Origin of the sequence: Sphingomonas pruni NBRC 15498 (genome assembly GCF_001598455.1) — a bacterium.
Lineage (GTDB): Bacteria > Pseudomonadota > Alphaproteobacteria > Sphingomonadales > Sphingomonadaceae > Sphingomonas > Sphingomonas pruni.
This window is the reverse complement of the sequence record NZ_BCYZ01000018.1, coordinates 1-56,465: the sequence shown is the minus strand read 5'-3', so window position 1 is coordinate 56,465 and position 56,465 is coordinate 1. Positions and strand designations below refer to the sequence as shown.

Annotated in this window: 54 protein-coding genes (1 of these 54 running past the window's edge); 26 read left to right on the top strand and 28 right to left on the bottom strand. The window is 65.3% G+C overall.

Features of this window, described 5'->3' with window-relative positions; genetic code table 11:
- The 5 genes from SPR01S_RS07635 to SPR01S_RS07615 all read left to right on the top strand — a co-directional run.
- Nucleotides 1–356 carry the final stretch of a TonB-dependent receptor domain-containing protein gene (locus SPR01S_RS07635; protein WP_066587434.1) on the top strand. 2,599 nt of this gene lie to the left of the window's left edge, so 356 of the gene's 2,955 nt are visible here — the last part of the coding sequence; its start codon lies off the left edge, out of view; the stop codon is at nt 354–356.
- A gap of 224 nt (nt 357–580) precedes the next feature.
- On the top strand, nt 581–1,261 hold the full coding sequence (locus SPR01S_RS07630; protein WP_169803395.1) for a hypothetical protein: 681 nt from the start codon (nt 581–583) through the stop codon (nt 1,259–1,261).
- Between the two features lie 76 nt (nt 1,262–1,337).
- On the top strand, nt 1,338–1,784 hold the full coding sequence (locus SPR01S_RS07625) for a TadE family protein (RefSeq protein ID WP_066587430.1): 447 nt from the start codon (nt 1,338–1,340) through the stop codon (nt 1,782–1,784).
- Nucleotides 1,785–1,794: 10 nt separating this feature from the next.
- On the top strand, nt 1,795–3,423 hold the full coding sequence (locus SPR01S_RS07620) for a TadG family pilus assembly protein (protein ID WP_066587429.1): 1,629 nt from the start codon (nt 1,795–1,797) through the stop codon (nt 3,421–3,423).
- Nucleotides 3,424–3,439: 16 nt separating this feature from the next.
- The gene (locus tag SPR01S_RS07615; protein ID WP_066587428.1) at nt 3,440–3,850 is read left to right on the top strand and encodes a hypothetical protein; all 411 of its coding nucleotides are present in this window, start codon (nt 3,440–3,442) and stop codon (nt 3,848–3,850) included.
- A 42-nt stretch (nt 3,851–3,892) separates the two neighbouring features.
- Here SPR01S_RS07615 and SPR01S_RS07610 read toward each other — a convergent pair whose 3' ends face one another.
- From SPR01S_RS07610 to SPR01S_RS07595, 4 genes are all read right to left on the bottom strand, one after another.
- The gene (locus SPR01S_RS07610; RefSeq protein ID WP_157082041.1) at nt 3,893–4,756 is read right to left on the bottom strand and encodes a PAS domain-containing protein; all 864 of its coding nucleotides are present in this window, start codon (nt 4,754–4,756) and stop codon (nt 3,893–3,895) included.
- A 213-nt stretch (nt 4,757–4,969) separates the two neighbouring features.
- Nucleotides 4,970–7,021, bottom strand: a complete 2,052-nt coding sequence (locus SPR01S_RS07605; protein WP_084251023.1) for a M13 family metallopeptidase — start codon at nt 7,019–7,021, stop codon at nt 4,970–4,972.
- Nucleotides 7,022–7,094: 73 nt separating this feature from the next.
- A complete protein-coding gene (locus SPR01S_RS07600; RefSeq protein WP_066587417.1) occupies nt 7,095–8,069 on the bottom strand; it encodes an FAD binding domain-containing protein in 975 nt (324 codons plus the stop codon).
- Nucleotides 8,066–8,581: a 2Fe-2S iron-sulfur cluster-binding protein gene (locus tag SPR01S_RS07595; RefSeq protein ID WP_084251022.1), complete on the bottom strand. Its 516-nt coding sequence runs from the start codon at nt 8,579–8,581 to the stop codon at nt 8,066–8,068. The genes SPR01S_RS07600 and SPR01S_RS07595 overlap by 4 nt, the downstream gene beginning before the upstream one ends.
- Nucleotides 8,582–8,692: 111 nt before the next feature.
- On the opposite strand from SPR01S_RS07595, the gene SPR01S_RS07590 reads away from it, so the two are divergent.
- Nucleotides 8,693–11,452 (top strand): TonB-dependent receptor, encoded by a 2,760-nt coding sequence (locus SPR01S_RS07590; RefSeq protein ID WP_066587416.1) that lies wholly within the window; start codon nt 8,693–8,695, stop codon nt 11,450–11,452.
- Between the two features lie 130 nt (nt 11,453–11,582).
- Here SPR01S_RS07590 and SPR01S_RS07585 read toward each other — a convergent pair whose 3' ends face one another.
- A complete protein-coding gene (locus SPR01S_RS07585) occupies nt 11,583–13,112 on the bottom strand; it encodes an ABC transporter permease/substrate-binding protein (RefSeq protein ID WP_066587414.1) in 1,530 nt (509 codons plus the stop codon).
- Between the two features lie 172 nt (nt 13,113–13,284).
- Nucleotides 13,285–14,064 (bottom strand): ATP-binding cassette domain-containing protein, encoded by a 780-nt coding sequence (locus SPR01S_RS07580; protein WP_066587411.1) that lies wholly within the window; start codon nt 14,062–14,064, stop codon nt 13,285–13,287.
- Between the two features lie 154 nt (nt 14,065–14,218).
- Between SPR01S_RS07580 and SPR01S_RS07575 the strand changes: the two genes are divergently transcribed.
- The 3 genes from SPR01S_RS07575 to SPR01S_RS07565 all read left to right on the top strand — a co-directional run bounded on the left by SPR01S_RS07575 (nt 14,219) and on the right by SPR01S_RS07565 (nt 16,888).
- Nucleotides 14,219–15,013, top strand: coding sequence for an SDR family oxidoreductase (locus SPR01S_RS07575; protein ID WP_066587408.1), 795 nt, complete (start codon nt 14,219–14,221; stop codon nt 15,011–15,013).
- Nucleotides 15,014–15,095: 82 nt separating this feature from the next.
- Nucleotides 15,096–16,019: a bifunctional helix-turn-helix transcriptional regulator/GNAT family N-acetyltransferase gene (locus tag SPR01S_RS07570; RefSeq protein WP_066587406.1), complete on the top strand. Its 924-nt coding sequence runs from the start codon at nt 15,096–15,098 to the stop codon at nt 16,017–16,019.
- Between the two features lie 140 nt (nt 16,020–16,159).
- A complete protein-coding gene (locus SPR01S_RS07565; protein ID WP_169803394.1) occupies nt 16,160–16,888 on the top strand; it encodes a glycosyltransferase family 2 protein in 729 nt (242 codons plus the stop codon).
- 17 nt (nt 16,889–16,905) lie between these two features.
- On the opposite strand, the gene SPR01S_RS07560 is transcribed toward SPR01S_RS07565, so the two are convergent.
- Nucleotides 16,906–17,250: a 4a-hydroxytetrahydrobiopterin dehydratase gene (locus tag SPR01S_RS07560; protein WP_084251021.1), complete on the bottom strand. Its 345-nt coding sequence runs from the start codon at nt 17,248–17,250 to the stop codon at nt 16,906–16,908.
- Here SPR01S_RS07560 and SPR01S_RS07555 point away from each other — a divergent pair.
- From SPR01S_RS07555 to SPR01S_RS07545, 3 genes are all read left to right on the top strand, one after another.
- Nucleotides 17,237–17,653 carry a metallopeptidase family protein gene (locus SPR01S_RS07555; protein ID WP_066587400.1) on the top strand — a complete coding sequence of 139 codons (417 nt, stop codon included), beginning with the start codon at nt 17,237–17,239 and terminating at the stop codon, nt 17,651–17,653. The genes SPR01S_RS07560 and SPR01S_RS07555 overlap by 14 nt on opposite strands.
- Nucleotides 17,654–17,777: 124 nt before the next feature.
- Complete coding sequence (ccmA, locus tag SPR01S_RS07550; protein ID WP_066587399.1) at nt 17,778–18,371, top strand: heme ABC exporter ATP-binding protein CcmA; 594 nt, start codon at nt 17,778–17,780, stop codon at nt 18,369–18,371.
- Entirely contained in the window at nt 18,368–19,015 is a 648-nt protein-coding gene (locus tag SPR01S_RS07545) for a heme exporter protein CcmB (RefSeq protein ID WP_066587471.1), read from the top strand. The genes ccmA and SPR01S_RS07545 overlap by 4 nt, the downstream gene beginning before the upstream one ends.
- A 15-nt stretch (nt 19,016–19,030) precedes the next feature.
- Here SPR01S_RS07545 and SPR01S_RS07540 read toward each other — a convergent pair whose 3' ends face one another.
- On the bottom strand, nt 19,031–20,170 hold the full coding sequence (locus SPR01S_RS07540) for an alpha/beta fold hydrolase (RefSeq protein WP_066587390.1): 1,140 nt from the start codon (nt 20,168–20,170) through the stop codon (nt 19,031–19,033).
- A gap of 167 nt (nt 20,171–20,337) precedes the next feature.
- Between SPR01S_RS07540 and SPR01S_RS07535 the strand changes: the two genes are divergently transcribed.
- Nucleotides 20,338–21,738 carry an amidase gene (locus tag SPR01S_RS07535; protein WP_066587387.1) on the top strand — a complete coding sequence of 467 codons (1,401 nt, stop codon included), beginning with the start codon at nt 20,338–20,340 and terminating at the stop codon, nt 21,736–21,738.
- Between the two features lie 10 nt (nt 21,739–21,748).
- Here the strand turns inward: SPR01S_RS07535 and SPR01S_RS07530 are convergent, their stop codons facing one another.
- From SPR01S_RS07530 to coxB, 11 genes are all read right to left on the bottom strand, one after another.
- Nucleotides 21,749–22,129: a hypothetical protein gene (locus SPR01S_RS07530; protein ID WP_066587383.1), complete on the bottom strand. Its 381-nt coding sequence runs from the start codon at nt 22,127–22,129 to the stop codon at nt 21,749–21,751.
- On the bottom strand, nt 22,126–22,995 hold the full coding sequence (locus SPR01S_RS07525; RefSeq protein ID WP_066587379.1) for a class I SAM-dependent methyltransferase: 870 nt from the start codon (nt 22,993–22,995) through the stop codon (nt 22,126–22,128). Before SPR01S_RS07525 ends, SPR01S_RS07530 begins: the two co-directional genes overlap by 4 nt.
- Before the next feature lie 115 nt (nt 22,996–23,110).
- Complete coding sequence (gene thrC, locus SPR01S_RS07520) at nt 23,111–24,511, bottom strand: threonine synthase (RefSeq protein WP_066587376.1); 1,401 nt, start codon at nt 24,509–24,511, stop codon at nt 23,111–23,113.
- Nucleotides 24,512–24,513: 2 nt separating this feature from the next.
- Nucleotides 24,514–25,122 carry an SURF1 family protein gene (locus SPR01S_RS07515; protein ID WP_066587373.1) on the bottom strand — a complete coding sequence of 203 codons (609 nt, stop codon included), beginning with the start codon at nt 25,120–25,122 and terminating at the stop codon, nt 24,514–24,516.
- On the bottom strand, nt 25,119–25,517 hold the full coding sequence (locus SPR01S_RS07510; RefSeq protein WP_066587366.1) for a DUF983 domain-containing protein: 399 nt from the start codon (nt 25,515–25,517) through the stop codon (nt 25,119–25,121). The genes SPR01S_RS07515 and SPR01S_RS07510 overlap by 4 nt, the downstream gene beginning before the upstream one ends.
- Nucleotides 25,517–26,431: a cytochrome c oxidase subunit 3 gene (locus tag SPR01S_RS07505; protein ID WP_066587360.1), complete on the bottom strand. Its 915-nt coding sequence runs from the start codon at nt 26,429–26,431 to the stop codon at nt 25,517–25,519. The genes SPR01S_RS07510 and SPR01S_RS07505 overlap by 1 nt, the downstream gene beginning before the upstream one ends.
- Before the next feature lie 33 nt (nt 26,432–26,464).
- Nucleotides 26,465–27,004 carry a cytochrome c oxidase assembly protein gene (locus SPR01S_RS07500; protein WP_066587358.1) on the bottom strand — a complete coding sequence of 180 codons (540 nt, stop codon included), beginning with the start codon at nt 27,002–27,004 and terminating at the stop codon, nt 26,465–26,467.
- The gene (locus tag SPR01S_RS22115) at nt 27,004–27,138 is read right to left on the bottom strand and encodes a cytochrome c oxidase system small membrane protein (protein WP_281178775.1); all 135 of its coding nucleotides are present in this window, start codon (nt 27,136–27,138) and stop codon (nt 27,004–27,006) included. Before SPR01S_RS22115 ends, SPR01S_RS07500 begins: the two co-directional genes overlap by 1 nt.
- Nucleotides 27,135–28,031, bottom strand: coding sequence for a heme o synthase (locus tag SPR01S_RS07495; protein ID WP_066587356.1), 897 nt, complete (start codon nt 28,029–28,031; stop codon nt 27,135–27,137). Before SPR01S_RS07495 ends, SPR01S_RS22115 begins: the two co-directional genes overlap by 4 nt.
- 106 nt (nt 28,032–28,137) lie before the next feature.
- Nucleotides 28,138–29,847, bottom strand: coding sequence for a cytochrome c oxidase subunit I (gene ctaD, locus SPR01S_RS07490; RefSeq protein ID WP_066587353.1), 1,710 nt, complete (start codon nt 29,845–29,847; stop codon nt 28,138–28,140).
- Nucleotides 29,848–29,850: 3 nt separating this feature from the next.
- Nucleotides 29,851–31,026: a cytochrome c oxidase subunit II gene (gene coxB, locus SPR01S_RS07485; protein WP_066587351.1), complete on the bottom strand. Its 1,176-nt coding sequence runs from the start codon at nt 31,024–31,026 to the stop codon at nt 29,851–29,853.
- Nucleotides 31,027–31,206: 180 nt separating this feature from the next.
- Here coxB and SPR01S_RS07480 point away from each other — a divergent pair, with 180 nt between their 5' ends.
- From SPR01S_RS07480 to maiA, 5 genes are all read left to right on the top strand, one after another.
- Complete coding sequence (locus tag SPR01S_RS07480) at nt 31,207–31,947, top strand: pyridoxine 5'-phosphate synthase (RefSeq protein WP_066587349.1); 741 nt, start codon at nt 31,207–31,209, stop codon at nt 31,945–31,947.
- A gap of 160 nt (nt 31,948–32,107) precedes the next feature.
- Nucleotides 32,108–32,554, top strand: a complete 447-nt coding sequence (gene acpS / locus SPR01S_RS07475) for a holo-ACP synthase (RefSeq protein WP_066587347.1) — start codon at nt 32,108–32,110, stop codon at nt 32,552–32,554.
- The gene (gene lepB / locus SPR01S_RS07470; RefSeq protein ID WP_066587345.1) at nt 32,551–33,555 is read left to right on the top strand and encodes a signal peptidase I; all 1,005 of its coding nucleotides are present in this window, start codon (nt 32,551–32,553) and stop codon (nt 33,553–33,555) included. Before acpS ends, lepB begins: the two co-directional genes overlap by 4 nt.
- The gene (locus SPR01S_RS07465) at nt 33,552–34,643 is read left to right on the top strand and encodes an AI-2E family transporter (protein ID WP_439646728.1); all 1,092 of its coding nucleotides are present in this window, start codon (nt 33,552–33,554) and stop codon (nt 34,641–34,643) included. The genes lepB and SPR01S_RS07465 overlap by 4 nt, the downstream gene beginning before the upstream one ends.
- On the top strand, nt 34,640–35,269 hold the full coding sequence (gene maiA / locus SPR01S_RS07460) for a maleylacetoacetate isomerase (protein ID WP_066587342.1): 630 nt from the start codon (nt 34,640–34,642) through the stop codon (nt 35,267–35,269). The genes SPR01S_RS07465 and maiA overlap by 4 nt, the downstream gene beginning before the upstream one ends.
- Before the next feature lie 22 nt (nt 35,270–35,291).
- On the opposite strand, the gene SPR01S_RS07455 is transcribed toward maiA, so the two are convergent.
- Both SPR01S_RS07455 and SPR01S_RS07450 read right to left on the bottom strand, forming a co-directional pair.
- Nucleotides 35,292–36,509: an alpha/beta hydrolase gene (locus tag SPR01S_RS07455; RefSeq protein ID WP_084251019.1), complete on the bottom strand. Its 1,218-nt coding sequence runs from the start codon at nt 36,507–36,509 to the stop codon at nt 35,292–35,294.
- A complete protein-coding gene (locus SPR01S_RS07450) occupies nt 36,506–37,534 on the bottom strand; it encodes an acyltransferase family protein (protein WP_066587339.1) in 1,029 nt (342 codons plus the stop codon). The genes SPR01S_RS07455 and SPR01S_RS07450 overlap by 4 nt, the downstream gene beginning before the upstream one ends.
- A 165-nt stretch (nt 37,535–37,699) precedes the next feature.
- Between SPR01S_RS07450 and SPR01S_RS07445 the strand changes: the two genes are divergently transcribed.
- The 4 genes from SPR01S_RS07445 to SPR01S_RS07430 are packed head-to-tail and all read left to right on the top strand — an operon-like array spanning nt 37,700 to nt 45,536.
- Complete coding sequence (locus tag SPR01S_RS07445; protein WP_066587337.1) at nt 37,700–39,565, top strand: non-ribosomal peptide synthetase; 1,866 nt, start codon at nt 37,700–37,702, stop codon at nt 39,563–39,565.
- Nucleotides 39,566–39,589: 24 nt separating this feature from the next.
- Nucleotides 39,590–40,852: a cytochrome P450 gene (locus tag SPR01S_RS07440; protein ID WP_066587334.1), complete on the top strand. Its 1,263-nt coding sequence runs from the start codon at nt 39,590–39,592 to the stop codon at nt 40,850–40,852.
- A 5-nt stretch (nt 40,853–40,857) separates the two neighbouring features.
- Nucleotides 40,858–44,853, top strand: coding sequence for a non-ribosomal peptide synthetase (locus SPR01S_RS07435; RefSeq protein ID WP_066587333.1), 3,996 nt, complete (start codon nt 40,858–40,860; stop codon nt 44,851–44,853).
- A gap of 2 nt (nt 44,854–44,855) precedes the next feature.
- Nucleotides 44,856–45,536 carry a 4'-phosphopantetheinyl transferase family protein gene (locus SPR01S_RS07430; protein WP_066587331.1) on the top strand — a complete coding sequence of 227 codons (681 nt, stop codon included), beginning with the start codon at nt 44,856–44,858 and terminating at the stop codon, nt 45,534–45,536.
- Here the strand turns inward: SPR01S_RS07430 and SPR01S_RS07425 are convergent.
- From SPR01S_RS07425 to SPR01S_RS07400, 6 genes are all read right to left on the bottom strand, one after another.
- Nucleotides 45,491–47,023, bottom strand: coding sequence for a lipopolysaccharide biosynthesis protein (locus tag SPR01S_RS07425; protein WP_066587329.1), 1,533 nt, complete (start codon nt 47,021–47,023; stop codon nt 45,491–45,493). The two genes, SPR01S_RS07430 and SPR01S_RS07425, sit on opposite strands and share 46 nt — an antisense overlap.
- Nucleotides 47,024–47,131: 108 nt before the next feature.
- Nucleotides 47,132–48,046: a hypothetical protein gene (locus SPR01S_RS07420; RefSeq protein ID WP_066587326.1), complete on the bottom strand. Its 915-nt coding sequence runs from the start codon at nt 48,044–48,046 to the stop codon at nt 47,132–47,134.
- An 8-nt stretch (nt 48,047–48,054) separates the two neighbouring features.
- On the bottom strand, nt 48,055–50,706 hold the full coding sequence (locus SPR01S_RS07415; protein WP_245661909.1) for a fimbria/pilus outer membrane usher protein: 2,652 nt from the start codon (nt 50,704–50,706) through the stop codon (nt 48,055–48,057).
- Nucleotides 50,703–51,440, bottom strand: a complete 738-nt coding sequence (locus SPR01S_RS07410) for a fimbria/pilus periplasmic chaperone (protein ID WP_169803393.1) — start codon at nt 51,438–51,440, stop codon at nt 50,703–50,705. Before SPR01S_RS07410 ends, SPR01S_RS07415 begins: the two co-directional genes overlap by 4 nt.
- Before the next feature lie 189 nt (nt 51,441–51,629).
- The gene (locus tag SPR01S_RS07405; protein ID WP_066587321.1) at nt 51,630–52,376 is read right to left on the bottom strand and encodes a hypothetical protein; all 747 of its coding nucleotides are present in this window, start codon (nt 52,374–52,376) and stop codon (nt 51,630–51,632) included.
- 222 nt (nt 52,377–52,598) lie between these two features.
- Nucleotides 52,599–53,240 (bottom strand): hypothetical protein, encoded by a 642-nt coding sequence (locus SPR01S_RS07400; RefSeq protein ID WP_066587319.1) that lies wholly within the window; start codon nt 53,238–53,240, stop codon nt 52,599–52,601.
- Between the two features lie 329 nt (nt 53,241–53,569).
- On the opposite strand from SPR01S_RS07400, the gene SPR01S_RS07395 reads away from it, so the two are divergent.
- From SPR01S_RS07395 to SPR01S_RS07380, 4 genes are all read left to right on the top strand, one after another.
- Nucleotides 53,570–53,971: a hypothetical protein gene (locus tag SPR01S_RS07395; RefSeq protein ID WP_157082037.1), complete on the top strand. Its 402-nt coding sequence runs from the start codon at nt 53,570–53,572 to the stop codon at nt 53,969–53,971.
- Between the two features lie 243 nt (nt 53,972–54,214).
- Nucleotides 54,215–54,655 (top strand): hypothetical protein, encoded by a 441-nt coding sequence (locus tag SPR01S_RS07390; protein ID WP_066587311.1) that lies wholly within the window; start codon nt 54,215–54,217, stop codon nt 54,653–54,655.
- A gap of 90 nt (nt 54,656–54,745) precedes the next feature.
- Nucleotides 54,746–55,057: a hypothetical protein gene (locus tag SPR01S_RS07385; RefSeq protein WP_066587308.1), complete on the top strand. Its 312-nt coding sequence runs from the start codon at nt 54,746–54,748 to the stop codon at nt 55,055–55,057.
- 100 nt (nt 55,058–55,157) lie between these two features.
- Entirely contained in the window at nt 55,158–55,574 is a 417-nt protein-coding gene (locus SPR01S_RS07380; RefSeq protein WP_084251017.1) for a glycine zipper 2TM domain-containing protein, read from the top strand.
- 157 nt (nt 55,575–55,731) lie between these two features.
- Here the strand turns inward: SPR01S_RS07380 and SPR01S_RS07375 are convergent, their stop codons facing one another.
- Nucleotides 55,732–56,334: a DUF4126 domain-containing protein gene (locus tag SPR01S_RS07375; RefSeq protein WP_066587305.1), complete on the bottom strand. Its 603-nt coding sequence runs from the start codon at nt 56,332–56,334 to the stop codon at nt 55,732–55,734.
- Nucleotides 56,335–56,465 lie beyond the last annotated feature (131 nt).

Sequence of the window (56,465 nt, the reverse complement as noted above, 5' to 3'; positions counted from 1 at the left end):
TCAAATGGAAGCAGAACACCTTCGTGTCTTATTCCAACAAGGACTGGAGCTTCACACTGACCCAAATTTACCGTTCAGGCTACAAGAACCAAGTATTGCCCGGCATTGCGAACGGTTCGTTCGATCCATGCTGCGATGTCTCTGACGTGAAAGCCTATTTCCTCTATAACGCGTCCGCTAGCTTCACCGCCGCCAAGGGGCTCAAACTGACCTTTGGCGTCAAGAATCTGTTCAACGCCAAGCCGCCCTTCGCGATCTCGTACGACACGAACAACGGCACTGGCAGCGATTGGGAACCCCGCGTCGCCGACCCTCGTGGCCGCTCGTTCAACATGCTTGCAGAGGTCAAGTTCTAGGGCAGTCGACCATAACGAAAACAAAGGGGGCGTCCGGTAACGGGCGCCCTTTTTTTGTCAGCCTTGCTCGCTGAATCCGCGCCGAAATCGTGACCTTCGCGACCCGACATATCCGATCCGAACGTAATAACTGCGCAAATTGCGGAATTTGCCCCCCAGCTCGCGTCAATGGTCGCGCAATGTGCGTGTGCGCAAACCCTTCGCCCATCAGCGAAAAGATTTGCATGCGACCCACGGCGACATTCTCCCCCGGCCCTTCCAGCCCCTGGCCAGCGCTCGCGCCGGTCGGGTTGTTCGTGATCGTGGCCGCCATACTGATCGTCGGGCGCACGCCGCCGTCAGCGATATGGCTGGCGCCGGTCTGCTTCGGCGCCTTCGCCTCGCTCATCCTGTTGTGGCGGTCCGGAGCGCCGGTATTCGTCCAATCGGGTCTCTCGATGTTCGTCATCGTCGAGCTCATGATCGTCGGTGTCCGCAGCGACGCGCTGGGGCTGCGCCAGGTCGAAAGCCAAGTGTCCACCGCAACCGAGTCTTCCGACGACGACGGTAATGCTCCGGGATCGGCGGCCACGGCCGCGCCGGCATCGCACGTCTCGATCGTGACGACATCCACCGACACCGCGCGCGAAGCCGACGAACTGTCGCGCAGGATCCAGCAGGATCTGCCCGAGCACCTGCGCGACAGCGAAATAACGGGCGAGTTGAAGGTCGATCGCCTCCGCTCGGATACCAGGCTGGGGCTGTCCTGGTCGATCGGGCCGGCGGGCAGCGCGACCTGGTGTGGATCGAGCAGCGTGTTCGCCGCCGACGCACGAGCCGGAGTCGCGCTGCTCGCCGCGGAAGTGGCAAGGCGCCTGTCTCCGCCGCCCGGCGCGCGCCCCGCATGCGGCAGCCGGCGCACGTAAATTTGCGCAGTTTGAGCAATCTTGTCGCGCCGGTGGCTAGCGATTTCGGCAATGCCCCTCGCCTAACCATGTCGTCATGACCAGCCGCCAGGCCTTCCTGTCTCGCCACCGAAGCGACCGTCGGCGCCTTCTTCGCGACGAACGCGGCGCGGCGCTGGTGGAAATGGCGATGGTCCTGCCAGTGCTGATGCTGCTGATCATGGGAATCATCGTCTACGGACAATGGCTGGCCTGTGCGAACGCCCTGCAGCAAAGCGCGAACGAAGGTGCACGCGCCAGCCTGTCGGGCCTGTCGCAGGAAGAGCGCGCGCTCACCGCGCGTCAGACCGTCGCGGACTCGCTGTCGCATTATGACAGTATCGACCAGCGCAAGGTGGCGATCGGTATCCAGGACGACGGCACCACGCTCAACGTCACGGTCAATTACGACATGTCGGATCAGTCGGTCATGAAGCTGCCCTTCGTGCCCATTCCCGACAAGGTTCTTTCGCGCAGCGCCGCCGTGCGGCTGGCCAGTTTTTAAAGGGAGCCGGATGCGCGCCAGACCTTCCCTGTTCGCCTCGACCAGCGGCAACGTCACGATCTTGTTCGGCGGTGGCCTGCTCGCGTTTCTGGGGGTCGCTTCGCTCGCCGTCGATGCGACCAATCTCTATTTGGCCAAGCGTCATGCCCAAGGGATAGCCGATGCGGCGGCACTGGCTGCGGCGGGCAATATCGACAATGCGAGCGGCGCCGCAGCCGCGGCGCGCAATGCCAATACGATGCCGGGACTGTCGATCATGAGCGTCGAGCCTGGCCAGTATGCCGATGATCCGACCATCGCGGCGAGCGCGCGCTTCGTCGCGGGCCCCGATGGCGCCAATGCCGCGCGCGTCCTCGTCCATGCCGATGTTCCGCTCTATTTCGCGCGGATTTTCGGCAAGCGGACGGCGCCGGTCGAGGCGCGCGGCACCGCCGCCCGGATCGATTTGGCTGCTTTCTCGATCGGCTCGCGGCTCGCCGGAGTCAGCGGCGGCTTGCCCAACGCCATGCTGTCGCAACTCGCCGGCACCGACCTGCAACTCAGCGCGATGGACTATCAGGCGCTCGCCGGCGCGCAACTCGACATCCTCAAATTCAGCGAGGCACTACGTTCGCAGCTCAACGTGCAGGCCGCGACTTTCGGCGAGTTGTTGAACATGCAAGCGACCTTGCCTCAGATTTCGCGTGCGATGGCCGCGTCCGTCACCGACGCCCAGGCGTCGTCGGTGCTGATCGCCGTGGCCAACCGGCTGCCGCAAAACTCGGTCAAATTGTCTTCGCTGATCGACCTTGGTCCGCTTGCGGAGAACACCCAATCCGACCCGTCGCGGCCGATTACGGTCGACGCCTACTCGTTGCTGCGCGGCACGCTCGAGCTTGGCGGACAGCACCAGATCGCGACCGATCTCGGCGCGACCATACCCGGGCTCACGTCGACCAAAGTGTGGATCGCGATCGGTGAGAGACCGGCAAATTCGCCCTGGCTCCGGGTCACCGCGGCGCACGATGTCGAAGTTCGTACCGCGCAGACGCGCATCTATCTCGACGCCCAGGTCGCACCACAGCTCGGCCTCGCCTCGCTTCGGGTCCCGATCTATGTCGAACTGGCTGCCGCAAGTGCGAAGCTTAAGGATGTATCCTGTGCCGGCGGGGCGAATAAGGCGACGGTCAAGCTGACCGTGACGCCTTCGCTGGGGGAAGCCGCGATCGCTGATGTCGATCCGGCCACGCTGGGGAATTTTCAGGCCGCGCCTACGCTCAATCGCGTGACGATGCTGCGCACACCGCTCGCCAGCGTGTCCGGCTTGGCCGACGTCAAGCTGGGCGGTGCCGATCCACAGGATGTGTTCTTTTCGGCGAGCGACATTGCCAATCACACGGTGAAGCAGGTCAGCACCAACGACTTGCTGCAAGGCGTCGCCTCCTCGCTGATTTCGCGGATTGACCTCAACGTCAACGTATTGGGGCTTGGGCTGAACGTGGGCACGCTGACGGCGTTGGTCGGCCAGGTGCTCAATCTGGCCGCCGCGCCGCTCGATGGCGTGCTTGGCCAGGTTACGTCGCTGCTGGGCGTTCACGTCGGACAAGCGGATGTGTGGGTGAATGGCGTGCGATGCGGCACGCCGGTGTTGGTCGGATAGCGACCGGGGCGGGGAAATGGGCAGATCGAATTTAGTATTCCGGCGCGACGATAGCTGGCAGCCGCTCGGCTATCGGCTCGAACTGCCGGCCGAAATCCGCGAATTCCGTTCGTGCCGCCTCGACATATTGCTGCTCGAAATGTCGATCGCGGGCTGCGGGTTATGGGCCGGATTCAAGATCCGGGTCGAGCGGCCGATTACCCTTTTCGTCGAGGGTTTCGCGCCGATCAAGGCGAGCACCGCCTGGAGCGACAGCGGCTTTGCCGAACTGATATTCGACCAGCATCTGCATCTCAGCGTCGTTCAGCACGTGGCCCGGGAGTCGGCGGCCTGCCACCGCCAGACCAAACCGTTCGGCATGCCGAGCGCCGCGCATGCCGAGTTCACGGCGCTGTCACAGGAATTGGGAAAACCGCTGCCGATTTGACGGGATTTGCCGGGCGTCGGTTGCGTGCCGCCCGCGCCGAAGCTATTTGCGCGTCACCACGATCACCGCGCCTTCGCTGCCATAGACGCCGCGCAGGTCCCTGATCGCCCCGTCCACTGGGACGGTGGCGCCGTCGTTGCGCAGGAACTCGGTCTCGAAGCGTTGCGTGCCGCCATGGCTCAGGACATCCTCGATCACTTCGCGCAGCATCACGCGCTGCCCGACCGGGACGAGGTCGATGACCGAGACGTTGGACAGCCGCTCACAGGGAAGCTGGAGCAGGTCGCTCATCGCGGCATCGACTTCTTCGATCCGTCCGCGCACATTGAACCAGATATAGCCGATCCCGCCATGCGCCAGGATCGCTTCGATCAGCGCCTTCTTCGTGTCGGCCAGCCGATAGGCTTTCACGTCGTCGGTAATGTCGCGCGCGAGCATCACGACGCCCTGGTGCGTGCGGAACGTCTCCATCCGATGCCAGGTGTCCGACCCGAACAGCCCCGGCAGTTCGAACGAACAAGGCTCCCCCGTGCGCTCGGTCCGATTGCAATAGCTCTCGAACATGGTTTCCCTGAGCGCCGGGAACACGTCGAACAAGCCGCGCCCAGGAAGCGCGCCTTCCGCCTTGCGCGCCATCGCATGCGCGGTGCGGTTGGCCATGATGATATTCCGCTCTTCATCGACAACGACGAGCAATAAGGGCAGCCAGTCGGCGAGCTCCTGGTTGGAAAAGAGCGAGTCGTGATCCTCGCTTTTCGCGCCAGCAAGAAATTCATTATAATTGGCGATGGGGAGCAAGGCGTGGGTTTCGCGCCCGTGATGCGTGACGAATACTGTCCTTCCAGCTTGGCTGAGATGGCCGAACTGCCGCGCAAACTCGGAAGCTCTGACGAAAATCCCCGACACTCCGCCTCCCGACCGCCTGGCCGATCCAATTTCAGCCACGACAAATTCAACGACCTACGCGTAAAACATAATCGTTCAATTATCATTACATTATCGATGAATGTGTCCGAAACGACTACGATCTATCGTTAGTTATAAATTCAGGCGATTATCATGTCGCTTACGTACAATTACAGCAACGCCGAGGAGCCGTATTTCGGCGGGCCTCAATCGTTACCAGATCGCCGCCCGCTCGCCCGGTGCCAGATATAAAGTGTCCCCCGCGCCGACCCCGAACGCGTGCACCCATGCTTCCATGTTGCGCGCGGTCCATACCCGCTGCGCGGCGGGCGCATGTGGGTTGGTCAGCAGCCGTCGCCTCAGATCGGCGTCGCGATACTTCAGCCGCCAGATTTGTGCCCAGCCGAGGAAGAAGCGCTGGTCACCGGTCAGGCCATCAATCACCGGCGCCTCTCGTCCGCCAAGCGAAGCGCGATAGGCATCATAGGCGATCGTCAGGCCGCCCAAGTCGGCGATGTTCTCGCCGAGCGTCAGCTTCCCGTTGACGTGCAAGCCGGGCAGGGGCTGATATTGGTCGAACTGCGCCGCCAGCACTGCGGTGCGTCCGGCGAAGGCCGCGCGATCGGCCGCCGACCACCAGGCGGCGAGCCTGCCTCGTTCGTCATATTTCGCTCCCTGGTCGTCGAACTGGTGCGTCATCTCGTGCGCGATCGACGCGCCAATACCGCCATAATTGACTGCCGGGTCGACCGCGGGGTCGAAGAATGGCGGCTGCAGGATCGCGGCGGGAAAAGTGATCGCGATCTTCGGGTAATTGGCGAAGGCGTCGACCGTCATCGGCGTCGCGCTCCATTCCCAGCGATAGACCGCACGCCCGATCTTGGCCGCTTCCCAATCGTGGCGAAAGATGGAGGCGCGCACCGCATTGCCGAATGCGTCGTCGGCGCGCATCGTCAGGCCGGCATAATCGTGCCAGCGGTCGGGATAGCCGATCTGGGCATGGAACGCCGCCAGCTTGCCGTGCGCACGCGCTTTGGTCTCGGGAGTCATCCAGTCGAGCGCGTCGATCCGGCGGCCGAACGCGGCGACCAGATTGCCGACCATCGTCTCGGCTGCGGCGCGCGTTGCCGGCGTGAAGTGGCGCGCGACGTAGATTTTGCTGACCTCGTCCGGCACCGCATTGAGCACGAAGGCAATCGCCCGCCGCCAGCGCGGCTCGGGCGTGTCGATGCCGTCGATCACATGGCCATAGAAGCCGAAATCGGCAGCACGCAGATCGGCCGGCAACACCTCGGCATAACGATGCATCGTGCGCACGATCAGCATGGCACGCAGCGTTGCGACCGGCGCGGCATCGACCAGCCGCAGCGTCCTGGCGACCGCGTCCGGCTGGCGCACGATGGCGCGCGTGGTGCGATAGCCCAGCGCCGGCAGCAAGGTCGCGACCCGATACGGTCCGCGTCCCGCGTCGAGCGACGGCACGGCAACGGGGTTATAGGTCCGAGCGGCGTCGCGGCTGTCGGCCGCCGACCATTGCGCTGCCGCGATCCTGGTCTCAAGACGAAGCACCGCGTCCGCTATCGCGTCGGGCGTCGCGACGCCGGCGATGCGAAGCGTGCGGGCCAGATACTCGCGATAGGCTATGCGGGCCTGTCGCATCGGACCGGTGTCGGAGACATAGTAGTCGCGATCGGGCATGCCGAGCTCGCCTTGCGACACGGTCAGCGCATAATGATCGGGGTCGCCGTCATCGGGTTCGACCGCAAACGCGATCGGCAGCGCGACGCCGCGTCGGCCGGCCCGCGCGGCGGCCGTCCAATAGTCGGCGGGTGTGCGGATCGCGCGCAATGTCGCCAGCCAGGCACTGGCGGGCGCCATGCCCAACCCGTCGACGCGACCCTGGTCCAGGAACGCGCGATAGGCCGTGCCGGCGCGGCTGGTGCGGTCGCAGGCCAGCTCCTCCAGAATGGCATGGACCTGCGTCCCGCTGAGGTCGTCGAGCTGACCGATCGTGCCGACGCTCGATCGGTCGGCCGGGATCGCGGTGCGACGCTCCCACGCGCCGTTGGCATAACGGAAGAAGTCGGTGCCCGGCGCGACGCTGCGATCCATGCCGCCCACGTCGAAACCCGATCGGGCTGTCGCGTTATCCGCCCCGCTTCGGGCGGGGATCGCGATCGTCCCGGTAATCGCCAGGAAAAGCGCGCCGGCGCGGGCAATCCCGTTCAGCCGCGTCGCCGCAGACCATTGATTTAACTGGCGCATTGCGGGCAACTCCTCGGCGCCCGCTTAGCAGCAGGCAGTTGGAGCGGGCTAGCCCGCAATCCGACGCGCGGAGCTACGCGGTAAGATCGCGCAGGGAGGCGATCAACGTGCGCCGCGCGAGCACGATCTTGAAGTCGTTATGGCCGTAGCCGCGCGCGTCCTTCAGCAGCGCGCCGGCAGCCGCCTCGAACGCATCGGTTCCCGCAGGCTGGCCGACCAGCGCCGCTTCGGCCTCGGCGCTGCGCCACGGCATCGGTGCGAGCCCGCCGAACGCCAGTCGCGCAGAGGTGATGACGCCATTCTCGACGGCGATCGCCGCCGCAACGGATACGAGCGCGAAGGCATAGGACGCGCGGTCGCGCACCTTGCGGTAGAGTTGCCGCCCCGGCGGCGGCGCGGGCAGCTCGATCGCGACAATCAGCTCGCCGGGCTTGAGGTTCGTCTCGATCTCGGGCGTGTCGCCGGGCAAGCGATAGAGATCGCCGAGCGCGATCCGCCGTTCTCCGCCCTCGGGAAGCGCCGTTACCACGATCGCGTCGAGCGCCCGTAAGGCCACCGCCATGTCCGACGGGTGGGTCGCGATGCACGATGCCGACGCGCCGAGCACCGCATGGATGCGGTTGAACCCACCGATCGCATCGCACCCGCTGCCGGGCTCGCGCTTGTTGCAGGCCGCCGCCGTCTCGTAGAAATAATAGCAGCGCGTCCGCTGCAGCAGATTGCCGCCGACCGAGGCCTTGTTACGCAATTGCGCCGACGCGCCCGCCAGCAACGCCCGGCTCAGCATCGGATAGTGCGTGCGGATCAGCGGATGCGCGGCGAGATCGCTGTTGGGCACCAACGCCCCGATGCGCACGCCGCCGCCATCGATCTGTTCGACGCCGTCGAGTGCGAGCCGGCTGATATAGACCAGTTTATCTGGCGTCTCGACCTGCAATTTCATCAGGTCGACCAGATTGGTCCCGCCGGCGATATAGCGCCCGCCATTGGCACCGGCGGCCAAGGCTTCCTCGACCGTCTCGGCGCGCACAAAGTCGAAAGGCTTCATTCCGCCGCCTCCGCCAGGCGCTCGGCATCCGCCACTTCGCGGATCGCCGCGACGATCGTCGGATAGGCCGAGCAGCGGCAGATATTGCCGCTCATCCGCTCGCGTATCTCCATATCGTCGAGCTCGATGCGATCGAGATCGTCGCTGACATGGCTTGCCCAGCCCTTCGCCACTTCGTCGAGCATCGCGGTGGCGGAACAGATCTGCCCCGGCGTGCAATAGCCGCATTGGAAGCCGTCATGATGCAGGAATGCCGCCTGCAACGGGCTGAGATGGTCGGGCGTACCCAGCCCCTCGATCGTCACCACCTCATCGCCTTCGTGCATCACTGCCAGGCTCAGACAGGAATTGATGCGTCGGCCGTCGACCAGCACCGTGCACGCGCCGCACTGGCCGTGATCGCATCCCTTCTTGGCGCCCGTCAGGCCGATATACTCGCGCAGCAGGTCGAGCAGAGTGGTTCGCGGGTCCGCCTCTACCTCCCGCACTTGGCCGTTGACGGTGATCCGCATCGCTCACTCCTCGGGATGTGTCCCGCCGCCACGAAGGCACCGAAACGGCACAATTCTGCGACAATTCGAATGTAGTGGCCTGCATTGCTCCCGACCAGTAGCGGAAAATAAATGCGTCGTTCGATCAGTCTTGTCCTGTTGCTTGCCGGCAGCGCGCCAGTCGCGCTCCATGCCCAAACCGCGCCTGCGCCTGCGCCGGTCCCGGCGCCCCAGCAGTCGAAGCCGGCATCCGCGCTCCAATCGGAAGACGATGGGGCGGACGAGAACGATATCGTCGTCACCGGCTCGCGCGCTTTGCCCGGCGCGGTGGTCGGCGATATCCCGCCCGAGCAATCGCTCGGGCCGGCCGATGTCCGTTCCTATGGCGTCAACAGCGTCAGCGACCTGCTCAATGAGCTCGCGCCGCAGATCCGCAGCGATCGCGGATCGGGCGGTGCGCCGGTCGTCCTGCTCAACGGCCGCCGTATCTCGAGCTTCGCCGAGATCCGCGATCTACCCACCGAGGCGATCGCCCGCGTCGACATCCTGCCCGAGGAAGTCGCGCTCAAATACGGATATAGCGCCGACCAGAAGGTCGTGAACATCGTATTGCGCCCGCGCTTCAAGGCGATCACCACCGAGCTGGCCGATCAGCTCGCGACCGAGGGCGGCCGCAACACGCCGTCCGTAACCGGCGATATCGTCACGATCCGCCGCAACAACCGCTTCAGCCTGCATGCCGGCTATACCGACAGTTCGCCGCTCTACGAAAATGAGCGCGACATCCTGCCGCCGGTGGCAAGGCCCGCGGTACCGGGAACGGTCGACCTCAATCCAGGCTTCGACCAGCGGCCCTATCGCACCCTGTTATCGTCGAGCCGTAATTTCCAGACCAACATGGTCTACGCTCGGCCGCTGGGCAAAGTGAATGCGACGATCAACGGCACGTTCCAGTATACCGAATCCACCGGCGCGCAGGGCCTGCCCACACTCGACCTGACCTTGCCGGCGGGCAATCCGTTTTCTACTTCCGCGGATGACATTGATATCAGTCGGGTCGCTAGCGGCTACGATCCACTCAAGCAGCGCAACTCGGCGCTGACCTATCATATCGGCACCGGCTTCAATGGCCAGTTCGGCACGCAATGGCGCTGGTCGCTGACCGCCAATTACGACCGCATCGACAGCGAGACGTTCAGCGAGACGGGATTCGACGTCAGCGCCCTTCAGGCCCGGCTCGATGCCGGCGATCCGACATTCAATCCGTTCGGGCCGATCAATCCGCTCGATTATGGAGTGGCGCCGGCCAATCGTGGGCAATCGACGTCCAATAGCGGCGGCGTCGATGCGCTGGTCAACGGCAAGTTGCTTAAGCTGCCCGCCGGCGACATCTCGACCGCGATCCGCGTCGGCGGGTCGCTATCGAGCCTGGACAGCCAGTCGTATCGGCTCGACCCGCAGAACGCTCTGGTCAGTACCAGTGGATCGACCCGGCGCAACGAAGCATCGGGCCAGGTCAATCTCGACGTGCCGATCGCGAGCAAGTCGAAGCATGTCCTGGCGTTCGTCGGCGACCTGTCGGTCAACGGCAATTTCGCGGTCCACCAATTGTCGGATTTCGGCACGCTGACCACGCGCGGCTACGGCGCCAATTGGCAGCCGATCCAGGGCGTGCGCTTCATCGCATCGGTGACCGACCAGGATGATGCCCCGTCCGCGGCGCAGCTCGCCAATCCGACCGTCGTGACGCCGAATGTCCGGGTGTTCGACTATGTCAAAGGCGAGACGGTCAGCGTCACCAGCACGACCGGCGGCAATCCCTTCCTCAAGGCCGACAGCAAGCATACGCTCAAGATCGGCCTGACCTTGAAGCCATGGGAAAAGACCGATTTCACGCTGACCGCCAATTACGTGAAGTCCAGCGTGCGCAACGCGATTGCCGGCTTCCCGGCGGCGACCGCCGCGGTCGAGGCCGCCTTTCCCGATCGCTTCACGCGGGATGCCGATGGCGACCTGACCGCGATCGATACGCGCGCGGTCAATTTCGCGCGCACCGACCGCTCCGAATTGCGCTGGGGCTTCAACATCTCGAAGCCGATCAAGTCGAAGCTGCAGAAGCAGGTCGAGGCGTTCCGCGCCGGCACCGGCCCCAATCCGTTTCAGGGCCTGCGCCTGCCCAATGGCCGCCGCTTCGGCGAACGGCCTCAAGGCGATGGCAACAATCCGAACGCCGCCGGCACGCCGCCTGCTAACGGCAGCGCGCCCAACGCGAACAATACCCCGCCGCAGGACGGTGCACCCGGCGGCGACCGTCCGGGCGGCGGACGCTTCGGCGGCGGTGGTTTTGGCGGCGGCGGGTTCCGTGGCGGCGGGGGGCGCGGCGGACGCGGCGCGTTCGGCGGCGGCGGCGGGCGGCTGCAATTCGCCTTCTACCACACCTGGCATTTCACCGACCGGGTCGAGATTTCGCCGACCTTGCCGGTGATCGACCTGCTCAATGGCGGGGCGATCGGGTCGGGCGGCCAGTCGCGCCACGAACTCGAGGCGCAGGGCGGCTATTCCAATAATGGACTCGGCGTCCGGCTGTCAGCCAATTGGCAGAGCGGCACACATGTGCTGGGCGGTACGGCGGGCAACCCCAACCCGCTCGACTTTTCGAGCCTGGGCACGATCAACCTGCGCTTTTTCGCCGACCTGACGCAGCAACTCAAGTTCCTCAAGAAGAACCCCTGGGCAGCGGGTATGCGGGTGACCTTGGCCGTCAACAACGTCCTGGATTCGCGTCAGCGCGTCCGCGACGCCAACGGCAACACGCCGATCAGCTATCAGCCCGATTATCTCGACCCGATGGGCCGAACGATCCGTTTGAGTGTTAGGAAGGTGTTTTTCTAAGGCCGAGCGCGCCCCTGAATAGCGGTGCTATTCAGGGAGACGCGCCGGCCCGGCCGGCGGCGCCAAAGGCGCCGTCCGACGCGGCTTTGCCGCGGCAAAGGCCGGCTACCGCCCTCGCCGCGCTAACGTCCTACAACCCCACCCTTTTCTCCAACCACCGCGCCGCCGCATCGGGACTGACCTTCCCCACATCGCGATCGACCATGTAATTGGCCTCGCGCATCGCCTCGACCGGCACCCGCCCGATCAGCGGCTTCAACGCCGCGATCATCTGCGCATCCTTCGCGTAATGCGGCGCGATGATCAGGATCGCATCGTAATTGGGGATCGCCCCTCTGGGATCGTTCAGCACGGTCAGCCTGTCCGCCGCGATCCGCCCGTCGGACGAGAAAGCCGAGATCACGTCCGCCTGCCCGCTTTCCAGCGCGCGATACATGAAGGTCGGATTATAGGCATGCGCCGACCCGAACCGGATCGGATAGGCGGCGCGCACCGCTTTCCATTCGGGGCGTTCGAGGAATTCGAGATCGGCGCCGAATTGCAAGTCCGGCGCCTTGGCCACCAGATCGTCGAGACTGGCGATCCCCAAAGCCTTGGCGCGATCGCCGCGCATCGCGAAGGCATAGGCATTTTCGAACCCCATCCGCCCGAGCAGGTTGAGCCCCTGTTTCTCCTGCCAGCTGCGGATCGCCGCCAGCATCGCGTCGCGCGGCGGCGTGTCGGTCCGTTTCATCTCGTTGGTCCAGATCGTGCCGGTATAGTCGACCGCGACATCGACATCGCTCGACGTCAGCGCCGCGAACATCACGCCCGAACCCAGCCCTTCCTTATAGCGGACGCGATAGCCCGCCGCCTCGAGCCTGTGACCGATCATCCGCGCCAGGATATATTGTTCTGAAAAGCCCTTGGCGCCGATCGTCACCGTCTCCTGGCGCGCGGGCAGCATCGGCAGCAGCGCGACCATCACGCCGAGCGCGAGCAAGCCGAATGCGATCCACGCGCCGAGCCGCTTGCGCCGCGCGATACCGCGCTCGATCACGCCGAGCAGCGCATCGACCGCGAGCGCCAATCCCGCCGCGGCGGTGCACCCTGCGAGAACCAACGCCCAATTTTGTGTTTGCAGCCCGGCGAAGATCATATCGCCCAGGCTCGGCTGGCCGACCGTGGTCGACAGTGTCGCCGCGCCGATCGTCCATACCGCGGCGGTCCGGATCCCGGCCATCAGCACCGGCGCGACCAACGGCGCCTCGACCAGCCGCAATTTCTGCCACGCCGTCATGCCGACGCCATCGGCCGCCTCGATCACCGCGGGGTCGATCCCGGCGAGTCCGGTCACGCCGTTCCTGAGGATCGGCAGCAAGGCGTAGAGCGTCAGCGCGAGGAGCGAGGGAAGGAACCCCAATGCCGGAATCCCGCCGCCGACCAGGGTCGAGAGCGACAACAGGATCGGATAGAACAGCGCCAGTAGCGCGAGGCTCGGGATGGTCTGGATGAGGCTGGCAAAGCCGAGCACGATCCGCCCGACCGACGGCACCCGCGCCGACCACACCGCGAGCGGCAGGCTGAGGATGATTCCCAGCACTAGCGCGCTCATCGCCAGCAGCAGATGCTGCGCGAGGAGATCGGGGACACGCGTGAGGGCGTCGAGGAAGTCGGTCATCTAAAATCCTCCCCGGAACGGGGAGGGCGACCGCTCGCGAAGCGAGGGGAGGAGGGGCCCCTCCACGCATGCCCCTCTCGACCTGCTGCTCGTGGGTCGCGGGCCCCCTCCGCCAAGCCGCTATGCGTCTTGGGCCCCCTCTCCGTTCCGGGGAGGATTTTGGGACAGCCCGTCACGCACCCGACTCCAGCGCACCGAGCCGTTTCATCTGCTCGCGCGGCACCGCGACCAGAGCCTGCGCCGCGGCGCCGCCTTCACCGGCCAGCAACGCACGTGGCGCCGCATCGGAAACGATTCGCCCCTTTTCCATCACCAGCACGCGGTCGGCGAGCAGCAGCGCCTCGGCCATGTCGTGCGTCACCATGATCGTGGTCAGCCCCAGCCGATCATGCAGCGCGCGGATCGCGCCGCCCAATTGGTCGCGCGTGACCGGGTCGAGTGCGCCGAACGGCTCGTCCATCAACAGCAGGCGCGGCTCGGTTGCGAGCGCGCGCGCCACGCCGACGCGCTGGCGCTGCCCGCCCGACAAGGCGTCGGGCATCCGCGCGGCGACGTCAGCCGGAAGATCGACCAAGCCGAGCAACTCGGCGACGCGGGCGCGCGGGTTCTTTTCTCCCTCCAGCCTGAGCCCGATCGCAACGTTCTCGGCCACCGTCATATGCGGAAGCGGAAACAGTCCGATATTCTGAAACACATAGCCGATCCGCCGCCGCAGCCGAAACCGATCCTCCACGTCGATCGCCTGCCCGTCGATCGTGATGCTGCCCGCGCTCGGTTCGATCAGCCGGTTGATCGTCTTGAGCAGGGTCGATTTGCCCGACCCCGAGCTCCCGACCAGCGCGACGAAGCTGCCGCCGGCGATCTCGACCGAGACGTCGTCGACCGCGACGGTGCCGCCCGGATAGGATTTGGTTACGCCGGAAAGGGCGACGGAAGGGCCTGGCGGACTCACGCGGACGTTGTGCGGAACGATTGCGACAGGGTCAAACGCTCGAATTCGTCACCCCGGGCTTGTCCCGGGGTCCACTGTGCCGCAATCCTGCGCCAAGAGGCTCCGTGGATGCCGGGACAAGCCCGGCATGACGACGGTGCGAAGGGGGCGGGGAATGACGACCAAAGCAATCTTCATCACCGGCGGCGGATCGGGCATCGGGCGCGCGGTCGCCCAGCGTTTCGCGCGCGAGGGTTGGCGTGTCGGTCTTGCCGACGTCAACGCCAAGGGATTGACCGAGACCGCCGCATTGCTGCCCGCGGGCATGAGCGACACCTACATCATGGACGTGCGCGATCGCGATTCGTGGAAGACTGATCTCGACGATTTCACGTCGAAGACCGGCGGCCGGCTCGACGTACTATTCAACAATGCCGGGATCGGCACCGGCGGCCCGATCGCCGAAATGAGCTTCGAGGATCTCGACCGCGTCGTCCAGATCAACCTGGTCGGCGTGCTCAACGGCGCCAAGATCGGCCATGCCTATCTGGCGAAGACGCCGGGATCCTGCCTGCTCAACACCGCCTCGGCCTCGGCAATCTATGGCTCGTCCGGCCTGTCGGTCTATTCGGCGACGAAATTCGGCGTGCGCTCGCTGACCGAGGCGCTCGATGGCGAATGGTATGGCGACGGCATCAAGGTCCGCGACCTCGTCCCCGCCTTTATCGACACGCCCCTGCTCCAGGGACCGATCGAGGGCAGCAATCGCACCATTCGCGAGACGGTGACCGAGGGCGGGCTGGAACTGAGCAGCGCCGCCGACGTCGCCGAGGCGGCGTGGCAAGCGGTCCATGGCGATGCCGTCCATACCTATGTCGGCAAGACCGCCTTCCGGATGAAATTCGCCGCGCGCTGGATGCCGGGCCAGCTCAGGAAAATGATGCGGCGCGGGATCGCGAGCCGGGACTAGCCGGCGCCGACATCCCGCCTGGATTGTTGATCCAGTCATCATTCGCTAATATTGATTCGATCAATATTGTGGATGAAGCGACATGACGATTCGAGACGAGCAGGATGTGGCCGTGCTGCGCGGCTTCAATCGAATCTATACCAGCCGACTCGGGCTGCTCGACGCACATCTCGACGACAGCCCGTTCACCTTGAGCGAAGCGCGCATACTCTACGAACTGGCCAATCGACCGGATCCGACCGCCGCGGAAATTGCCCGGGCGCTCCGTCTCGACCCGGCGCAGATGAGCCGCACGATCAAGCGGTTCGCCAATCGCGGCCTGGTCGCGACGCGCGATGACCCATCGCATGGCCGCCATCAATTGCTGTCACTGACCGAGCAGGGTCGCGCAGCCTTCGCTGCACTGGAGAACAATACGCGCCACGCAATCGGCGCGTTGCTGGACGGATTGCCGCCGCTCCGGCGTGCGGCGATGCTCTCCGCGGCCCGGTCGATAACCCGTATTTTCGAGGACGAAGCACCGCCCCGGCCTATACTGCGTGGGCTCGAGCCCGGCGATCTCGGCATGGTAATCGCGCGACAGGCGATCCTCTATGCGGAGGAATATGGCTGGAATAGCGACTATGAAGCGCTCGTTGCGCGCATCCTCGCCGACTTCCACCAGTCCTTCGATCCATCCTGCGACGCGGCGTGGATCGCGGAGATGGACGGGCGGATGGCGGGCTCGATCTTCCTGGTTCATGGCGATGAGCCCGATGTCGGCAAATTGCGTTTGCTCTATGTCGAGCGCGAGGCGCGCGGCGCCGGGGTCGGCAAGATGCTGGTCGCCGCCTGCGTCGACCGGGCACGCGAGGTCGGATACAAGCGGCTCGATCTTTGGACCAACAGCGTCCTGGCCGCCGCGCGCCGGATATATGAGCGCGCCGGTTTCGTGCTGACGGACGAAGCGTCGCACCATTCATTCGGCAAGGACCTGATCGGCCAGACCTGGTCGCTGGCGCTTTGACGCCGCACCGGCCGCGGCCTATGGCGATGATCGCGAGCTCGACATGGCGCGCAGCCTGAGCCGGCAAATATCGCTGAGTTTGCCGTGCTCTTGCTCTGGCCAGAAGGCGGATATTGCGGCACTAGCGAAAAATGCCCGGCGTGACCCAAGAGCGAAGGCCGACCATCAGCCTGATCATCCCCGCTTATAACGAGGAGGAATATCTTCCCGCCTGCCTCGACGCGGTTATGCGCAACGTCGCCGGCAAGGCGGCGGAAATCATCGTCGTCGACAACAACAGCACCGACCGCACCCGGGAAGTGATCGAGCGTTATCCCGGCGTCACCTATGTGTTCGAGCCGGAAAAAGGGATTACCCGGGCACGCCAGCGCGGCTTCCTGTCGGCGACGGGCGATATCCTGGCCTATGTCGATGCCGATACGCATCCGCCCGCGGGTTGGATCGAGCAGATCTGGGAGCATTTCGAAAAGCGCAACGATCTGGCCTGCCTGTCGGGGCCGTACAGCTTCTATGACCTCAGTGGCTTGCGCAACAAGGTCTCGAGTGGTTGGTTCGTCGCCGCGCGGCCGCTCTACAACATCACCGGCTATATGATGGTCGGCGGCAATTTCGCCATCCCGCGCGACGTGCTCGAACGGATGGGTGGTTTCGACAGCTCGATCGAATTCTATGGCGAGGACGTCGACATCGCCAAGCGCGCCAAACGACAAGGCAAGGTGCTGTTTTCTCCGCGATTCGTGATGCCCACCTCGGGACGGCGGATGAAGAAACAGGGCTTCGCCAAGATCGCCGGCATCTATTTCCTCAATTATTTCTCGATCGTCTTCCGGGGCAAGCCCGCCACCAAGGGCTATGAGGATATCCGCTAGACGAACTGCGACCGCCGCTAATCCACCAGTTCGTCGATCGCCTCCGCCATCGCGATATCACGATGCGACAGTCCGCCGGCATCGTGCGTAGTCAAGGTGATGTCGACGCGGTTCCACACGTTCGACCATTCGGGATGATGGTCGTGCTTTTCGGCCAACAAGGCGACGCGTGTCATGAACGCGAACGCCTCGCTGAAATCGGCGAAGGTGATGCTGCGGCTGATCGCGTCGCGGCCTTCGTCATAATCCCATTCGTCGAGTTCATCGAGCGCTTCGCCGCGTTCCTCGTCGCTCAGTTGTTCGACCATCGCCTTCTCCCTTGCTTGCCGCCGCGATGGATAACGGCCTATGCCGCTCGTCATGAGCGGGCAAGAGGGCGCATATGTCGCGCCGAGCGCACAGGAGATCGAGGCCATCGCGCGCCGCACGCTCGCGGCGTTGCCCGACGAGTTTCGCCGCCATCTTGGCGACGTCGTGCTGATCGTCGAGGATTTCGCCGATGACGAGACGCTGAAGGCACTCGATATCGAAAGCCCGTTCGATTTGACCGGCGTCTATCATGGCCGTCCGATCGGCGAGAAGTCGTCGATGGAATCGGGCGCTATGCCCGACCGCATCCACCTGTATCGCCGCGCGATCCTCGACGAATGGGTGGAGGACGGCGAAGATCTGGCGACGCTCGTGCGCCACATCGTCATACACGAAGTCGGGCACCATTTCGGCCTGAGTGACGACGACATGCATCGGCTGGAGGACGAAGCGTGAGCTCTCTCGCATCATCCACGTCTCACCTGTCGTCGTCCCCGCGAAAGCGGGGACCCATCACCGACGCGATCGACGGGCGGTACGGGCGCGAGATGGCCCCCCGCTTTCGCGGGGGTGACGAGAAATGCTGACCTTCGACGCCGTCACTTGTGTTCGCGGTGGCCGAGCGCTGTTCGAGGGCCTGTCGTTCACGCTCGAACAGGGTGGCGCGGCGCTGGTCACCGGCCCCAACGGCGTCGGCAAGTCGAGCCTGATCCGTCTCTCCGCCGGACTGCTCGCCCCTGCCGCCGGCCGCATCACCGGCGACGCGCCACGTGCACTGCTGACCGAGCAAAGCTCGCTCGACGAGGAATTGCCGCTGGCCCGCGCGCTCGCTTTCTGGGCGCGGCTTGATGCCACTACCGGCAAAGTCGTGGGTGCACTCGACGCCCTTTCGCTGAGCGATCTAGCCGACATCCCCGTCCGCTTGCTGTCGACCGGCCAGCGCCGCCGCGCCGCGATCGCGCGCGTCATCGCCAGCGGCGCACCGCTCTGGCTGCTCGACGAGCCGGCCAACGGGCTGGACAAGGCCGCACTCGGCCTGCTTGAAACCGCGATCGCCACGCATCGCGCGGCGGGCGGCGCCATATTGATGGCGAGCCACACGCCGATCACCTTGTCCGACGTCATTGCGATCGATCTGGCCCAGCTGTCATGCCAGTCGGAGCGGACGGCATGAGTTCGCCCCTCCTCCATCTCATCGCCCGCGACCTGCGCCGCGCCTGGATCGGCGGCGGAGCGTTGCTGCCGGTGGCCTTCTTCCTGCTGGTCGCGATCCTGTTTCCCTTCGCGATCGGCCCCGACGCCAAGCTGCTCGCGCGGGTCGGCGGGGGAATATTGTGGGCGGCGGCACTGCTCGCGGCACTGATCCCGATCGAACGCCTCGTCGCGCCGGACATGGCAAGCGGGGTGATCGACCAGTTGCTGACACGCGGCCAGTCCGCCGCCACGATCGCCTTCGCCAAACTGATCGCGCATTGGCTCGCCTTCGCCCCGCCGGTCCTCATCGCGGCGCTGCCCGCGGCGGCGTTGCTCGACCTCTCCAGCGAGACGCTGGTCCGGGTCGAAATCGGCCTGCTGATCGGCACTCCCGGTCTCGCCGCGCTCGCGCTCGCGACCGGCGCATTAGTAGCGGGGCTGCGCGGCGCCGGCGCGATCGCCGGCCTGCTGCTGCTGCCGCTCGCGGTGCCGTTATTGATCTTCGGCGCCGGCAGTCTGGACGGCGGCGTCGGCGCGCTCAAGCTGCTCGCGGCGGTCAGCCTGGTGCTGGTGGCGGGAGCGCCGTTCGTCGCCGGTGCGGCGATCCGCGCCGGGCTGGATTGAGGACTAAGCGGGCGCTCAGAACGACCCGCAATTGCTCGGCGCCCGTCCTCCGGCGAAGCGCGCATCGATCCAGCCAAGCGTCGCCTCCGCATCAGTGCGGGCGACGGTGCCGTGCTCTCCGCCCGGTACCGAGACGAACCGAACGGTCTTGCCCGCGGCACACGCGGCGCGGGCGAAATCGCGCACCACGGCCGGCGCGACAATGGTGTCGCCGGTCCCGGTGGCGATCAAAGCCGGCACCTTGATCGCAGCGGCCGACGGGCTGTTCTCGCGCATCAGTCGCCCCCACGGCTGTTTCGCGCCGAGGTCGAGATTGCGGATCGCGCGTTGGGCGATAGCGATGCCGATGATCGTGCCGAGCTTCGGCTTGGCGTCGAAGTTGACGCAATTATTGTCAGCCAGCCGGGTCATCACGTTCTGAACCGAGCGCGGCCCCAGGGTCGACATCGGCGCGCCATAATAGCGCGACCAGCTCGTCGCGGTATAGGCTGTCAGCAAGGCACGCACGCGAGCGTCGCTGCCTTCCTTGAAATTGCGGTGCAGGTCGGTCGGCGGCACGATCGCCGCGATCCCGACGAGTTGCAGATCGGACGCGTAGCTCGACCACAGCTGCCCGGTCCACAGCGCGGCATGCCCACCCTGCGATTCGCCCCAGACGGCGAAGCGCGAGCCTGCATCGGCCTCGGGAATGCTCCGCGCGGCACGGATCGCGTCGAGCGTCGACTTGCCCTCGCTGGCGCCGACCAGCACAGGATGGACCATGTCCGACCCGAGCCCGGGATAATCGGGCGCGACCACTGTATAGCCGCGGCGGACGACGTCATCGAGCGCGGGGATCAGCGTGAAGTTGGTATTGCCCAGCGACGGCGCGCAGCGCTTTGCGATGCCGATCAGGCCATGCGTCCAGGCGATCACGCGTCGCGGGCCGGCAGCGGAGCGCTCCCTGGGAGCGATGACCATGCCGGTGACCCGGATCGGCTGGTTGCGATCCCCGCTGGTCCAATATTCGATCCGCCAGGCCCGCATATTGGCGGGAGCGTCCCCAACGGGTTGCGCGGCGATGAGCGTGCCCGCGCGCTGAGCGAAAGCGGTGCGAGGAAGGACAGCCAATGTCGCCGCCAACAGGATGGTCAAGGTGCTCAGAAACCGATGCATTGAGCCGCTCCCAGCAATGTCGGCGGACGATAGCATGACCGCCGCGCGGTGGAAAATCGGCAGCGTCGTCGCACGACGCGACGACCTCGAAACGGGTAGCGACGTCATTGCCTGCCTGTCTGATCCGCGCCACACATGGCGGTAATTATAGACAGGAGTGGAGCCGCATGAGCGCGACAGACATGGCCGATTGGGATGCTACCGAAACGGCCGCGGCCATAAGATCGGGCGCAGTGTCGGCGCTCGAAGTCGTGGATGCAGCGATCGCGCGCGCGCAAGCGCTCGACCCGAAACTCAATTTTCTGGTGACCGACGATTTCGAGCGCGCCCGGCAGCGTGCCCGCGTCCCGCTTGGCGACGGGGCGTTCGCCGGTGTGCCGTTTCTCATCAAGGATCTGGACGATTTCGTCGGCCTCCCGACACGTCTCGGAACGCGCGCGACGGCCGGGATAGCGGCGGCGACCCGGCAAGCGCCGCTGATCGACGGCATGCTGGCGACGGGTCTCAACCCGATCGGCAAGAGCGCGACGCCCGAGCACGGCTTTCTGCCGACCACCGAGCCACTGGCGTTCGGGCCGACGCGCAACCCCTGGGATCCGGCGCGGTCGGCGGGCGGATCGTCGGGCGGGGCGGCGGCCGCGACCGCCGCCCATGTCGTGCCGTTCGCGCATGCCAGCGACGGCGGCGGCTCGATCCGCATTCCGGCCTCCTGCTGCGGCCTCTTCGGTCTCAAGACGTCGCGCGACCGCACCCTGGCGACCGATCCCGGCCATTTCCCGATGCCGCTCAGCGTTCAGCTCTGCGTCTCGCGCAGCGTTCGCGACAGCGCCACGTTGCTCGCCGCGGTCGAGGCTAAGGATTCGGGCCTGCCGCCGGTCGGAATGATCAATGGGCCGTCGGCGCGGCGGCTGCGCATCGGCCTGGTGCTCGACAGCGTGTCCGGCCAGTCGCCCGATCCCGAGGTCGCGACCGCGATCGAGACCATGGCGGCGCTGCTCGGCGATCTCGGCCATCGCGTAGAACCAACCGCCTGGCCGGATGCGATCGTCGGCATGTCCGACCCGTTCCTGCTGACCTGGTCGCAGGGGGCCGCCAATCTGCTGGCCGAGGACGGCCGGCGACTGGGCCACACGCCGGGGATCGAGGATGTCGAACCCTTCAGCCTCGCCATGGCGGCAATCATCGCAAGCGCGCCGGACGGCGCAGTCGACCAAGCCGTCGCGTACCTCACCTCGCTGCGCAGCGTCTATGACGCGTGGCTCGGGCAGTTCGATATGATCCTGTCGCCCGTCCTCTCGCTACCGCCGCCCGAGATCGGTTGGCTCGCCCCCGATTTACCGGTCGAGACGATGGCAGAGCGCCTTACCCGCTATGTGGGCTATACCACGCCGTACAATGTGGTGGGCGCGCCAGCGATGAGCGTGCCCGGCGCGTGGTCGACGGCGGGCCTGCCGATCGGCGCCCAGTTCGGCGCGCCGGTGGGTGGTGAAGCGGCGTTGCTCGGGCTCGCCTATGAGATCGAAGCGGCCAGACCCTGGGCAGCCCGGCGTCCAACGATGTCCGCCTGACGAGTGAAAGTCAGCGCACCACGGGCTGGTAAGTGATGGCCACGCCGTTGATCCGCGCGACTTTCTCGAAGGTCCTGGCCCGCGAATCGTAACGGATCAGTAGCCGGTCGGGCGCCAGCCAGACCACTTCGGTCCACGGCCCGCCCCAAGCCGTCGCCACGGTGCCGCCGTCCGCAACAAAAGCATTGCCGGCGGTGGTCGGCGCGTCGCCGGCGCGGAGTACGGATACCTGCGTCGAGCGGCCCGTGGTCGCCCCGCAATCGCGCGAGAACATCGCGACCTGATGCTTGCCGTCGGGCGCTGGAGCGATCGACACTATGTCGTTGCGGCAAGCGTCATTGCAGCCCCCCGCCAGTAGGATGGCGACACCCAGCGCGAGCAGCCGCCTCACCGGCTCCAGCGCGCCCAGATCGCCGTCGGTAGCAAGAGTCCGCGCGCTTCCTCGCGCACGGCGAGTTCGCCGGCCTCGACCTTGCCGGGCAGATCGGCGAAAGCCTGGCTGACCAGTTCGCCGATCGCCAATGCGGACATGCGCACGGCATAGACGGTCAGGAACAGAAAGCGCGACTTGTGGTCGAGCAATTGGCGGCAGTCCTGGATCAGTCCGGGGAGTCCTTCCTCGAGCCGCCACACCTCCCCCTCCGGGCCGCGGCCGAATTTGGGCGGATCGAGCAGGATGCCATCGTAGCGCCTGCCCCGCCGGACCTCGCGCGCGGCGAACTTGGTCGCATCGTCGACCATCCAGCGTACCGGCCGGTCGTCGAGTCCGGCCAGCCGCGCATTGGCCCGCGCGCCTTCGACCGATTTCTTGGAGGCGTCGACATGGACCATCTTCACGCCCCTGGACGCCAGCGCGAGGGTGCCCACCCCGGTATAGCCAAACAGGTTGAGCGCCTCCGCCTCGTCGACGCCCGCCAGCCGTTCGCGCATCCAGGTCCATACCGGCGCCATGTCGGGGAAGAACCCCAGGTGACGAAAGGGCGTGGTCTGCGCGGTGAAGGCGACATCGCTCCACTTCATCGGCCAGCCATCGCGCGGCACCTGGCCGCTATATTGCCAACGGCCGCCGCCTTCCTCGTCCGATCCGGGAATGAACTCCGCATCGGCCTTCCACTCGGCACTGGCCGGCGCCCACATTGCTTGCGGCTCGGGGCGAACGAAGCGGAAGCGGCCATAGCGTTCGAGTTTGCGGCCATGGCCGGAATCGACGAGGCCGTAATCGGCCCAGGGCTCGCCGATCATTGTGTCGAGCTTCATGGTCTGGGCTCCAATCTGCCCTCACCCTTCCGGCGCTTCGCGCCTCCCTCCCTCTCCCGTCGGAAGAGGGAAGGGGCCCATCGCGTTAGCGATGGGAAGGGTGAGGGCAGGTTCGTCATGCTTGCGCCGTCTCAGCAATGTACGCGGTCACCGCCTCGAACGTCGCCGGCAAGGTCTCATATCGTTCCTCGCGATCGAACAGGTCGCCGACGCGCGCTGGCAACACCGGCCGCACGCCGGTCGCGCGCTCGACCGCGTCGCCGAATTTCGCCGGATGCGCGGTCGCCAGCGTCACGATCGGTGCATCCACGTCCGCCTGCCGCGCCGCGCCGAGCCCGATCGCGGTATGCGGGTCGATCACCTGCCCGGCACGCTCGCACGCCCAGCGCATCGCCAGCGCCATGTCGTCAAGGTCGATCCGCGCGCTCGACAACAGATGCGCGGCGCCCTCGCGCTGCTGGTTGGTCAGCCGCATCGCTTTGGATGCCTCGAACCCCGCCATCTGTGACGCCATCGCCGCGCCGTCGCGCCCGCCGACGTCGAACAACAAGCGCTCGAAATTCGAACTGACCTGGATGTCCATTGACGGCGTCGGTGTCGCAACCACGCCGGCGGCCGAATAGTCGCCACTCGACAGGGCACGATGGAGGATGTCGTTCACGTTGGTCGCGACGATCAGTTTCGCGACCGGCAGCCCCATCTTCGCCGCGACATAGCCGGCGAACACGTCGCCGAAATTCCCCGTCGGCACCGAAAAGGCGATCGCCCGCTCGGGCGCGCCGAGCCGCACGGCCGAATAGAAATAATAGACCACCTGCGCCATCAGCCGCGCCCAGTTGATCGAATTGACCGCCGACAGCGTCAAATGCCCGAGCGGCCCGGTCCCGGCGGCATTGGCGTTGAACATCGCCTTCACCATCGCCTGGGCGTCGTCGAAACTGCCCTCGATCGCGATATTGTGGACGTTAGGCGCCAACACCGTGGTCATCTGGCGGCGCTGGACGTCGGACACGCGACCCTTGGGGTGGAGCATGAAGATCTCGACGCCGGTCCGACCCGCGACGGCGTCGATCGCGGCCGACCCGGTATCGCCGCTGGTTGCGCCGACGATGGTCAGCTTCTGATCGGTGCCCTGGAGGAAGCGCTCGAACAACAGGCCAAGCAACTGCAGCGCGACGTCCTTGAACGCCAGCGTCGGTCCGTGGAACAGTTCGAGTAGCCAATGGTGATGGTCGAGCTGCACCAGAGGCGTCACCGCATCGTGCGAGAAACGGCCATAGGCCCGGGTGCACAGATCGCGCAGCTCGTTCTCGGTCAACGCGTCACCGACAAATGGCGCCATCACCCGCACCGCGGTTTCGACATAGGACAGGCCGGCCAGCCCGGCGATCTCATCGCGGCTCAGCGTCGGCCACGCCTCGGGGACGTAGAGCCCGCCGTCATTGGCCAGCCCGGCCAGCGTGACCTCACGAAAACCGAGCGCGGGCGCGGCCCCGCGCGTACTCACATAATGCATATTCACCCTTTACGCGCGCGACGGCGCAGCGCCAGCAGATAGATGATCACCGCAACCCCGGCGAACAGGAACCATTGCACCGCATAGGCGAGATGGTTGTTGGGGATCGAGTCGACGCTGGGCATCTCGTTGGCGCTCAGCCCGGGCGCCGGCGTGTCGGCGACGAGGAGCAATGGCTGGGGCGCCGATTTGCCGAAAAGGCTGGCGATCAGCGGTCGATCCGACGGCGCGTGGCTGATCATCCCGTTGACCTTGCCGCCGGCCCAGTGCGGCTTAAACTCCGGATCGTGCGTCGTGCCGAGCTGGACCGAGAAGCCCGGCCCTTCCGCCCCGGTCGCGCACCGCGCGATGACGCGGAAACCCGCCTTGCCCGCGCCGTCGAGCGCGAAGCTGACGGGTTTCAGACAGAACGCGCCAGCCTTGCGGAACAGCAAATCGTCGCCGATCGGCGGGTTGGGCAAGGCGATCGCCGGCTTCGATGGATTGGCGGCGAGCACTGCGAGTAAGGCGAGCTTCTGCTCGCGGCGCTGCAATTGCCAGAACCCGAGCCCGATCATCGCCGCCGCCGCGAGCACGACCAGGATCGTCGCGACGATTGGGAAGCGCTTCATCGCGGGCCCTCACTGCGATATTCGCGCGCCTTGTTGCGATATTCCAGCGCGAGCAGCCCTGCCTTCGAAACGCGTAATGCCCCCAGTACGGCGATCGCCGTCACCGGAATCCAAATGAGCAGATGAACCCAGAAGGGCGGCGACACCGATAATTCGAGTGTGATCGCCGCCGCCACGATTGCACCGCCCAGAACGAGGATCAGCAACGCGGCAGGGCCGTCGCCAACGTTGAACGTCGAAAAATCGAGTCCGCAGGCGCGGCAGCTATCGGCGAATCGTATCCAGCTGGCGAACAGGGTCGGCTTGCCGCATCGCGGACACAAACCCTTCAGCGCGACCTGAACCGGCGCGACCGCGGCGGGCGCAGGGCCCCCGTCGGGTCGCGTCTCGGTCATCAGCCGGCGTGGACGGGTGCGCCCCAGCCGCCCCAGACGTAGATGGTGACGAACAGGAACAGCCACACGACGTCGACGAAATGCCAGTACCAGGCAGCCGCCTCGAAGCCGAAATGCTGCTTCGGCGTGAAGTCGCCCTTGTACGCCCGGATCAGGTTGATGGTCAGGAAGATCGTCCCGACCAGCACGTGGAAGCCGTGGAACCCGGTCGCCATGAAGAACGAGGCGCCATAGTTCAGGCCCTTGAACGGGAACGGCGCTTCCGAATATTCATATGCCTGGATCGAGCTGAACAGCACGCCGAGCACGATCGTCAGCCACAAGCCCTTCTTGACGCCGTCATTCTCACCGACGCCGATCAGGCCCCACAGGCCCTTCATCGCGCCGCCGCGCTGATTGTGGATCAGCGCATGGTGCGCCCAAGTCACCGTGGTGCCCGACAGCAGCAGGATGATCGTGTTGAGCAGCGGGAACTGGAAGGCGTTGATGACCTCGATGCCCTTGGGCGGCCAGACCGAGGCGGCGGCGATATTCTCGGTCGCCAGGCTCGCCGTCTTGCTCGCGGCGTCCCATACGACCGGCGCCGGGAACAGCGAGAAGTCGAAGAACGCCCAGAACCAGCCGACGAAGAACATCACTTCCGACGCGATGAACAGCACCATGCCGTAGCGCATGTGGAGCTGCACGACCGGGGTATGATCGCCCTGATGCGCTTCCCTGATGACGTTCGACCACCAGGAGAACATCGTGAACAGCACGCAGATCAGGCCGAACCCGAACACGAGCGAGCCGTAGTGCGCGCCCTTCATCCACATGATGCCGCCCGACGCCAGCACCAGCGCGGACATCGCGCCGATCATCGGCCAGGGATCGGGTTGCAGGATATGATAATCGTGGTTCTTGGCGCCGGCCATGTCGGTCCCCGTTAGACTGGTTTGATTAGGCCTCTAGCTTGACGTTTTCGCGGAATCTACCGGGTAAAACGTATAGCTGAGCGTGATGGTCTGGATATCGCGTGCGTCCGGATCCTTGAGGATCGCCGGATCGACGAAGAAGATCACCGGCATGCGTTGCGACTCGCCGGGCTTGAGCGTCTGCTGAGTGAAGCAGAAGCACTGGATTTTCTTGAAATATATCCCCGCCTGCGCTGGGGTGACGTTGAACGTCGCCGTGCCCGTCAGCGTCTGGTTCGACGTGTTGGTCGCGTCGAAGAACGCCATGTCGCGCGCGCCGATATCGATCGTTTCCGACTCGTTCTCGGGCTTGAAATTCCATTTGAAGCCAGGCGCGACGTTGGTGTCGAACGCGACGGTGACCTTGCCGTCGACCGCGCCGGGCGCACGCAACGCGCGCCCCGTGGTGCCGTTGAGGCCCGTCGCCTGGCAGAAGATGCGATAGAGCGGCACGCTGGCCCAGGCGAGGCCGGTCGAGCAACATACGCCGATCGCTGCCAAAATCGCTGTCCGTGTCGTTCGTTGCATCGCCATCACCCGTGTGACCAACCCAACCCGATCTTGGCGATTGCAAGCGCGAAGATCAGGATCACCAGTACGCCCAGCACCAGCGCCAGAGCGAGCGCGTTGCGGCGTTGCGCCGCGAGTCGCTGTTCGTCGGGAGTCATGCCAGCCACCGATCGGCGACAACCGCGCCAAACAGAATGAAGAGATAGGCAACCGAATAGCCGAACAGGCGCTTTTCGGGGCGCATGCGATCGTCGGCACCGGTCGTGCGGAAGGTGACCTGGGCGGTCAGCAGCGCGAACCACGCCGTGGCCACTGCCGCTACCCAGCCGTAGATCGCCCCGGTCAGGCCAAGCGGCCAGGGCGCCACCGCGGCGACCGCCATCGGGATGGTATAGAGCCCGATATGGAGGCGGGTCGGCCGCTCGCCCGCGACTACCGGCAGCATCGGGATGCCGGCATTGGCATAATCGGTCTTCACGAACAGCGCGAGCGCCCAGAAATGCGGCGGCGTCCATAGGAACACCAGGGCGAATAGCAGCAACGGCAACGGCGCGAGGCTACCCGTCGCCGCCGCCCAGCCAATCAGCGGCGGGAAGGCACCGGCAGCACCGCCGATGACGATATTCTGCGGCGTCCGCGGCTTCAGCCAGATCGTGTAGATGAAGACGTAGAACAGGATCGATGCCGTCAGGATGCCCGCCGCGAGCAGATTGGTGGCAAGCCCCATCAGTAGAACCGAGAAGACGCCCAGCCCGACGCCGAATTGCAGCGCCGAGTCGCGGCGCATCCGCCCAGCTGGCAGCGGCCGTCCTCGCGTGCGCTTCATCTTGGCGTCGATATCGGCTTCGAACCATTGATTGAGCGCTCCCGCCGCGCCCGCACCGAGCGCGATGCACAAGATGGCGGTGAAGCCGATCACCGGGTGGATCGCGACAGGTGCCGCCAACATGCCGCACAGGCCCGTGAAGACGACAAGCGTCATCACCCGGGGCTTGGTCAGCGCCAGGAAATCGCGCCAGTCGGCGGGAAGAGCGATCGTCTCGGTCGTCATGGGTTGAGGGGCCTATAAGCGGCTCGCGGCGACATGCAAAGCCGATGCGCCGAAACGAAAACGCCCCGGAAACTTCCGGGGCGCTCCGTTGCCGGATCAGTACCGATCAATGATGGTGGGAATCACCCCCGTCTATGACGGGCAGCGTCTCGAACTGGTGGAACGGCGGCGGGCTCGACAGCGTCCATTCGAGCGTCGTCGCGCCTTCGCCCCACGGGTTGTTAGGCGCCTTCTTCCCCGCGACCAGCGACCAGATCAGGTTGACGAAGAAGATCGCCATGCCCGCGGCCATGATCATGTACCCGACGGTCGCGACCGTGTTGTAATGCTCGAAAGCGTTCGGATAGTCCGGATAGCGCCGCGGCATGCCCTGCAGGCCCAGGAAGTGCATCGGGAAGAACAGCACGTTCACGCCGATGAAGAACACGATGAAGTGAAGGATGCCGAGGAACTCGTTGTACATCCGGCCCGACATTTTCGGGAACCAGTAATAGAAGCCTGCGAACAGCGAGAACACCGCACCGAGGCTGAGCACGTAGTGGAAGTGCGCCACCACGTAATAGGTGTCCTGCATGTAGTCGTCGACGCCCCCATTGGCGAGGACGACACCGGTCACGCCGCCGACGGTGAACATGAAGATGAAGCCGAGCGCCCAGACCATGGGGGTCTTGAAGCTCATCGAACCGCCCCACATCGTCGCGATCCACGAGAAGATCTTGATGCCGGTCGGGACCGCGATGACCATCGTCGCGGCGGTGAAGTACATCTTGGTGTTCACGCTGAGACCGGTGGTGAACATGTGGTGCGCCCACACGATGAACCCGACCACGCCGATCGCGACCATCGCGTAGGCCATGCCGAGATAGCCGAACACCGGCTTCTTGGAGAAGGTCGCGATGATCTGGCTGATCATGCCGAAGCCCGGCAGGATCATGATGTACACTTCGGGATGGCCGAAGAACCAGAACAGATGCTGGTAGAGGATGGGGTCACCGCCGCCTTCGGCCTGGAAGAAGGTCGTGCCGAAATTGCGGTCGGTCAGCAGCATGGTGATCGCCGCGGCGAGCACCGGCAGCGCCAGCAACAGCAGGAACGCGGTGACCAGCACCGACCACACGAACAGCGGCATCTTGTGCAGCGTCATGCCCGGCGCGCGCATGTTGAAGATGGTTGTGATGAAATTGATCGCGCCCAGGATCGAGCTCGCGCCCGCCAGGTGCAACGACAGGATCGCCATGTCGACCGACGGTCCAGCCTCCTGCGTCGATAGCGGCGCATAGACCGTCCAGCCGGTCCCCGCGCCGCCGTCCGCGCCACCGAAGAAGGGCGAGGCGAGCAGGAGGGTGAAGCTGGGGATCAGCAGCCAGAACGAGATGTTGTTCATGCGCGGGAACGCCATGTCCGGCGCACCGATCATCAGCGGGACGAACCAATTGCCGAACCCGCCGATCATCGCCGGCATGACCATGAAGAACACCATGATCAGCCCGTGTGCCGTCACCAGCACGTTCCACAGGTGGCGCGCCTGGTCCATGTTGACGTCGCCGCCGCCACGGATGTGATTGAGCGTATTGGCCCATTGGCCGAGGAACTGGATGCCCGGATGCATCAGCTCGGCGCGCATCAGGCCCGAAATCGCGCCGCCGATGATCCCCGCGGTGATCGCGAAGATCAGGTACAGCGTCCCGATGTCCTTGTGGTTGGTCGACATGAACCAGCGGGCGAAGAAGCCCGGCTTGTGGTCCGCGTCATGATGATGCTCGTGGCCGCCATGATGCGCCTCGAAGGCGTTGGGCGTGAGGGCAATATCGCTCATTGATCAGTTTCCGGTGTTGCCGGCACCCGCCGGGTTGGCGGTGGCGGCTTGATTCGTAACGGGCGCCGGCGTTGCGGCGTTGCCGGCGGTCGGGCCCGCGGGCGCGGCCGCATTGGCGTCGGCCGGAGCCGAGGCATTGGCGTCGGCAGGCGCGGCTGCCGCCGGCTCGGCGGCCCCGGCAACCTTGCCGCCCTTGGCGACCACCCATTTGTTGTAGACATCGAGCGGCACGGCCTCGACCGCGATCGGCATGTAGCCGTGCTTGGGCCCGCATAGTTCCGAACACTGGCCGAAATAGAGGCCCGGCTTCTCGATCGTGAAGCTGGTTTCGTTCAGGCGGCCCGGGACGGCGTCAAGCTTGATCCAGAAGGCCGGGATCGCCCACGAGTGGATCACGTCGGCCGAAGTGGTCTGGAGACGGATCGGTACGCCGACCGGCAGCACGACGCGATTGTCGACCGCGAGCAGGCGGGGGCCATCATCGTCGGTGCGCGCGCGCTCGCCGGGAGCAACCTCATCCTTTTCCTTGAGCAGGTTCGAGGTGATCTCAAAGCCGCCATTGTCGGGATACGAATAGGTCCAATACCATTGGTTGCCGGTCACCTTGAGCGTGATTGCGCTCTTCGGAGGGGGCGCGAACTGCGCCTGGAGCAACCCGATCGAGGGGATCGCCAGGACCACGAGGATCAGGACCGGGACGAGCGTCCAGACGACTTCGATCGCCGTGTTGTGCGCGGTCTTCGACGGCACCGGATTCGACCGGCGGTTGAACCGGATCATCACGATGAAGAGAAGGATCAGCACGAACACCGAAATGATGGTGATCGTCGGCACCAGCCAGTGATTGTGGAAGCCGGCGGCGCGCTCGCCATTCTTGGTGACCTGGGGCTGCAGACCGATTTCGCCGTCGACCGGCTGGCCGATACCGGCCGTCGGCTTCATCGGCGGCGCGCCGTCCATCGACAGCAGCGGATCGTTCGCGGCCGGTGTCGCCGCGGCCGGAGTCGCCTTGGCGTCCGCCGCCGTGGCAGCGGTAGCGGCAGGAGCCGTCGTCGTCGCTGCCGGAGTCGCGGCGGTCGCGGGCGGCGGTGCCGCGGGCGCCTGTGGCGCGGCCTGGCCGGCGCCGGCGAGCATCAGCCCCGCCGCCAGCATCGCAGTTTTCACACCGATAAAGCGCATATTGTCGCGTCACCCTGTTCAAAGCATTTGAGCCGCGGCAGCGGCCCGGTCAGTCGCGGGTTTGGCCCGTCTGGCCCGGGCCTATACGCCGCTCGCATCGCAATCTTCAAGCGCGGGAGTCGATTTTCGCAGCGACATGGCGTTGCGCGCCTCGAACCGGACCCGTATCTGGGGCGCCAGATGAGCGGTTTCCCTTCCGAACGCCTGCGCCTGGGCGTCAATATCGACCATGTCGCGACCGTGCGCAACGCGCGCGGCTCGGGCTATCCCGACCCCGTGCGCGCCGCCTTGCTTGCGGCCGATGCTGGCGCCGACGGGATCACCGCGCATCTCCGCGAGGATCGTCGCCACATCACCGACCAGGATATCGCGCGGCTATCGGCCGAGCTTCCGATTCCGCTCAATCTCGAAATGGCGGCGACCGACGAGATGCTGGAGATAGCGCTGCGTCATCGCCCGCACGCCGCCTGCATCGTTCCCGAAAAGCGCGAGGAGCGCACCACCGAAGGCGGGCTCGATGCCGCCGGCCAGCATAATCACTTGGCGCCGATGGTTCGCGCATTGGGCGCGGCCAATATCCGCGTGTCGCTGTTCATCGAGCCCGATCCGCGCCAGATCGAGGCGGCGATGAGTCTCGGCGCGCCGGTCGTCGAGATCCATACCGGCCGCTATTGCGAACTGGACGGCGAAGAACGCGCCGTCGAACTCCGCCGAATCGCCGATGCCGCCGCGCTCGCCGCCAAGAACGGGATCGAAGCGCATGCCGGCCACGGCCTGACCTTCGACAATGTCGTGCCGATCGCCGCGATCGCGCAGATTCGCGAACTCAATATCGGCCATTTCCTGATCGGCGAGGCGATCTTCGACGGGTTGGCGCCGGTGGTGCGGCGGATGCGCGCGCTGATGGACGAGGCGCGGTGAAAGTAGCCGACGACAAGGTCCTCCCCGAGCTTGCTCGGGGAGGGGGACCATCGCGGAGCGATGGTGGAGGGGCTAATCTGGTACCGCCCAGGCCCCGCCACCACCGGCTGCGCCGGCGGTCCCCCTCCCCCAGCGAGCTGGGGGAGGAATTGGCCTGCACATGATCATCGGCATGGGCTCGGACCTCTGCAATATCGAGCGGATCCAGAATTCGCTCGATCGCTTCGGCGAGCGGTTCGAGAATCGCGTCTTCACCGACATCGAACGCGCCAAGGCGAATCGCCGACCGTTCACCAAGGCGGGCACGCTGGCCAAGCGCTTCGCCGCCAAGGAAGCCTTTTCCAAGGCGGTCGGAACCGGGTTCAAAGCCGGCGTGTTCATGAAGGATATCGGCGTGGTCAACGCGCGGTCGGGCGCGCCGACCCTGGCGCTGAGTGGCGGCGCCAAGGCCAGACTCGACGCGATCACGCCGGCTGGTCACGTGTCTTATATACATGTAACACTAACCGACGATCACCCCTGGGCGCAGGCATTCGTGGTGATCGAGGCGCGGCCCGCGCCGAATGATGCTATCGGGTCGGCAATTGCTATCGGAATCGGTGAATGAGTGACGAGTTGGCGTTGAACGACGGAGAATTCGAGCCCGCGGCGACCCCGGTGGAACCCGCGGTCCCTGCTCCCGCCGACAAGTGGCGCGCGCGCGCACGCGCCGTCTGGAAGGAGATTGCCGGCATCTTCTGGCTGATCCTGGCCGTGCTGGGCTTCCACAGTTTCATCGCCAAGCCGTTCTACATCCCATCCGAATCGATGCTGCCCGGGCTGGAGGTCGGCGATCAGCTGGTCGTCGCCAAATATGCTTATGGCTGGTCGTTCATCTCGCCCACTTTACCCAATCCCGCTGCGATGTGGCGCGACCTGGTCGAGCACAAGCCGCAGGAAAGCTGGGGCGTGCAATTGCCGTTCATCCATGGCCGGCTGTTCGGCCGGTTGCCCGAACGCGGCGATGTCGTCATCGTCACGCCGCCGGGGCGCAACACCGATTATATCAAGCGCGTTATCGGCCTGCCGGGGGACCGGATCGAGGTCCGCAACGGCGTCGTGTTCATCAACAACGTGCCGGTGAAGCGCGGCCCGGTCCATTATGTCGATCTGCCCGATTATGGCGGCGTCGCGCTGACCGGTCAGGAATATGGCACGACCTGCGACATCCCCGGCGGGCTGCAGGGTCCGGCGAACAAGCATTTCTGCCGGTTGCCGCTGGTCCGCGAGACGCTGCCCAATGGGCGCAGCTTCGAAACCGTCGACCTCAGCCGGAGCACACCGGGCAGCGATCCGAATTATTACGAAGGCGACAATTACGGTCCGATCACGGTTCCGGCCAATCATGTCTTTCTGATGGGCGACAATCGCGAACGTTCCGCCGACAGCCGCATCGCGCTCGACCAGGGCGGGCTCGGCGGGCCGGTGCCGTGGGAATATATTGGCGGCCGCGCCGAGTTCATTACCTTTTCCAAGAACGGCAGCGCGACCTGGAACCCGCTGACCTGGTGGGGCGGCCTGCGCGGTGGCCGCGCCGGTACCTCGCTCCACCCGGCGCGGGATAAATAGTGGCTGAAGACACCCCCACGCTGGTCGCCGAGCCCAGCCCCAACGAGATGCGCGATCCCGAGATGCGCCGCGAGTTGAAGCGCGCGGCCGTCTGGCTGGGACTCGCCGCGACGATGGCGCTGGTCGTGATCCTGATCCAGCCGATCCTGATCATCCTGGCGGGTCTGGTATTCGCCTCGATGCTCGATGGCGGCGTCCGGCTGTTGGGACGCGCCCTGCCGATTCCGCGCGGCTGGCGACTGCTGATCGTCGTCGTCCTGACGATCGCCTTCATCGGAACCGTCTTTTACAAGACCGGCGCCGGCGTGGTGATCCAGTTCCAGCAGCTCCAGGCGACGCTCGAAATCCAGGCCGACCGACTATCGCAATGGGCGGCCGCGCAGGGCATCCTGCCGGGCGCCGACGACTTCAAGGGTCTGGCGCAACAGGCATTGGGGTCGGTCGGCAAGCTGACCAGCTGGATCGGTACTGCGCTGGGCGCGGTCACCACATTGTTCATGATCATGGTGATCGGCCTGTTCGTCGCGATGGAGCCCAGGATCTACGATCGCGGGCTGCAATGGATGGTGCCGAGCGATTATCGCGGCGAATTCTCGATCACGCTGGCGCGGATGGCGAAGCAGCTCCGCCGCCTGCTTGCGGGGCGACTGGCGGGCATGGCGTTCGAAGGCGTGGTGACGTGGATCGCGCTCAGTCTGTTCGACATTCCGATGGCGCTGGTGCTCGGCATTATCACCGGCATGCTTGCCTTCATTCCCAATATCGGCGCGTTCGTCAGTGGCGTATTGATGGTGTCGGTCGGCTTCAGTGCGGGGATGGACAAGGGGCTGACTGCGATCGCGATCTATTTCGTCGTCCAGACGTTCGACGGCTGGGTCGTGATTCCGTTGGTCGCGCGGCGCACGGTCGATCTGCCGCCGGCGCTGACCCTGTCGATGCAGATCCTGGCTTCGACCCTGTTCGGCGTGCTCGGGCTCGCGCTCGCCGACCCGCTCACCGCGATGATCAAGGTCGCCCTCGAGCGCAATTCGGAACGCACCGCCGAAGAGGATGCCGAGGCCGCCGCCGCCGGCATGGGCATGCTGTGACGATCAGGCTGCACGATTATTGGCGCTCGTCGGCCAGCTACCGCGTCCGCATCGCTCTGGCGATGAAGCAGGTCGATTATGAGCGCCACGACGTCAATCTGCTCAAGCGCGAACAGGTTGCGCCGGATAATCTGGCGGTCAATCCGCAGGGGCTGGTGCCGACGCTCGAGATTGACGGCCATGTTCTGGCCCAGAGCCTCGCGATCATCGACTATCTCGACGCGCGCTTCCCCGACCCTCGGCTGATTCCGGCCGACGCATTCGCCCGCGCCATGGCCTTGCAGCGCGCCCTGGTGATCGCCGCCGACATCCATCCGATCGACAATCTGCGCGTGCTGCGCCGGCTGAGCGAGATGGGCGTCGACCAGTCGGCACGCGACGATTGGTACCGCCATTGGATCGTCGAGGGCTTCACCGCGCTGGAAGCCATGGCGGGCAGCGGCGCCTTTCTGGGCGGCGCGGCGCCCGATTTGTCCGATGTCTGTTTGGTGCCCCAGATGTATAATGCCCGGCGGTTGCAGACACCGCTCGAAGCCTTCCCCCGGCTGGTGGACATCGACGCCCGGCTGACCGCGATCGACGCCATCGCGGCGGCACACCCCGACCGGTTCCAGCCCGCCGACTGAGCATAGAACTCACGGCTCCAAATCAGTCGGTAAACGTCAGTCCGGGCAGTTTCGGCCCCGCTCCATGGTCAACGATGAATTGCGCGATGATCTGCCGCATCGCCTGGTTGGTGATGCTGTTATAGGTCGTGTTGAAATCATGCCCCGAATAGGGAAACAGGATTCGGCGGACTTCGAGCCCGCCGGCTTTCGCCCTACGCACGAAATCCGCCCCCGCTTCCGGCGATAGCAAGGGATCGGACGCGCCGCTCAGGATCAGAGTCGGCGGATTGCTGGGGAACTGAAACTTGCGCAAGTCGATCGCGGCATAACGCTCGGGATAATCGCGCGGCGATCCGCCGATATAGCGTGTCAGGTACGAACGCTGCTCGTCGCGCAATTCGCCCGTATAATACCACGATCCGATGACATCGATCAGCGGCGCCTTGGCAACCACGGCTGCGATATGCGGAATGGCCGGGCCGCATTCCGGGTCGGTGCGCTTGGCATCGGCCAGATATCCGGCCGCCATCGCCAGGCTGCCCCCGGCCGATCCGCCGGTCAGCGTCACGCGATCGAGATCGATATGCAATGCCGTCGCATTGGCGGCGGTCCAGGCCAGCGCGCATTGCACGTCGCGCGTGGCCAGATTCCAGGTCGGCCGATCGTCCCTGGCCAGCCGATAGTCGATGCTGATCACGGTCCAGCCATGGTCGGCGAACCAACGCTGGTTCGCGGCGCCGGACGAGCGGCTGCCCTGAAAGAAACCGCCGCCATGCACGGCGATCAGCACCGGACTTGGCGTGTTGGCTGGAGTTCCCGCCGGATGATAGATGTCGAGCCAGAGGTCTTCGCCACCCGGTCGCGAATAGACCCGACTTTCGTCGGGACGCGCGCCGTCACGCACCTCGCGCAATTCGAGTGCTTTGACCACGTTGATCCGCGCGCCGTTGACCTGCGCGATATAGAGCAGGTGAAGCATTACCCAAGTCGTCAGAGCGATAGTCGCGACCGCAGTGACGACGATGGCGATCGCGGCCCGCGATTTGAATAGCGAGTTCGCCAGCAAGCCGATCAACAAGGCGACGATCGCCCAGAGGAATAACCACGACGTGTGGTTGGGCACGACGCCCAACGCATAGATGCGAAACCACGGGACGATCGGCACGATCGCGCCGAGCAGGATCAGCAGGCACGGCAGCACCATGATCCAGGCGATGGTCATCATGCCGGTACGGCACAGTCTGATCGCCATGCTCATGCCGCGCCCTCCGGCGATGCGGTGTCGGGCATTCCGGCCGCGGGGGCATTAGCCGGCGGGGCGACCGGCCGCACGCCCAGCACGCCCGACAAATTGGGCAGGCGCGCGATCGCCGTCCATGCCGCCAATGTCGTGCCGGCCGCCAACGCCAGCAACAGCGCGCCCGAAAAGCCCCAGGCAGACCACAAAGCGAACACCAGCGGGTGCCAAAGGTAGAAGAACAGGCTGTCCCGGCCGATCGCGCTGATCAACGCGACGTCGAACGTTATCCGCCGCAGCCAGGGAAACAAGACGATCAGCGGGACGCACAGCAGCAGTTCGGCGGCCGCCTCTGCCGCGGTCGAGGGATGGTCGTACAGGCGCGACCACCACAACAGCCCCGTGAACGCGACCAGCAGCAGCCGATATTCATGCGTCGGCGCGGGGCGACGCGCGACCCACATCCCCAGCGCGAAATAGATCGGATAGATGAAATAGCGCCGGTCGGGCGTCCATGCGTCGAACTGCCAGACATGGTGCCCAACGCCGAACACGTACATAGACCCGATGCTGATCGGGATGGCGATCGCGAGCATCGTCGCGGGACCGAGGCGGCACAGCTTCGCCGCGAACATGAAGGCAAGAATGACCGGTACGAACCACAAATGATACGGCGGACGGATCATCGCATAGAAGGGCGAGAACCAGTCGATCGATCCGGTGATCACCAACGCCATCGCACAAGCGGCGAGCCAGGGGAGCACCATGCGGTCATAATATTTTCGCAGCAGCCCGGTCGACGACAGGCTCCGCGCCTGTTCGAGGTTGAACAGATAGCCGGTCAGACCGATGAATAGCGGCATCCGAAAGCCGACCCCGAACCAGGTCAGGAAATGGTGGCGTTGGCTCAGTTCGGCGAAATGTCCCAGGATGACCAGGATGACCAGCGCGCCGCGAAACAAGTCGATGCCCGAAACGCGCTGCTTTTCGACGCGCGGCGGGGGTGATGTCCACGCGACATCGCGGTTCTGAAGGCCCTCCCCCATGGAATGGGATATTGCCGGGCAGCCGTTTCGATCCGTTGAGCGACGATGGTAAACGCCGTCTTTACCGCTCTCTCGCTCTCGGCCGCCGATCGTTGGACATCGCGCAGGGGAAGGTTGCCGCCGCTTTAAACGTTTCAAAACGACTGGTCGGTAAAGCGCGAGCCTATGGCTAGTCAGCACACCGCATCGATCCATTCGTCGCAGGGCGGCGAATCTCCGGCAACCCGCGTCGCCGCTTTCGCCGCGCCGCCCTTCTCGACGCCGCATGTCGTCGCGGAGATCGCCGAGCGCCATCCCGATGCCACCGCGCTGGTCGCGCCGTGCGGCACGCTCAGCTATGCCGAGCTCGACGCCCAGGCGAGCCGTGTCGCCGCCTGGTTGCGGGCACGCGGTGTCAGTCGCGAATCGCTCGTCGGCGTGTGCCTCGAACGCTCGTTCGACCAATTGGTCGTCGTGCTCGGCGCCTGGAAAGCGGGTGCCGCCTATCTGCCGCTCGATCCGAGTTGGCCCGATGGCCGCCTCCAGACGATTGTCGAGGAAGCCGCCTGCGCCCTCGTCGTCGGCCGCGAAGACACCGCCGCGCGCTTGCCAAACAGTCCGACGCCGGTCGTCACGCTCGACTGGCAGTCGCCCGAACTCGCTGACGCCGAGCCGCTCGCGCCGACGCCCAACGATCCCGATGCGCTAGCCTATGTGATCTATACCTCGGGTACGACCGGCAAGCCCAAAGGCGTCGAGGTCACGCACGCCAATCTCTCCTGGCTGATCGGCTGGCACAACGAAGCGTTCGGCGTCACCGCCGAGGATCGCGGCAGCCACCTCGCCGGCCTCGGCTTCGACGCCTCGGTCTGGGAAGTCTGGCCCTATCTGTGCGCCGGCGCCTCGGTCGTGCTGGCGACCGACGACGTCCGCACCTCTGACGAACGCCTGCGCGCCTGGCTGATCGTCCAGGGCGTCACCGTCGCTTTCGTTCCCACCGCGCTCGCGCAGGACCTGGTCCGCGACGATTGGGCGGTGGGCACCAAGCTGCGCTACATCCTGACCGGCGCCGACCGCCTGCTCGGCCGCCCGCGCCCCGGCCTGCCCTTCGCGCTGGTCAACAATTACGGCCCGACCGAGTGCACCGTGGTCGCCACCTCGGCGATCGTGCCGCCGGGCAACGAGGAAACCGGCCTTCCCGCGATCGGCTATCCGATCAATGGCACGACGATCCGGATTCTCGACGCCGAGCGCCGCCCCGTCGCTGACGGCGAACAAGGCGAAATCTATATCGGCGGCCCGCAGGTCGCGCGCGGCTATCGCCACCAGCCCGACCTCACCGCCGCCGCGTTCGTCACGATCGACGGCGAGCGTTTCTATCGCACCGGCGACCGCGCCGCCTGGCGCCCCGACGGCCAGATCACCTTCCACGGCCGCGTCGACGACCAGGCCAAGGTGCGCGGCCATCGCGTCGAGCCCGAGGAAACCGCCAGCGTCCTGCGCACCCATTCGGGCGTCCGCTCGGGCGCGGTCGTCGCGGCGCCATCGCCGGACGGCGGCGACATGCTGGTCGCTTATGTCGTCGAAAAGGACCCGCTGTCGGCCGAGGAGCTGCGCGAATTCCTCGGCAAGACCTTGCCCGAATATATGATCCCCGGCGCGTTCGTCCGGATGGACGCGCTACCGCTCACCGCCAACGGCAAGCTTGACAAGCGTGCCCTGCCCGAAGCGAGCGACGCCAACGCGCTCGCCTCGGCCGGCTTCGCCGCGCCCGAGACGCCGGCGGAAGAAAAGCTCGCCGAGATTCTCGAAGGCGTGCTTGGCCGCGGCAATGTCGGGGTAGACGACAATTTCTTCCTGCTTGGCGGCCATTCGCTGCTCGGCACCCAGGTGGTGCTGCGCGCGGGCGAGGCATTCGGCATCGATTTGACGCTGCGCGACCTGTTCCAGGCCCCGACCATCCGCCAGCTTGCCGCGCGGATCGAGGAGATCGTCTTCGCGATGATCGAGGCGATGGACGACGACGAAGCGGCCAGCCGCGCCCAGCAATAACGGCCGAACGGAGAGCCGACAGACATGACCGAGCAATCGCCCATCGCCGCGGCGCAGCCGTTCGATCCGAGCCTCAGCCTGTTCCAGCTGCTCGATCCCAAGGTCCACGCCGATCCCTTCCCCTTCTACCGCCGCCTCCGCGAGGAAGCGCCGGTGACGTGGGATCCGTTCATGCACACCTGGGTCGTGACGCGGTATGAGGACGTGCATTTCGTGCTGAAGGAATTCAGCGCCGACCGCACGCCCGATCCGAAGAAGATGGAAGCGCTTGGCCTGCCCTCGCTCGGCCCGGTCGCCGACCTGATGGCGCGCCAAATGCTGTTCCTCGACGCGCCCGACCATACCCGCCTGCGCAAGCTTTGCATGAGCGCCTTCACCCCGCGGCGGGTCGAGGCGATGGAAGACAAGGTCCGCGAGATCGCGCACGGCCTGATCGACGAGGCCGCCAAGGGCGGCGAGTGCGAGCTGATCGCCGATTTCGCAGAGCCGTTCCCCGCGATCGTCACCGCCGGGCTGCTCGGCGTGCCGCTCGAGGATCATCGCCAGCTCAAATCCTGGTCGGCGACGTTCGCCGAGATGCTCGGCAACTTCCAGCACAATCCCGACCGCATCCGCGACGTGCTGAAATGCGTCGCCGACATGACCGGCTATTTCCGCGATGCGGTGCGCGAGCAGGAACGTAATCCGCATGACGGGCTGATCCGATCGCTGATGGACGCCGAGGTCGACGGCCAGCGCCTGTCCGAGGACGAGGTCGTCGCCAATACCATCGTGACGATGGTCGGCGGGCAGGAGACCACCACCAATCTGATCGGCAACGGCATCCTGACGCTCACTCGCCAGCCCGACAAGATGGCGCAATTGCGCGCGCATCCCGAGATCATCGAACCTGCGGTCGAGGAATTGCTGCGCTACGAGACGCCGAGCCAGCACACCGCGCGCATCGTCAAGCAGGACACCGAGATCGGCGGCAAGCTGATGAAGAAGGGCGAGGCGGTGATGGCGGTAATGGCTGCCGGCAATCGCGACCCCGAGCGCTTCCCCAATCCCGACGAGCTCGACCTCACCCGTACCGATAACCGCCATCTCGCCTTCGGCTGGGCGGCGCATTTCTGCTTCGGTGCTGCGCTGGCGCGAATGGAAGCGCGAATCTCTTACCTCGCGTTGCTCGCTCGGATGGAGGACATTCGCGTCGCGGTGCCGGAGAGCACGCTCGAATGGCGGACCAATTCGGGGCTGCGTGGCCTGTCTGCCTTGCCGCTCGCTTTCCGTCCCGTCGCGGGCTGACACCCATGAACGCGCATGTCGACCTGTCCGCGTCGAAGCGGGCGCTGCTCGAAAAGATGATGCGCGGCGGCGGTGTCGCCTCCGCCAAGCCGCAGCAGATCGAGAAGCGCGCGCCCGACGCAGAGATTCCGCTGTCGGCCGACCAGCGCCAGGTGTGGCTCCACGCCATCATGGCGCCGGACATGCCGCTCTATAACGAATCGATCACGATCCATCGTTTCGGCAGTTTCGACCGCCGCGCGATGGAGCGCAGCGTCAACGAGATATTGCGCCGGCACGAGGCGTGGCGCACCGCCTTCGTCGAAGAAGGCGGCGTGCTGGTCCAGCGCGTCCGCGAGCATCAGGACATCCTGCTGCCCTATGACGATGTCAGCCATCTGCCCGAAGCGGAGCGCGATGCCGCGGCGCTGGCGATCGGCCAGGAGGATGCCCGCCGCGCGATCGACCTGAGCGACGCGCCGCTGTTCCGCGCGCGGATCGTCAAGCTCGCCGACGACAATCACCGGCTCTATTTCACGCTCCACCACATCATCTTCGACGGCGTGGCGATCTATCGCGTGATCGTGCCCGAACTGGCCAAGTTGTACGACGCATTTTCGCGCGGCGCGCCCTCGCCGCTGCCGATGCCGGCGCTGCAATATGGCGATTATACGATCTGGCAGCAGGAGCACCTCAAGAGCGCGCCGATCCAGAAGCAGATCGATTACTGGCGCAAGACGCTGGCCGACGCGCCGCCCAAGCTCGAACTGGTGGGCGACCGCACCAAGCCGGCGCGGCCGACCCATGCCGGGTCGATGGAAGTGTTCGAGATCCCGAACGAGCTCATCGAAAATCTCAAGCAGGTCGGGCGGCGTCACGGGGTCACGCTCTACATGACCCTGCTCGCCGCCTATCACGCGCAGCTTCACCTCTATTCCGGCGAGGAAGACATCATCGTCGGCGGCGTCACCGACCTGCGCCGCCGTCCCGAACTCGAAAATGTCGTCGGCTATTTCCTCAACACGATCTCGCTGCGCGCCAAGCCCAAGGGCGAGACGCGGTTCAGCGACTTTCTGATCGAGGTCCGCGATTCGGTGCTCGGCGCGCTCGCCGCGAGCGAGGCGCCGTTCGACGAGGTCGTCCGCGCGCTCGACGTCAAGCGTCAGCCGGGCACGCATCCCTTGTTCAATTGTCTGTTCTCGATCGAACCCCCGGTCGATCCCTTCCCCGACGGCTGGGACCTGACCCAGATGGACGTCGTGGTCGGCGGCGCCAAGTTCGACCTCTATCTCGAACTCGACGAGCGTCAGAATGAGGGGATGCACGGCCGCTTCCTCTATTCGACCGAATTGTTCGATCCGTCGACCGTACGGCGGATGATCGGCCATTACATGACGATCCTGGAGGGCGTCGTCGCCGACGCGACGCTGCCGCTCAAGGATCTGCCGCTGATCGGTGAGAGCGAGCGCCGCAAGCTGCTGACCGACTGGAACGCGACCGAGGCCGCGCCGCCAGCGAACTTGCTGCCTGACGCCTTCCGCGCGCAGGTCGCCGCGCGCCCGGACGCCACCGCGATCCGCTTCGGCGAACATGCGGTCAGCTATGCGATGCTGGACGCGTGCGCCGGCGCGATCGCCGCGTCACTGCGCGCCGCCGGCATCGAAAAGGGCGATCTGGTCGGAATCTGTCTCGACCGCTCGCCCGACATGGTCGCCGCCTTGCTGGCGGTACACCGGCTGGGCGCTGCGTACTTGCCGCTCGATCCCGATTTCCCCGCGGCGCGACTCGACTATATCGCGAAGGATGCTGGCGCGAAGGGGCTGCTCAGCGAGCGTGCGCTCGACCATGTCCTCGCCGATTGCGGTCTGCCACGCATCCTGATCGATGATGTTCGCGAAGGCGCGCGTGCCCCTGCCGCCGTGACGGTGCAGGCCGAGGACCTCGCCTACGTGCTCTACACGTCAGGCTCGACCGGCAACCCCAAGGGTGTCGAGATCGGTCATGGCGCGCTGATCAACCTGCTCGAATCGTTCCGCGCCAATCCCGGTTTCACCGCGGAAGATTCGCTCCTCGCGGTCACGACCCTGTCGTTCGACATCGCCGGACTCGAACTGTTCCTGCCGCTGATCAGCGGCGGCGAGCTGATCCTCGCACCCAAGAGCGTGACCGCCGACCCGCGCCAGCTGAACGAGCGGTTCGTCAGCAGCCAGCCCAGCGTCATGCAGGCCACGCCCGCGACCTGGCGCGCGCTGATCGAGGCAGGCTGGCAGGGTTCGCCCAATCTGCGCATCCTGTGCGGCGGCGAGGCGCTGCCGCGTGATCTCGCCGAAAGCCTGATCCAGCGCTCGGGCGAGCTGTGGAACGTCTATGGCCCGACCGAGACGACGATCTGGTCGACGCTCGCGCGCGTGACACCGGGCGACGGGCCAGTGCCGATCGGCCGGCCGCTCACCAACACCACGATCCACATCCTCGACCGATACCGCAACACCGCGCCGATCGGCGTGGTCGGCGAATTGTTCATTGGCGGCGCCGGCCTAGCGAAGGGCTACCGCCATCGCCCAGACCTCACCGCCGAGCGCTTCGTCGAGATCAGGGGCGAGCGGCTGTACCGCACCGGCGACCTGGCCAAATACCAGGCGGACGGGACGATCCTGTGCCTCGGCCGGGTCGACAATGACGAGAAGATTCGCGGCTATCGCGTCGCGGTCGAGGAGATCGAAGGCGCACTCTCCGAGCATCCCGACATCGTTGCCGCCGCCGTGCGCAGCTGGCCCGACGCCTCGGGCGAACGCGCGCTAGCGGCTTATGTCGTGACGCGCGGCGACGACATGCCGAGCCGCGCCGAATTGCGCGCGCATCTCGCCAAGACCTTGCCCGACTACATGATCCCCTCGCATTTCGAGCATCTCTCGGCGCTGCCGATGACGCCGAACGCGAAGGTCGACCGCAAGGCGCTGCCGCAGCCGGGCGGTGCCGGCGCCCGCGCGATCGAACCGCCGCAGGGCGAGACCGAAACCACGCTCGCCGCGATCTGGTGCGACCTGCTGCGCATCGGCCAGGTCAGCCGCGACGACAGCTTCTTCGAACTCGGCGGGCATTCGCTGCTGGTCGCGCGGCTGCTGGTGCGGATCGAGCAGCAATGGGGCCGCCGCATCGGCATGGCCGAATTCTTCCAGGCGCCGACGCTCGACAAGCTCGCCGAGCGGATCGACAGCGACGCCAGCGCCGATCTGGGTGAATGGGTGCCGCTCCAGCCCAAGGGCGACGAGCTACCCTTGCTGTGGCTCGACGGCGGCCCGACCTTCATGGCGCTGGCCCAGGCGATGGGCACCGATCGCCCGTTTCTCGGCCTGCCACTTGGACCCATTCTCGAACGCACACTCGAGCCCGACATGACGTTCGAGCAGATGGCGTCGGAGATCGTCGCGGTGATCCGCGCAACGCGCCCCAAGGGGCCGTATCTGATCGGCGGCTGGTGCACCAACGGCATCATGGCGTTCGAGGTCGCGCGGCAATTGCGCGCTTCGGGCGAGGACGTGCCGCTGCTCGCGCTGGGGCATTCGATGAACCCGGTCGCGTTCCAGCGGATCACGTCCACCCAGATGCGGATGAGCAAGGCACGCTACCATCTCGGCGTGTGGAGCAACCTGCCGATCGGCAAGCGGCTCGATTACGCGTTCGACCGCGCGCGCGGGCTGATGGAGGATGTCGGCGTTGCCGAGATCGCCGAGCGCGAGGGGCGTTATCGCGTCTTCGCCGCGCAGATGGAACAGGCCGCCTATAGCTATTTCCCGGGCGATTATGATGGCGCGGTCGCCTTGTTCCAGCCGGCCGAACGCCTCGCGGTGCTCGACAGCCGGCCGGGCTGGGCGGAGGTCGTGCGCGGCCCGCTCGAATCGTACGACATCCCCGGCACACACGGCACGATGGCCGAGCCGCCCAATGTCGCGACATTCGCCCAGCGGCTGACCGAAGCGCTCGATCGGTCCTGCCGGCCGGGTCGCCGCCTGAGGCCCTGATCATGGAGATGGTCGCGATCGACCAGGCCGCGCCGGGCATCGCGACCCTGGCGTTGTTCGACCTCGACCTGCCGCGTGCGGAACTCGACGAATATAGTTTCTGGCTCGATGCGGACGAGCTTCTGCGCGCATCGCGGTTTCGCCGCGCGATCGACCGCGACCGATTCGTCGCGCGGCGTGGACTGTTGCGCGCGCATCTCGGTCAGGAATTGGGCATCGCACCGCAGATGGTACGCATCGCCACCGACGAGCATGACAAGCCGTTTCTGCTCGACGATCCCGATCTCGCCTTCAACCTCTCGCATTCGAACGGGCTGGCGTTGCTGGCGACGATGCGCGGGGGAGCGATCGGGTGCGACATCGAATGGCGCAATCCCGACCTCGCCTGCCCGCGCGTCGCCAAACGGCTGTTTGCGCCGACAGAATATGACGCGCTGGCCGCGCTGCCGCCCGATCAATGGATCACCGGCTTCTACAATTGCTGGACGCGCAAGGAAGCGTATGTGAAGGCGCTTGGCCTCGGCCTGTCCTATCCGCTCGACTCTTTCACCGTGTCGGTCGCGCCCGGCGAAGCAGCGCGCTTCACCAGCGACGAAAAGGGCTGGGCACTAAGTGCGTTCGAACCGTCACCCGGCTATCAGGCCGCGCTGGTGACCGGGACAGGGCCTTCGCCCGCGCGGTAATAAGGTTTGCCGCGCACCATCGCGATCGCCTCGAGCACGATGTCCTTCGAGAACAACCACAGCCAGCCGAGATACGCGACGCCGCCGGCCGCAACCAGGATCGCGAGCCGGAGCTGCACCGCCATCTCGGGCAGGATGGTGTCGATCCCGACAACCAGCGCACCCATCGCGATCGCCGGCGTCACGGTTGGCGCGATCGCCTTCGCCAGCGCCATAGCCGACAGGCCGAGCACCGGCAGCACGCGCCAGGCGGTGATCGCGAGATAGACGAAATAGGCGAAGAACCAGGACGCGGCGAGCCCGGTCACGCCCCAGCGCAGCCCGACCACGAACGCCAGCGGCAACAGCACCGCGCCGATCATGCCGGTATGGACGTTGATCCCCGGCCGCCCCATTGCGCTGCACGCCGGACTGAACAACACCTGGAGCGTCATCGCCGGCATCGCCAAAGCGAGCAACCGGACCAGCGGCGCGGCCGCGACCCATTTGGGGCCGAGCACGGTCGCCACCAGCGGTCCGGCGGTCACCGCCAGCCCGATATAGAAAGGCATCGCGACCAGCATCACCATCCGCGACGAGCGCGCGAAGCCCTGCGCGACGGCATCGCGATCGTCCTGCATCCGGGCATAGATCGAAAAGGCGACGTCGTTGATCGCCGGCACGAATTTCGACACCAGTATCTGGGTCAGGAACAGCCCGGTCGTGTAGAGACCGAGCGTCGCCGGATCGAGCACGCGGCCGGCGATGAACACGTCGGCTTGGCTCTGCAGCACCCAGAAGAATTGGCCAGCCGCCATCAACCCGCCGAACTTGGCGAGATCGCCCGCCCCGCGGAAGTCGAACAGCGGCCGGTAATGATGCCCAGATACCTTGGTCATCCCGATCGCGCGCGTGACGTACAGGACCGCCGGCGCCAGGATCAGCGTCCACACGCCAAGCCCGGCATAGGCGCCCGTCAGCGCCGCCACCGCGCCGGTGATAGACGACAGGAAATAGACCTTGGCCTGTTGCTTGAAGTCGATCGCGCGCGCCAGCAGCGCATAGGGGAAAGCCACGAACGGCGTGGTGGCATAGATGAACGCCTGTACCCTGAGCAGGTCGGCGACAATCGGCTGGTGGAAATAGGCCGCGACCAGGGGCGCGATCGCGAACTGCACCGCACCCAGTCCGAAGTTAAGCACGATCAGCATGCCGTAGAGTTGGCGGATCGTGCGCTCGTCGGCATCGGGTTTCTGGATCAACCCGCTGGCCAGCCCCGCGCCGTTGAGCATGTTGAGCACCGCCAGCACGACCTGGGTCATCGCGAACAGGCCATAATCGTGCGGGTCGAGGATGCGGATGACCAGGAAGGTCGCACCCCAGGTAATGATCTGTCCGACGATCTGCGCACCCGAGCGCCAGATCACCGCCGACCGCGCCTGCGCGAACAGCGAGGGGGCTGGAACGTCCTTTTCCGATTCCGGCTTGGCGACGGGAGTATGCAGCATCGCCGCCGCTATGCATGCGTTACGCTTAAATGCGCGTAAAGGAGATACGCATGCCCGTCCGCTTCGCGCTCGGCCGCGCGGGACGGCCGCCATTCGCCGCGCGACTGCCTATTTCGGGGCGATCGAGATGGTCAGCAGGTCCGAATAAACGCCTGCACGCTTCCCCGAAGCGCCATTGATGACGAAGTGCAGCGGCAACACGTCGGAGGCCGGATTGCTCCCGCCCGATTCGTACTGGCCACGCCCGCCGAGCGCGATCGTCTTGTTGCCCACGGTGATCTCGTAGGGAATGCTCCATTGCGTGTCGGAGAGCCGGAGCAGGCCCGAATTCTTCGATGCAAATTCCAGGCGATAGGCCCGCGTACTCGACACTCTGACCTGCAGCGAGACGCCCGAAACCCCATCCTGCAATTCGCCGAGATCGACCACAGCCTGACTGCCATTGCGCTGATACTGACCGGAAAGACCGAGCACGGCGGACGGCAGTACGTTCACGCCGACGATCATCGCGCGGGACGCCAGCGACTCGCCCGTCCCGCGCTGTTCGGCGACCAGCGACAGCCGCTGGCTATACAGCCCATCGGCGGTAAGGCCTTCGTCGTTGGCAGCGAACTGATAGCGCACAACCTGTTGGCTGTTCGGTGGCAGCACGATGGGCCGTCGCGCCGAACTGGCGATCGTCCGGCCGGACAGCGGGGTCGCATTGACGTTGGTGAAGGTGTCGAGCAGCGTGTAGGCAACGCGCCCGTTATAGGTCAGGTTCGTCAGTCCGAACGGCTCCTGGTCGGTGACGAAGACGGCATCGAACGTGCATGCCGCGCCTCCGTCATTGCGAAAGATAACGTCGAACGTGGCGAGCGGATCGCTGTTGCCGAAGGGGTCGTATCCCTGGATGATCCAGTCGGCGCTGGTGCTGTCGATATGGAGCTGGCAATTGGCGGCCCGCATAGCGGACTGCGCCGATGCCGTGCCCGGCAGCAACAGGGCTATCGCCGCGATCGAACTCGATAAAGCCAGTTTCATCCTATCCCTCACTTCACCGGTTTGAGCGTGATCGTCTTCAGGTCGACCAGTCCGGTCGTATCGCCCGGCACGCTGAATTGGAACGTTACGGCGCCGCTCCCGAGTTCGACGCGATAGGTTACCGCCGGGCGCAGGTTCTGGATCGCGAAGCGGCCGACCGAATTGGTGAAGAACGGCAACGGCTCCTTGTCCTTGCCGTCCTCTGCGATCACCCGTCCGCCGATCAGCGCCACCGGCTGCCCGTTCGGCAGCAGGAGGGTGCCCATCGCGCTCGCAAACGCATCGGTTCCGACGCGCAGCCTGTAGCCGCTGTGATAGGGCGGATTCACCCGTACCGATCCGGGCCCGATATCATAGCCCGGCGGCACGTCCTGGACGTCGTACTGGATCGGCTGGTTGACATAGCTCGTCAGATAGCCGTTCACCGCCGCGCCGAACGTGCCGCTCTTGCTCATGTAATCGCTCTCCGCGAGCGACTGGCCGGCCACGACGCTGCGGCCGCCCAGATTGTGATGCGGGTAGAGCAACGCAAAGCTGTCGTTGATCCGCCGCCCGACGCCGACCACGCCATCGGCGAACGCGATCGACGTTCCGACGCGCACCGAGGTCACGTTGACCGCGCCGAACTGCCTGAAGCTGGGGCCATAGCTCGCCTGCGACAGCGTCGCGTCGAACCGGTTGGCGGTATAGTCGGCGAAGCCTTGGGCGTTGATCGCGCCGTTGTCGCGGTTTGCCACCGCTCCATAACCCAGGCTGCCGATCTGGTTCGACGAATTGTGGATGTACGACAGCGCCTGGCTGTCCGTACTGCTCTCGTATCGCGCCTCCGCCCGATCGCGATAGGACGGCTGGAAGACGATCGAGATCGATGCTCCCAAACCACGCCCACGGCCGAACGAACTGTCTAGCTTGGTATAATCGACGCCCGCGCGGACGCTGAGCTTGCTGGTGATGTAGTAATTAGCGGACACGCCGAGCCGATAGCTGTCGCGACGATCACGATTGCCCAGATAGCTGCCCACCGCCAGCAACGAAAAGCGTTGCGAGAACTGGTGGGTATATTGCGCGCTCAGGTTGAAGCTGTTGACGTTGTCCGGAACCGGCATCGACAGCACGGCGAACCGACGCGAGACATAGTCGACGCGTACGCTGGCCGAATCCACCAGCCCGCCGCGATCGATCAGCAGGTCGTAGCCTATCCCCAGGGAGTATCCCTGGCCAACGCGGCGAGCGTTGCTGACGCCGCCGTCGAACAGCAGGCGCGACCCGCCCGGCAACACGAATTGTGTCTGTGCCGTCAGCGTCTGCGTGTCGCGATTTGCCTGAACCCCGATGCCGATCGCCGGCGCGTTGACGAATGCCTTGCGATAGAAGCCCGAGAACGAGACCGGGCCATTGTATTTCGGCGTGCGCCCGAAATTCGTGCTCGTCGGGCCGATATAGGCAGCGTACTCGAAATCGCCGGGAGCAAGGTCGATCGGGTCGAGATACTGGCTGTAGTCGATCGTCTGAAAGCCGCCGGCATTGTTGCTGACCTGAATCTGCACATCGTTGCTGCCGGCGAGCAGCGGCAGCGAGCTTAGATCATACGACCCGGCATCGAGCCGCATCTCGCGATAGAGGACGCCGTTGCGCAAGATGCGTACCGTGGCGTCGTTCTGCAAAAGCAATTGGCGATTGCCCTGCAACACCGATGATCGATAGGGATCGAACCGCTGTCGCTGCCGGCTGATGCCGATGCCGCCGATCTGGGCATAGCCCTGCTGGCCGCGCACTTCCGGAGTAAGGTCGCCCAGATACAGGCGGATGTAATCGCTCGGCAGGTCATAGACGAGGCGAGCATAGTTGCGATTGAAGGTATAAGCGCCGCCGCCGAAATTGTCCTGACCGAACTGGCCATCGCCCTCGAACACGAATTTCTTGATGCGGATGGCACCATTCAGCGCCACTTCTGGCGGCTGTGATTGCGCACCATTCCAGACATAGCCGTAATAGGCGTTGATATTGAGGAAGGCCGATACGGAGGCCGGCGAAAGGTCGACGACTTCCTGACCCGCGCTCGGCGGCGCGAACAAATTCTCCACCGCGCGCTGCGATGGATCGATCGTCAGCACAACGACCGCGAGGCTGCTCGGGTCGTACTCGAAGGAAATGCCCATCACCTTCAAGGCGTCCGATTCAAGACGTTCGGCGTTCGGATCGATTGCCGTGACCCGCTGCATCGCCGCCTTGGTCAGCAGCGGCGCAATCAGTTTTTCGAAGCTGCGGCGATCGACGAGCAACCGATCGTCATAGGTCAGTCGGATCGGCAGATCGCCGAGCGACCGGTTCCTGAACATCAACGGGACCGTCAGGTCGAGGTCGCGGTCGTACGGATTGATGTCCGGCCGGCCGTATTTGCCGATCGGCAGGCTCGAGGTTCCGGGCTGTCCGACGATCGGCAATGAATTGATGTCGGGTTCGGCCGGCTGAGCGGGCTGGGTCGGCTTGCCCGGCAACGGCACGGTGGTCTGCCCCGGAGTCGGGCTGCTCTGGGGCGCCGGGGCAGGCGGTGGCGCCTTCGGTTGCGGCTGCGGCAACGGCACCGAGACCTGGGCGCCGGCGGTCCCCGCCGCCAGACAGAACCAGGCGGTCGCGGCCAGCAGGGATGCCCGCGTCATTGGGCGAACTTTACCGTGATCGGTCCCGGGCCGAAGGCTTGAGGGATCGGGAAGCGATAGATGCGAACCGCACCGCCGCCGGCGATATAGCCGCTGCCGATACCCCGCATCAGGTCTTCCTGCGTCACCGTCAGCCGGACCGGGCGACCATCGGCAGCCTTGCCGTCGATCAGCCACTTGGCAGCCGACATCATCATGTGACGCCGCCCGTTATTCTTCATGGTGACCTCGAGCCCAGGGACCTTCGGCGGCAGCGGGTCGCCCGCCTTGACGGGCTCCGGCTGATAATCGATCTGCTTGACCGACGTCACCGACACGTCGGGCCGCGCGCCCGTCGGCGCGACGACGATCAACGCCTTCATATGATAGACGACCTGGACGTTGGCGCTCTGCGGCGCCGCCCCCGGTTCAGCCGGAATCGGCAGCTGGTTGACCGACAGGTAATAGGCCTGCGACGTCGGAATGTCGGGTGTACCCACCCATTGCAGGCGAATGACCTGGCGCGCGCCTTGCGGCAGCATACCCTGCGGCGGGAAGACGAGGAAATCGCCGTCCGCCGGAGTTTCGGTCGGCACGCCATATTCGTTGAAGGTGAGCTTCGTGATGCGCGTTTCGAACGGCAAGCGGCCGGCATTGAGGTTCTGCACCTCAACGCGCGCGGTCGAGTTGCTACCGGTCGTCGTCATCTCGACGATCATCGGGGAGACGCGCATGGCAAAGACCGACGCCGCCATGCCCATAGCCGCCACGACAGCAACAGCCGAGCGCACGACAGCGCGCGAGAAAGTATTCAACACCGTTTCAGGCCCCCGCCCAATGATTCACGCGGCTATGTCGCGCACTCAAATGTAAAATTAGGTAAAGGAAGGAGGGGAGGATAAAAATCCCCCCCTCCCCTTTTGCCTATTTCGGGTACCGAACGATCAGAGCGCCTTGAGCTCGACCGTCAGGGTGTCCGAATAGTTGCCTGCGACGAGCGCCTTCGGCGGCACCGGAGCATTGACGACCATCGTCATGTTCGAGCGCCAGGCGCCGTAATGACCAACCTTCGAGCCGTCGCCGGTGCCCGCAGTCAGCGTCTGCGAGTTGGCAGCGGCAACCGCACCCTGCGCGCCGGCCGTGAAGGTCGCGGCCACCGAATACGGGATGTTCGCCTGGAAGTTGTTGGTGTCATAGCCACCGGCGGCGGCGTTCTTCATGCCGTCGGCGCCATTGCTCTTGGTGATCGAGACGTCGTTGTTGAAGTTGCAGCCCGCAGTCGTGCTGTTGACGGTCGCAACCGCGGCCGACATCATGTTGAACGCGCTGCCGACCGAGGTCGCCGCCTGGGTGTTCACGCCGATCGTGCCGAAGTCCAGCGTATGGCTGGTGCTGCTGCCACCATAATATGAGCAGTCCTTGGTCACGTTACCCGAAATCGTCCAGGTGTTCGTCACGTCGGAATTCGCCGTGTCGGCGTTGCCGGCGTTGCTGCCCGACTGATCGTAACCGACGCCACCGATCGCGGTCGCGATGTTATAGCCGAAATGACCGAGCGCACCGCTGTACGAGATGGTCGAGCCCGGGAAGATGCCCGGGGTCTGACCGGACCAATTGATATTGTCGGCGTGCGCAACGCCAGCGGTCGAGAGGAGCGCCGCAACGGCGGCAGTCGAAAGAAGCTTCTTCATTGGTTTCCACCCTTATCCAATGACGGCTGTTCGATACCATATCGAAACGATTCGCCGACATATCAGTCATTTACTAAATACTTGGCCGATGACAACTAAATGCTGGTTGATATACATCAGTTCCCACTGAATATTGTGAGACGCGGACGCTAATCTACACGAACGGCCAAGACTTCGTGCCCAGCAATCTCTGGTATTATTGTGACCTTTTTTGTTACTTCATCAGGTCGGCGCCATCGTTATTACGATGGTTTCACCATATTCTCCGGCAAGGAGGCCCGAGCTGCTCGTCACATTGCCCACATCCAGCCGTAGCAGCATCCCATCCTGGGCGATCCCGCCAAGGCTCGACATGGTCTGGCCCGCAACCAAGGCGCGGCCTTCGAACGCTCGCGTTAGGAGCTCCCGGTCGGGCCGGCGGACCGGCAATTCGACGTTGAGGCTGTAGGGAACCGATCCCTGATACCCGCCCTGCCCGCCGGGCATCAGCAGGTTCTGGATCGCCCCGCGCTGTGCCTGTATCGACATCGTGAACGGCACATTGCAGTCCAGCTGGACCCGCGTGGTCGCGCTGATCCTGGGGCGCGACAAGTTACCAAGGTCGGTGCTCTGCCCCGCCGCCATGCCACAGCGCTGTGAAATGTGGCCGGCTAGCGCGATGTCGACGCTGCGAACGTTCGATATTTCCTGAGCCGAAGACGGCAGCGCGACCACGGCCGCAGCCCCCGCGCACCCCGAAATCACGGTCCGGGCGGAAACGCGCAACGCCGTCGGAATTAATCTGGAAATTGCACCCGCTAGATCGGCTCGCCGAGCGAGGACCACAGCGATCCGTGCCGCGAAGCGCGGCGTATTGGCTTTCATTTCCCCCACCCGACTCAATCCTTAACCTTCGATATACCAAATACATAAATGGATTGAGAGTCGAGTCTAACGATTGGTTAACGGTGAGTGGTTACTTGTGCCGAATTGGATCAATTCGCCAAGCCGATAGAATCCAACGAATTCTCTACGAATGCTCGCCTACGAAACGCGGTTTTTGTCAGTTTTTTACAACTGAATACTCATTTTGATCATACCCGTTTTGGAAATGATGGCCTTTGCCAATCCTTAACTGGGACTGGATATTGTGAGCGCCGTAGTTTCAGTAAGCGGCGGGCGTCATCATGGTCAGAAGGATTGGCAAATTAGCGGTGGCGGGGCTTCTCTTGGCGGCCGGCACGTCGGCAGCCAACAGCGAGTCGTTCGGCATCGATCTGGTTCTTCGCGTCCCCGTGATGTGCAAGGTGAGCACCGGAACGGGTGTTGCCGGCGCGGGCCCGTCGATTCCCGGCTCGTTCGAACTCGGCGAGATCCAGGAATTCTGTAATGCGCCGCGCGGCTATGACCTGTTGGTCCACTATAGGCCGGGCACGCTGAAGGGCATGACGCTGATCGCAGGCGATGCGCGCGTTCAACTCGACGGTTCAGGCTCCGCCGTGGTCGGCCATTCGTCGGCCCCGGCGATCAAGGTGCGCAATCTGTCGGCGATCCCCGGACCACAGGGATTCGACGCCGACCATCTCGATTTCGAGGCGGTCGCCGCACCCTTTTGAGAGGTCGCCGCCGTCGCCTTCTCCGGTCACCGGCGCGAGGCGCGCGCATATGCGCCGCCTCATTGCGCCGCATGGGCTCGATCGCAGTACGGGTAAGACGCTGCCTGACAATGCGCGGCGCGCGGCGACGGCTTGATCCCGGCCCTGGCGCGGCTTCGTCCGTATCGAGGATCGCCGCGCGCCATCGCCAGTCGCTTGCGCAAGATCATCGCCAGGCGCCGGTGTTCCCTTTATGTTCATATCATGCGACTCGCGCGTGACCGTCTGATCTTCCTTTGCCTCGTCGCGCTCGACGACATCATGCACGGATGCGCGACCGCGCCGGCGGCGCCCTCTCCGCAATTCCGCGCGGTGCTGGCCATGCTCTACGCGCTGGGCGACCGGAGCGAGCGCGCGCTGTTCGACGACTTCTGGAGATCGAGCCAGTTGGCGCCCAGCCACACGATGACCGAGCATCAGGCCAATCACCGCCGGATGAGCCTGTTGGCGCGGATGTGGCCGGCCATCTGCCGCCATGTCGGCGTCGAGCCGAGCACCGACTTCACCCTGGCGCTCGCCGCCGCGCGCCATCGCGGCGACAGCGAGCACGCGCGGCTGGCGCGGCTGCTCAGCGAGGTCGAGCATAACCGGCGCGTGCTCGACCGGCACAAACGGCACAAACAGCAATGCACGGTTCGCGATTGAAGGGGCAGCGCGGCGGCCCATCGCAGTGGGCGGAACAGGACGCGCCGCGCATGTGTTGACTGCTCGCACTCGACATTTGGGAGACTGATCATGCCGAACAGCAAGCAACGCCGCGACAGCCATGGGCGCTTCAAGGCCGACAACCGCACCCGCAACCGGTCGGTCGCGGCGGGCGCGGTGCTGGCGGTCGGCGCAGGACTGGCCGCCGCCTTGTGGCGCGGATGGGTGAAGATGCCGCGCGGGCCGTGGACGGCGGACACCGAGGGGCATGAGGCGCCCGACCTAGCGCTCGACGCCGCCAAGCCGGGGACTGACCGCGCGCCCGAGGATTTCCGGCCCGATCCGGAAGCGATCCCGACCGCGGCCGAGCGCGAGGCGCTGAAGCCGGCCTCGGTCCACTGATCGCGCGCATCGGACTCTCCTTTACGGATACTTACGTATCCGCAACCAAACGGCCTCCGGCGCATTGTCCAGCGGTGCGGGATAACAGGAGGAGAGTTCGATGCGTATCCTTACCCTTGCGTTGATCGCGGCCACCGCGGTGACGACCGCCGGCTGTACAGAAACCTATGATCAGCCCGGCTATGCGAGCGATTACCGGAGTTATCGCCAGTACGACTATAACCGGCCGGATCCGCGCTATAACGGCTATTATGCCGACCAATATTATGTCGATAATCCGCGCTATCGCGAGCGCCGGCTGAGCCGCAACGACCGCGTCTATGTCGGGCGCGACGGCCGCTATTATTGCCGCCGTTCGGACGGGACGACCGGGCTGATCGTCGGCGGCATCGCCGGTGGCGCACTGGGCGCGGCGATCACGTCCGGCCGGTCGGAGCCGCTCGGCATCCTGCTCGGTGCGGCGGCCGGTGCTGTTGCCGGCCAAGCGATCGACAAGGACAATGTCCGCTGCCGGTGAGGTAGCGATCTAAATCCTCTCCGTTCACGGCGAGGGGGACCACTCGGCGTTAGTCGCGTGGTGGAGGGGGTTTGCCGCATCGGGCTCGCATGCGGCACGCCCCCTCTACTATTGCTGGCGCAATGGTCCCCCTCCCCATTTCATGGGGAGGATTTGATCAGGTCGATGCAGGCGGTTGTTTCTTCGGGAACAGCCGCCTGAACGCGTGGCGGAGCAGGAGCAGCATCGCCACCGCCGCACCCGCCACCAGCACCGCGATCACCACCGCCGCCCAGGGGCTGGCGATCGCGGCGATCAGCAGCCCGGTGGTCGCGACATCCTCGCCGCTCGACACCGCGATGTTGCTGAACGGCTCCGGGCTGGCATTGACCGCGGCGCGCGTTCCCGCCTTCGCGCCATGCGTCAGCAGCGCCGCGCCGCCGCCGAGCAGCAAGGCGACGACCTGCCATTTGGTGTCATGCGGATCGACGATCGCCAGCGCGAGCAAGGCGCCGCCGACCGGGCGGACGAGCGTGTGGACAGTGTCCCACAGGCTGTCGATCCACATCACCTTGTCGGCGAGGAATTCGGCCAGCGCGCCGACACCGGCTGCGCCGATCACCCACCAACTGGCCAACACGTCGAGGCTGTGCAGCTGATGCGGCAGCGCGATCCAGCCGGTGTGCATGGCGAGCCCCGTGGCGAAGATACAAAGGTACAGCCGCCATCCGCTCAACAGGCTGACGCTGGCTGCGAGTCCGATGATGCCGACTGCGTCCATGGGGGCGGTTTAGCATAGGGGGAGGAGGGCGCCTCCTAAAATTCCTCCCCAAGCTCGCTTGGGGAGGGGGACCGCGCGCGTCAGCGCGTGGTGGAGGGGTAAAATCCCATCCTCGCCGCTTCGCGGCTGCG

Coding starts and splice junctions, on each gene's coding strand:
- SPR01S_RS07630 (WP_169803395.1), top strand. CDS start 581: ATGCGACCCACGGCGACATTCTCCCCCGGCCCTTCCAGCCCCTGGCCA.
- SPR01S_RS07625 (WP_066587430.1), top strand. CDS start 1,338: ATGACCAGCCGCCAGGCCTTCCTGTCTCGCCACCGAAGCGACCGTCGG.
- SPR01S_RS07620 (WP_066587429.1), top strand. CDS start 1,795: ATGCGCGCCAGACCTTCCCTGTTCGCCTCGACCAGCGGCAACGTCACG.
- SPR01S_RS07615 (WP_066587428.1), top strand. CDS start 3,440: ATGGGCAGATCGAATTTAGTATTCCGGCGCGACGATAGCTGGCAGCCG.
- SPR01S_RS07605 (WP_084251023.1), bottom strand. CDS start 7,021: ATGCGCCAGTTAAATCAATGGTCTGCGGCGACGCGGCTGAACGGGATT.
- SPR01S_RS07600 (WP_066587417.1), bottom strand. CDS start 8,069: ATGAAGCCTTTCGACTTTGTGCGCGCCGAGACGGTCGAGGAAGCCTTG.
- SPR01S_RS07595 (WP_084251022.1), bottom strand. CDS start 8,581: ATGCGGATCACCGTCAACGGCCAAGTGCGGGAGGTAGAGGCGGACCCG.
- SPR01S_RS07590 (WP_066587416.1), top strand. CDS start 8,693: ATGCGTCGTTCGATCAGTCTTGTCCTGTTGCTTGCCGGCAGCGCGCCA.
- SPR01S_RS07585 (WP_066587414.1), bottom strand. CDS start 13,112: ATGACCGACTTCCTCGACGCCCTCACGCGTGTCCCCGATCTCCTCGCG.
- SPR01S_RS07575 (WP_066587408.1), top strand. CDS start 14,219: ATGACGACCAAAGCAATCTTCATCACCGGCGGCGGATCGGGCATCGGG.
- SPR01S_RS07570 (WP_066587406.1), top strand. CDS start 15,096: ATGACGATTCGAGACGAGCAGGATGTGGCCGTGCTGCGCGGCTTCAAT.
- SPR01S_RS07555 (WP_066587400.1), top strand. CDS start 17,237: ATGCCGCTCGTCATGAGCGGGCAAGAGGGCGCATATGTCGCGCCGAGC.
- SPR01S_RS07560 (WP_084251021.1), bottom strand. CDS start 17,250: ATGACGAGCGGCATAGGCCGTTATCCATCGCGGCGGCAAGCAAGGGAG.
- ccmA (WP_066587399.1), top strand. CDS start 17,778: ATGCTGACCTTCGACGCCGTCACTTGTGTTCGCGGTGGCCGAGCGCTG.
- SPR01S_RS07545 (WP_066587471.1), top strand. CDS start 18,368: ATGAGTTCGCCCCTCCTCCATCTCATCGCCCGCGACCTGCGCCGCGCC.
- SPR01S_RS07540 (WP_066587390.1), bottom strand. CDS start 20,170: ATGCATCGGTTTCTGAGCACCTTGACCATCCTGTTGGCGGCGACATTG.
- SPR01S_RS07535 (WP_066587387.1), top strand. CDS start 20,338: ATGAGCGCGACAGACATGGCCGATTGGGATGCTACCGAAACGGCCGCG.
- SPR01S_RS07525 (WP_066587379.1), bottom strand. CDS start 22,995: ATGAAGCTCGACACAATGATCGGCGAGCCCTGGGCCGATTACGGCCTC.
- thrC (WP_066587376.1), bottom strand. CDS start 24,511: ATGCATTATGTGAGTACGCGCGGGGCCGCGCCCGCGCTCGGTTTTCGT.
- SPR01S_RS07515 (WP_066587373.1), bottom strand. CDS start 25,122: ATGAAGCGCTTCCCAATCGTCGCGACGATCCTGGTCGTGCTCGCGGCG.
- SPR01S_RS07510 (WP_066587366.1), bottom strand. CDS start 25,517: ATGACCGAGACGCGACCCGACGGGGGCCCTGCGCCCGCCGCGGTCGCG.
- SPR01S_RS07505 (WP_066587360.1), bottom strand. CDS start 26,431: ATGGCCGGCGCCAAGAACCACGATTATCATATCCTGCAACCCGATCCC.
- SPR01S_RS07500 (WP_066587358.1), bottom strand. CDS start 27,004: ATGGCGATGCAACGAACGACACGGACAGCGATTTTGGCAGCGATCGGC.
- SPR01S_RS22115 (WP_281178775.1), bottom strand. CDS start 27,138: ATGACTCCCGACGAACAGCGACTCGCGGCGCAACGCCGCAACGCGCTC.
- SPR01S_RS07495 (WP_066587356.1), bottom strand. CDS start 28,031: ATGACGACCGAGACGATCGCTCTTCCCGCCGACTGGCGCGATTTCCTG.
- ctaD (WP_066587353.1), bottom strand. CDS start 29,847: ATGAGCGATATTGCCCTCACGCCCAACGCCTTCGAGGCGCATCATGGC.
- coxB (WP_066587351.1), bottom strand. CDS start 31,026: ATGCGCTTTATCGGTGTGAAAACTGCGATGCTGGCGGCGGGGCTGATG.
- SPR01S_RS07480 (WP_066587349.1), top strand. CDS start 31,207: ATGAGCGGTTTCCCTTCCGAACGCCTGCGCCTGGGCGTCAATATCGAC.
- acpS (WP_066587347.1), top strand. CDS start 32,108: ATGATCATCGGCATGGGCTCGGACCTCTGCAATATCGAGCGGATCCAG.
- lepB (WP_066587345.1), top strand. CDS start 32,551: ATGAGTGACGAGTTGGCGTTGAACGACGGAGAATTCGAGCCCGCGGCG.
- SPR01S_RS07455 (WP_084251019.1), bottom strand. CDS start 36,509: ATGAGCATGGCGATCAGACTGTGCCGTACCGGCATGATGACCATCGCC.
- SPR01S_RS07450 (WP_066587339.1), bottom strand. CDS start 37,534: ATGGGGGAGGGCCTTCAGAACCGCGATGTCGCGTGGACATCACCCCCG.
- SPR01S_RS07445 (WP_066587337.1), top strand. CDS start 37,700: ATGGCTAGTCAGCACACCGCATCGATCCATTCGTCGCAGGGCGGCGAA.
- SPR01S_RS07440 (WP_066587334.1), top strand. CDS start 39,590: ATGACCGAGCAATCGCCCATCGCCGCGGCGCAGCCGTTCGATCCGAGC.
- SPR01S_RS07435 (WP_066587333.1), top strand. CDS start 40,858: ATGAACGCGCATGTCGACCTGTCCGCGTCGAAGCGGGCGCTGCTCGAA.
- SPR01S_RS07430 (WP_066587331.1), top strand. CDS start 44,856: ATGGAGATGGTCGCGATCGACCAGGCCGCGCCGGGCATCGCGACCCTG.
- SPR01S_RS07425 (WP_066587329.1), bottom strand. CDS start 47,023: ATGCTGCATACTCCCGTCGCCAAGCCGGAATCGGAAAAGGACGTTCCA.
- SPR01S_RS07420 (WP_066587326.1), bottom strand. CDS start 48,046: ATGAAACTGGCTTTATCGAGTTCGATCGCGGCGATAGCCCTGTTGCTG.
- SPR01S_RS07415 (WP_245661909.1), bottom strand. CDS start 50,706: ATGACGCGGGCATCCCTGCTGGCCGCGACCGCCTGGTTCTGTCTGGCG.
- SPR01S_RS07410 (WP_169803393.1), bottom strand. CDS start 51,440: ATGGCGGCGTCGGTCTTTGCCATGCGCGTCTCCCCGATGATCGTCGAG.
- SPR01S_RS07405 (WP_066587321.1), bottom strand. CDS start 52,376: ATGAAGAAGCTTCTTTCGACTGCCGCCGTTGCGGCGCTCCTCTCGACC.
- SPR01S_RS07400 (WP_066587319.1), bottom strand. CDS start 53,240: ATGAAAGCCAATACGCCGCGCTTCGCGGCACGGATCGCTGTGGTCCTC.
- SPR01S_RS07390 (WP_066587311.1), top strand. CDS start 54,215: ATGCGACTCGCGCGTGACCGTCTGATCTTCCTTTGCCTCGTCGCGCTC.
- SPR01S_RS07385 (WP_066587308.1), top strand. CDS start 54,746: ATGCCGAACAGCAAGCAACGCCGCGACAGCCATGGGCGCTTCAAGGCC.
- SPR01S_RS07380 (WP_084251017.1), top strand. CDS start 55,158: ATGCGTATCCTTACCCTTGCGTTGATCGCGGCCACCGCGGTGACGACC.
- SPR01S_RS07375 (WP_066587305.1), bottom strand. CDS start 56,334: ATGGACGCAGTCGGCATCATCGGACTCGCAGCCAGCGTCAGCCTGTTG.